The sequence below is a fragment of the Methanofastidiosum sp. genome (assembly GCA_035362715.1).
Lineage (GTDB): Archaea > Methanobacteriota_B > Thermococci > Methanofastidiosales > Methanofastidiosaceae > Methanofastidiosum.
The window spans coordinates 1-57,671 of sequence record DAOSDU010000001.1 but is presented as its reverse complement, the minus strand read 5'-3'; the positions used below and the strand labels follow the sequence as shown (position 1 = coordinate 57,671).

Genomic DNA, 57,671 nt, shown 5'->3' with positions numbered 1-57,671 from the left:
TGAAAAAAACTTGTCAGTTTCAACATCAAAAATTAACCCAAAACACATATCTGATATGGTAGGATTCATCGAAAGAGGAGAACTTTCTGTGAAAAATGCTAAGTGGATTATTGAAGATGCTGTTGATAGTGGTGAAGAAATCCCAGTGCTCATGGATAAAAAGAACTTTTATCAGATTAGTTCTGAGGATACATTAGTTGAAATAATAGAAAAGGTTATAGCTGATAATCCAAAAGCTGTTTTAGACTTTAAATCTGGAAATCAAAATGCATTACACTTTTTATTTGGCAAAGTTGTCAATGAAACAGAAGGCAGGGCAGAACCTTCAAAAACAATAAAATTACTTAAAGATAAATTATGTGCGGTGGCTTAAATGCTTAAAAGAACATGTTATTCAAATAATTTAAAAGATGGCGAGGAAATTGTACTCGCTGGATGGGTTCATGAGAGAAGGGACCTCGGCGGGATTAAATTCATTTTATTAAGAGATAGAGAGGGAATTGCCCAGATTACTGCACCTAAAAAGAAAGTCTCTGAAGAGATTTTTAAATTAATGGATTCTTTAGGGAGAGAATGGATCATTGCAGTTAAAGGAAATACAAAAGCATCCCCCCAAGCTCCAGGTGGGCTTGAAGTGATACCTAGCGAAATAGAAATAATAAATATGGCAGAAGCAAATCTTCCACTTGACCCATCTGAAAAAGTTGATGCGGATATTGACACAAGACTCGACAACAGATTCATGGATATACGAAAACCAAGAGTAACTGCTATTTTTAAGATTAGAAGTGAAATCTTAAGGGCTGCAAGAGAGTACCTTTTGAGCCAAGCATTTGTAGAAATTCAAACTCCAAAGATAAGCGCTTCAGGAACTGAAGGTGGAACCGAACTTTTTCCACTCTCATATTTCGAAAGAGAAGCTTTTCTAGCACAGTCTCCCCAGCTATACAAACAGACTATGATGGCTACTGGGATGGACAGAGTTTTCGAGATGGCTCACTACTTTAGAGCTGAAGAGTCCAACACACGAAGGCACCTTTCAGAATCTGATGCTGTAGATATAGAAATGTCATTTATTGAAAACGAAGACGATGTAATCTATATCCTTGAGAATCTAGTTTCTCACATCTTGAAATGCGTTAACGATACTAAAAAGAATGAACTCGCTTTATTGGGTGTCGAAGTAAATATTCCTTCTACACCTTTTAGAAGAGTCAAATATGAAGAGGCAATATCTCTTCTTCAAGAAAGTGGATTTAATGTACACTATGGTGAAGATTTAGGTACAGAATCAGAAAAAGCTTTAGGAAATATTGTCAAAGAAAAATATGGTGATGATCTTTACTTCTTGACAAAATACCCCCTATCCACTAAACCATTTTATACTAACTTTGATGGCGAGATAGCAAGAGCATTTGATTTGGACTATAAAGGTGTTGAAATAAGTTCAGGTGGTCAGAGGATTCATAATGTAGAAGTTCTTAAAACAAGAATAAAAGAAAAAGGACTGCCTGTATCATCCTTTGAAGCATATCTCAAGCCTTTTAGATATGGAATGCCGCCACATGGTGGATTTGGTCTTGGTATAGATAGGCTCATAATGCAGATGCTTAACCTAGAGAATATACGAGAGGGCGTGTTATTCCCTCACGATAGAAGAAGACTTGAACCATAGAATATTTTATTTATTTTTATAAATTACTTTTTCATATTTATGGTAATAACGATAAAAATTTATATTCATTAAATTATTATTTGAATAAAGTTTATAAATTCTATAAAATAATCATAGTTTATGGGCGGAATTAAATATTATAGTACTAACCGGAATATTAATGAGGCCGGATTTATACCATTTAAGGGGCTTGTGAGTTTTAAAGATGCACTTATGATGGGTCAGGCTCCTGACGCCGGGCTATTCATGCCTGAGAGAATCCCTAATATTTCAAAAGGTGAGCTTGAAGATCTAAGAGAAAAGAGATATTTTGAAGTAGCTCACACAATTTTAGAGAAATTCCTTTATGGTGACATTGAATCTGATCATCTATTTAGATTATGTAAAGAAGCATACAATTTTAGAGTGCCAATAGAAAAAGTACACGATAGAAAGTATGTTCTAAGACTTGACCAAGGCCCAACTGCTTCCTTTAAAGATTTTGCCGCTAGAATGATGGCTCGACTAATGGGCGCACTAAAAGATGAAAAAAAATCATTGAACATTCTTGTTGCAACTTCTGGGGACACAGGCAGCGCAGTCGGCGAAGCGTTCAAAGGAGTAAAAGGGATAAATGTATTTATTCTATACCCTGAGGGGGAAGTATCAGGCAGACAGAAAAAACAACTTGATACAATAGGTGATAATGTAACAACACTTGCTGTTGACGGCAAATTTGACGATTGCCAGAATCTTGTAAAAATGGCATTTCAGGACAAAGACTTGGCCAATTTGAATCTAACATCTGCCAATTCAATAAACATAGGAAGAATTCTCCCACAGATGATATATTTTTTTTATGCATATCTTCAAAAATCCGAAGAAGGTGAAAAAATTCTAATTTCTGTTCCGTCAGGAAACTTTGGAAATTCTCTTGGATGTGAATTTGGTAGGAGGATGGGATTACCTCTTCATAAACTCGTAATGGCAGTAAACGAAAATGATGAGTTTCCTAGATATCTAAATAATGGAAATTATCAAAAACTTTCTCCTTCAAAAGCTTGCATATCTAGTGCAATGAACGTAGGGCACCCCTCAAATTTAGCAAGGTTCTTTGAACTTTATGGGGGCACTGTAGATAAATCTGGTAAAGTTCACAAATACCCTGACTTGAAAAAAATGCAAACAAATTTATTTTCGGTAAGCATATCCGATCAGAAAACAAAAGACACAATAAAAAATGTTTACGAAAAATACAACGTAGTTCTAGAACCACATGGAGCTGTGGGTTGGGCTGGACTTGAAGCATATTACCATGATAATGGTGATTATCCACTATCAATTTCTTTAGAAACAGCACATCCTGCAAAATTTCCTGAAGAAATTAAGTCACTCCTAAGTTTTGAGCCAGAACTACCAGAATCAATGAAAGATGTAGACATGAGACAGGGCTGTCCAATAAGAATAGAAAATGACTATTTAAAATTAAAAAAATTCTTGGAATCTACACTAGAAAACAAGTAATATCCGGATATTTTTATTTTTATTGTATATTAATCAAAAATTTTTTTTATTACCGCAATATTTAAATGTATATAAATATAATGAATATATATTATGGAGGAATAATATGGAAAGCAAAGGGGAGAGGATTGTAAACCTTGACCCAACAACTAGGCATGAAGGGCATGCAAAACTTGTTCTTCATGTAGATGAGGAAGGGATAGTTGAAAGAGCATATTATATCTCAACGACAATGGTAAGAAGCTTCGAATCATTGACATTGGGTAGGACTTATGAGTTTACTCCAAGAGCTTCAATGAGAATATGTGGATTATGTCCAGTATCTCATGCTGAAGCATCATGCCAAGCCCTTGAAGGGGCGTTTGGGCTTGAAATATCTCAAGATGCATTAATATTAAGAGAGATTCTAGGCCTTGCAAGTAAGATGCAAGACCATGCACTTCACCAATTTCTAATTCTTGATGACATAGTAGACAATGAAAAAATTAAAAAGGAGTCCATAGAGAGGATCCAAGAATTGAGAAGAATCGGACAAAAAATGAAGGATATTGTAGGGGGAGAAGCAATTCATCCTTCAAATTACTGCGTAGGTGGATTTAATACCAATATAAGTCAGAGAGCAGCTGCAAGTTTGTATAGGCTTGTAAGAAAGTATGAGAAGAACGCACACCTACAGAAAGATTTGTTTATCGAGACAATTGAAAAGAAACTTGAAAATTTACCAAATAATATCGGTATATCTAATTCTAGTATTTTGGCCACACACATGACTTACGGAGATCGAAAAGAAATTAATCTCGAAGCAATAAGAGAAGTAATCCCCTCTAGATTTTATGGAAAAGAGGAAGAAGGTAGAACAACAAATACAATGATTCCTCTTTATTATGGGGAAACAGTTGAAACAGGCCCGAGAGCAAGATTTATCAAATTTAAGAGATTTTCTGGCGATTCCGCTTTATATATCAACGTTGCAAGAGCAAGAGAAATGCTAGTTATGGTATATCGGGCCGAGGAACTTTTGGACCAGTTGGATGTCAACGGTAAAACAAAACCTGACCACATTACTGTTAAAGAAGGGGAAGGGGTAGGAGTTTACGAAGCCCCAAGAGGAACTTTAATTCATATGGCAAAAACGGACCACAACGGGATAATGAGGGATTACAGGATAATATCTCCTACAACTTGGAATATTCCAACCATAGGCAAGGCCATAGAAGGTTCTCCTCAAGAATATGCCGAAATCATCATGAGGTCCTATGATCCGTGTCTTGATTGTGCAACACATTATATAATTGTTAAGGACACAGATGGCAAGGTCATCGAAAGGAGGTATTTGCAATGAATTACTTAATAAAAGAGAATCTTGTATTGGGTTGCGGTAATCCTCTTTTTGGTGATGACGGATTCGGACCAGAATTTGTTAGAAGAATCAAAGATGAAAAAATTGAAAATAAGTTTAAAAATCTCGCTGTGATAGATTGCGGTTCTGGCATATCGCCCTTTTTAAATCTAATCAATTCTTCAAAACACAAAATAAAAAATCTGTATATAATCGACTGTGGAGATTTCAAGGGAAAAATTGGGGATGTATTGATTTTGGATGGGAAAGAGATAGCTTCTCAAGATTTCATAAAATCTTCACATAGTATGAATGTTCCACACGAAATAAATACATTTTCTTCTAATGTCAAGTTAATATTAGTTCAGGGAAACGTAGATCCAAATAGCATGGACCTTGAGATGAATGAAGAAGTTCGGAATGCCATTGATAAAGTTCAAAATATTATTATTAGTTTTATGGAGGGAGCGCAGTGAAACCAAAAGTTGGCGTATTTCAGCTAGCATCATGTTCGGGATGTCTTTTGTCTCATCTAGATACTGGAAAGATTACAGAATTTCTTGATGAATACGATGTAAAATATTACCCGCTAGTTATAGACGCTCGAAAAATCCCCGAAGAATTAGATCTAGCCGTATTTGAGGGTGCGGTAGGGACGATTGAAAAAGGGCACATGAAACTTGTAACAGACATAAGACAAAAATCAAAAAAAGTTGCAGCTTTAGGAGCATGTGCTGTAACTACCGGAATACTAATGCACTCTGCAGGAAATCAAATGCCTATGCCAGAAACAGATGCTTTTTTACCAATTAGTGAACTCGTAAAAGTAGATTATGCCATACCTGGATGTCCACCCAGTCCTGAAATCATCGAAAGATTTTTTGATGCGTTTCTAAGAAACGATGAAAATTATCTCCAAGCTTTCACAAACATTGAAGAGAATTCGGAGGTTAATATTAGGTATATAACCCAAAGAGCACTTTGTATTTCATGCGGACTTTGTACTGCAGTATGTCCCACTTTGGCTTTATCGGATATAGAAGGAAAACCGGTTTTAAGGGACGAAATATGTGTAAAATGTGGGGAATGCAGATTCCAATGCCCAAGAAGTTACATGCCCCTAGAATACATAAATGAAACGGTCTTTAAAGATGAAAGCACCTCCATTGATGAATATCTTGGGAGATATATGTCAATCTATACAGCAAGAGCCACTAATCAAGAGATATTAAAAACTGCACAAAGTGGCGGAACAACAACAGCGCTTATGAATTATTGTCTTGACTCTAGAATAATTGACGGCATTTTAACAGGCGGTAAAGACAAAGAGAAATACTGGCTTGCAAGGTCTGCGCTTGTAACAGATTACGATGAACTCCTTGAAACAACTGGAACAACATACAATCTTTGCCCAACATTAAACATATTAAAAGATGCTGCAACTTCAAACTATCTAAAAAATATAGCCATAGTTGGGCTTCCATGTGTTCATCAGGCAGTAAGAAAACTTGAGATATACCCCCTATCTCTCAGAAGTGTAATTGACAAAATTTCCCTCAGAGTTGGATTGTTTTGTACACATAATTTTAGGTATAATGCAATGCTAAAGATGATGGAGGAATTAGGCGAAATACGGGCTGAAGATACATACAAAGTAGATATAGGCGCTGGCAATTATGTCATCTATTCAGTTTCAGGAGATATCCAAAAGATACCCATAGATATAGTCAGGGAATATGAACAAGAAAGCTGTTCAATCTGCCCAGATTTCACTTCAGAACTTTCAGATATCTCAATCGGATCAATTGGGGCCCCCGAAGGGTGGAATACTGTAATCGTGCGAACTAAAACAGGCCAGAAAGCTTTTGAAGCAGCAGTCCAAGAAGGTTACCTTGAAATAGGAAAAGAAGGCAAGATGCCAGTTGATATAGAGATTGTAAAAAAACTTTCGAAGATTAAAAAGAACAGAAGTAAAAAGAAAATAGAGAAAAGAAAGATGTACAATCTAAAAGTTCCATTCTAGCGACAAGAATCCTCATGGATGACCAACTTTGGCTTTCTAAATTTTTAAATAATTAGTTTTTTATTTTTATTATTGTTTAGCAATATTTAATTTCTAATTTTTACATTGTCTACTATTTTTAGCGAAAACTTTATATATTAGTATAGCAATAATAATTAATATTACTGATATTATAGAGTATCATTAGCTGAAAAATTGAGGGCATTAAGATATGAATATGGCTAAAATAAAATTTTTAAATATTCAAAAATCAAAAGTCATTCCTATATTTTTTTTAATCTTGATACTCATATCTGTTGTTTCTGCCAATGAAATGTCTGTGAAATTCACAAACAAGCCGAAGGGCGATATGATAATGTCTATGAGATTAATTGATCATTCTCAAGATTCCGTGGGAAAACTACTTGTCACAACTGGATTCAAAAGAGGGGAATCGTATGAAAATGGGTATATTTATCTCTTCAACTATAATGGTGAAATACTTTGGAATAAAGAAATAGGCAATGTTGATGGAACAATGAGCTCGATAAGGGATTCACTTCCAAACCCTCCCGACGTTGATATAACAAGATTCTACCCAAAAGATGCATACGGTGTTGATTTTAATGGTAATGGGCAAAAAGATATTCTACTCTTAACTGAATCACATTTTTACATACTTACTGAACAGGGCATGGGTAAGAAATACTTCAAATCTGTACCAATGAAAGAAATTAAATCTGCAGATATATTCGGAGAAGGTAAAGAAGTTGCTCTTTTAGCGGGTGTCAATGCAAGTATGATTAGTTATAACGGATATGATTACACTTTTTCAACAATTGCAAAACCATCAAAACCCCTAAGTAGCATCACTTCTGCAAATCTTGATTCTGACATTGAAAGAGAGATTATAGTAGGGGGAGAAAATATCTCAGGTGAGGGAAATATATCTGTTTATGATTACAACTCTTCAACAGCCAATTGGACTAAGATACACTCTTACATTACTGGTGCAGGCATGACCATTAAGAAAGTTATAGCAATAAATCTCGATAATGGAAGCGAATACCAAGTAGGTGATGAAAAAATAGAGATTCTTGCACTATCTGAGAAATACGTTTACTGTTTCCATACAAAAGATGGTGGTACTCTTAATCTTTTGTGGTTATATCCAATAAAACAGGGGTCTGATCTCCTAGTGGCAAACATTATTGGAGATGGAAATCTAGAAGTAATCGCAGCAGGAGAAAAAGTTTATGTTCTTGATAAAACAGGCGCAAGAATATGGGAGAGTAATTTAGGTAAGGTCATATCAAATATTCATTCCTCTGATCTTAATGAAGATGGGCATGGTGAAATTGTTGCAGGCGCTTCTTCCACATATAGGTCTAACAAGGCTTATGGGGAGATATTTCTTTTAGATGGACTAGGCCATCTTTTATGGCAATCTAATGAGAATTACATGACCGAATATGTTGTCATCAAGGATATGGATCATAATGGAACTCTTGATTTAATTATAGCTAATTATACAAATGTTATTTCTGGCTATGAAAACATGATGGGTGCAAATAAGGCTGATATGTATTTCAGTCAGGCATTGGCTTCTTTTAACAATGAAAATTATAGAGACGCTCTTGTATATTTTAAAGTAGCAAGAGAAGAGTATAAAAAAGATAAAAATACCAACAAAACCTTAGAAGCAGACGATTATATCCAGAAGTGCGAGCTTTTTTTGAACACTGGCTCTTCTTATGAAATGGGGGTATACTTCTTTGGTATGGGAGAATACCAGAAGTCAATACTTTATTTTGAAGAGGCAAAAAAAGCATCAATTAACAAACAAGACTTTGATGCGGCATTAAAAGCAGATGAGATGATTGAAAAGGCAAATAGGTATGTGGAAGCTCAGAATTATTTAGACGAGGCCAATAAATATGTTTCCGAAGAAAACTTTGACAAAGCTTATTCATCCTATAACAATGCACTCGTAATTTACCAAAGGCTAGGGGATAATCAAAAAATTACTCTTATTCAGAATAACATGTTAAAAATTGATAATTATAAGAAAGCTTTAGACTATTTTGACATGGGAAAGAGCTATTTCTCTTCAAAAGACTATCAAAATGCAAAATCATACTTTCAAAAAGCAAGTGCAGAATTCAATAATCTTGGCGATGTAGGGAGAGTATCTTCATGTGAAGATTATATCTCCAAATGCAACCAACTTCTAGAATCATCCAAAGGGATAAGTTCTGTTAATAACATGCTTCTTTATGGCGGAATACTTATAGGATTCTTACTTTTGATAGTATTACTACTATTTTTCTTACTGCTTAAGTGACCAAAACGTTTTTTAATCAATATCTTACTTTCTCATTATGCCCAAACTTTCATTAAGAGAAGTTTTTTCTGTTTCAAGCCAGAGTCTTCATATCTTGCTATTCCTACCTTTCTTAATTCCAACACTCTTCTATATCCTAATAACGTCTTACCTTTTTCAATACCTCGGCGAAGGTCTACTATTATTCCAAAAAGGCGGAGATGCACTGGCGTTTGTCTACCAATGGGCCGTATTTATTCTAATTGCATTATTGATTTATTTAATTCTCATGATATTTGCATTTAATCTTTCTTCAATTTTATTAAGGGACTATGCAACTAGCGGTAAAAAGAACTACATAAATTCAATAAAAGAAGCATATTCCAAGATCTTTAAAGTTCTGATTGTAAATATAATGGCGTTTATCATATTTTTAACAGGCATTTTATTCTATGCTGTTCACCCTATCCTCCTGATAATGGGATTCTTTTTAGCACCTTTCCTTTCCTTTGTTTCCCCTTCAATAGTAATAGATAACTTGCCCCCCTTCAAAGCGATAAAAAATAGTTTATTATTGGCTTTACATTATACAACGCCTGCTTTTTTCATATTCCTATCTTCATTTTTTGTATTAGTTGCAATCCCTCTATCTATTTCATCTCTCCTATACTACTTTTTTTCAGCCGATTTATTGGGAAAATTTATTATATATGGAATTCCCATATTAGAAATGATATTTGCAACATATATTGCCATATTACTAACAGTTGCATATCTCAACTACAGAGGGTATTAAATGCTCTACAAAGAGCTTGTCGATGTGTATGAAAAATTAACTTCAACTAACTCTAAACTTGAGAAGAGAGATATATTATCTGATTTCTTTTTAGTAGTACCTGATGAGATTTTACCTTTTGTTACGGGTCTACTGGCAGGATATGTTTTCCCCAAATGGACTGAAAAAGAACTGGGCATAGGTCCAAAACTTTTGTTGAAAGTTATATCTAAGATAACAGGGATAACTGAAGAAAAAGTTGAAGAATTTGTATACTCTTCGGGTGACTTTGGAGAAGGAATTGAAAAGGCCATAGAACAAAAAAAACAACAAACATTCTTTGACATTAAAATCGAAATAACATACCTAATGGATCTTTTTGAAAAAGTCTCTGCCTATGGGGGGAAGGGCTCTCAAGACAAAAAAATAAAGTATCTTTCCGAACTATTTTCAGCAGCGTCGCCAATTGAGGCGAGATACCTATCCAAGACAATTCTTGAGCAGATGAGAACTGGAGCTGCAGAAGGAATAATTATTGATGCAATATCGAAGTTTTCAGGAATTCCCAAAAAAGATGTTGAAAAAGCTTATTTGTTGACAAATGATTTAGGATTAATAGCGCTCTATTCTAAAAAGGGGGTAGACGAACTCTCTAAATTGGACGTGACAGTGGGAAGGCCCTTAAAACCAATGCTTGCTCAAATAGGAGGTTCTATTGAGTTAGCCCTTAAAGATATAGACGAGCCAGAAATGGAAGTTAAATATGATGGAGCCAGGATTCAAGTACACAAATCTGGAGATACAATAAAAATATTCTCCAGGCGTTTAGAAAATATTACTGATGCACTGCCTGAAGTATTGTCTGAGCTAAAACAGACGTTAATCCCTGAGACTATTATATGTGAAGGCGAGGTAGTCGCATACAAAGATGGAAAGATAGCTCCATTCCAATATGTTTTAAGAAGGCTCAGAAGAAAATACCAGATATCAGAGCTATCTGAAAAAATACCCTTGAAACTTTTTCTTTTTGATTGTCTTTTAATTAAAAAAAGGTCTCTAATCGATTTAACATTAAAAGAAAGAAGAGATATTTTAGTTTCCTCAATAAAAGAATCAGAACTTGTAAAAATTGCTGAAAATAAGGTATCAAAAGATCCTTTAGAGATTAAAGATTTCTATAATAAATCTATTAATGAAGGGCATGAAGGCATTATGATAAAAGACTATTCATCTCAGTACCAACCTGGAGCAAGAGGTAAAAAATGGCTTAAAATTAAACGCACCTTGGAAACACTGGATTTAGTTATAATAGGGGCTGAATGGGGGGAGGGACGAAGAAAAAAATGGCTTTCGTCTCTACTTCTTGGTATAAGGGATGAAGAAGGTAAATTTTTAACAATAGGGAAAGTGGCAACAGGGCTTTCAGATGAGCTTTTCACTGAGATCACTGAACAACTGACGCCATTGATTTTGGAAGAAAAAGGCAAAACAGTAACCATAGTTCCAAAAATTGTCGTTGAAGTTCTTTATGATGAAATGCAGCATTCCCCTAAATACGAAAGTGGATTTGCACTGAGATTTCCCCGGGTATTGAGAATAAGGGATGATAAAGACGCCTACGATTCTGATACTATATCCCGTGCATTTGAAATATATGAAGCTCAAGAGAAAACTTTTTAAATAGATTGTAAACTAAAAAAATAATCAAGTTTACAATTGGTGTGCTAATGCTAAAATCAAAAGAACTTTCTCTCGTTGCTTTGTTTGCAGCGCTTACTGCGGTTGGAGGATTTATTTCAATTCCTTTTTATCCTGTACCTTTGACTCTTCAAGTATTTTTTGTCTTACTCTCTGGCGCAATTTTAGGTAAAAAATTAGGCGCGTTAAGTCAGATGATATATCTTGGGCTAGGCGCAATAGGGGCGCCAGTTTTCCACAATTTCACAGGTGGGATCGGAATTTTGCTTGGTCCAACTGGGGGCTTTATCATTGGCTTTGTGCCAGGTTCTTATGTGGCCGGTTTATTTTATGAAAAATTCAACAGCAATAAAATCCATTTTTCCGGGCTTTTACTATCTATAGTTCCAATATATGCAATAGGAGTCCTCTGGCTTTCGTTAATTACTGGGATGTCACTAGAAAAAGCTATTCTTGTGGGAGGAATTCCCTTTATTCCTGGAGATTTTGTAAAGTCAATTATAGTATTTCTAGTTGAAAAAAAAGTCAAAAATTATCTCAAATTCAATATTTGATTTATATTTTTTCAATTTAAACCTCCAATTTTGGAGGAACGGCTATATTACACAACTTTTATAAATACATTTATAAATTACTCCTTATAAATTATATTATAATCTTGGAGGTATTCTTTGTCCGAATCTAAATTAGGTAAATATAAAATGACGGTTCAAAATGTTGTTACTTCTGCTAACTTATTTAACAGAATTGACCTAGTTAAAGCCGCAAGTTCTTTAGATAACATAGAATATGAGCCAGAACAGTTTCCTGGGATGGTAGTCAGGCTCGATGAACCAAAGACCGCCACTTTAGTTTTCGGAAGTGGTAAACTTGTGTGTACAGGAGCTAAATCTCCAGAAGAATCTAGAAGAGCTATATTCAAAATAATTGAGATTTTGAGGGATTATGGCACTCCAATGGAAAAAGAACCAGATATTGTTGTACAGAATATCGTGGCGTCTGGCGATCTCGAAATGAAACTAAATCTTGACGATATTATCTTAACACTCCCAAATTGTGAATATGAACCTGAGCAGTTTCCGGGGCTAATCTATAGATTAAAGGAACCAAAAGTAGTTCTACTACTTTTTGGCAGTGGCAAAGTTGTATGCACGGGCGCAAAATCTGAGGAAGACGTTATTAAAGCAATTGAACGTGTTAAAAAATCTTTGATTGAAGAAGGTTTAGCCTAATTCTAATTGCCGCTATTCTTTTATTTTATATCTACTATTTACAAATAATAACCATTTTTGGCATAAAGAATCCAAATAAATATCAAAAAATATATAAAGGATTTTTTCTCAACTAAAGTAAGTTATAAAATAGTGATTTCATGGAAAAAGCAGAAATACTCTTAGAAATAAAAAAAGCAGAGGAAACTGCAAAGAAAATCATAGCTGACGCTGAAGAAAATCACAAAAAAAGTTTAGTTGAATTGAACGTAGAAATGGAAAAGCTTCTCGAAAAAAAGAGAAGAGACATTGATTTAGAAATTGAGAAACAACTTAGAACTGAAACAGATAGAATACTCATGGAAAAACAAAGGGCTATTTCTGAAGGTGTAATAGAGATAGAGAAGATTAGAGAAGAAGCATTAGAAAAAAAAGATGAAGCTATTAATTTTATTCTTGATAAATTCATGAGGTACATTGATGAGCTCCAACGAAAGGATGACTAAAATAACTTTAGTTGGAACTAAAGATGCTATGAAGGAGACTATTGAAATCCTTCATTCATTAAAGATAATCCATATTGTGGACTTTAAAGAACAAGACGAAACCTTCGAAATAGGAAAATCATTGGGTGAAGTCTCAAAATTTTCTGAACTCTTGCTTTCTATCAGGGCTTTTTTGAGCAAGTTTGATATCCGACCTGACAATATTAAATCAACTTATGTCAAAAGAGAAGTTTCAAGAGAGCTAGAAAAAGAAGTCTATGAGGCGGAAAATGTTATCAAATCCTATAACGAGAAAATATCTAAAATAAATCTTATACTAAAAGAGATAGAAAAAATTAAGTCGATTGGCGACTTAGGGGATATAGGGATACAAAAAAAATTAGTTGCTTCCCTTGATGATTTAGTATCTTCAAAATCGGAACTTGAAGAACAAAAAAATATATTCAAAGATCAGATGGAGTCTACGATAAAAGAAAAATCAGCTTTTCTGTTACAATATGAAGACTTTTTATCAAGTGAAATAGAAAAAATGGAAGCCCCTTTAAGATTCACGACTACCAAGAATACTTTCATAGTTGAAGGATGGATACCTGAAAAAAAATACCAAGAGATTGAAAGTATTTTAAAGAAAAGATTTGGCGATAGGATAAATCTTGATAAGATTAAATATAGTGATGAGGAATCCGTACCTGTTGAATTCAAACATCCAAGTCCAGTCAAACCTTTCGAGTTATTATTGGAATTATTTGAATATCCTAAGACTAAAGAGATTGATCCTACTTTTGCAATTTTTATAACCTTTCCTCTTTTCTATGGAATAATGCTTGGGGATATTGGTTATGGATTAGTTATATTTTTTGCTTCTTTATTTATGAAAACAAAATTTAAAACTGAAGGCTGGAAAATGATACTGGGCATTTTAGAATACTCAAGTATTTATACGATGGCATTTGGTTTTATTGACGGTGAGTTTTTTGGATTTAATGTATTCGACCTCTTAGGCATAGAAGAAATACTTGGGTTGCGCATGCCCATTCTAGATAGAATTGTAGATTTCATGCCAATAATGATTCTTTCCATCTCAATTGGAGTCATACATGTTCTATTAGGCCTCGTGTTTGGATTTATTAATGTTTACCGGTCACACAACTTAAAAGAAGCCATTTTAAAAAAAGGCGGATGGATTGTACTCATATTTTCAATAATATTTCTAGCAAGCAGTATCTATATCTCGGATATATTGCTATATTTTGGAGCGGGTCTCCTTTTAGCTTCAATAGTTTTATTGGTAGTCGGAGAAGGATTTATAGGATTAATAGAGATATTTGGCATAATGAGTAATATCCTATCCTATGTTAGACTAATGGCTATAGGTCTATCTTCTGTGGGCATAGCAATTGTAATAAATAGCATTGTTGTGGATATAATATTCCCAATGGGTGGTGTTTTTGTATTATTGGGATATTCCGTGTTAATAGTGGGGCATATAGGAAACATCTTATTGGGCATTCTAGCCAGTTTCTTACATGCTTTGAGATTGCATTATGTTGAATTTTTCACAAAATTCTATGAAGGGGGAGGTATTAAGTATAAACCATTTGGTATTTAATATTAAAGAGGTGATATGATGGCAGAATTAGCAGTAATAGTGGTAGTATTAAGCTCTGTTGCTTCAGTCATATTAACAGGACTAGCTGCAGCATGGGCAGAGAAGCATATAGGATCTGCTGCAATTGGGGCAATGACAGAAAAAGAGGAGCTTTTCAGTAAGGGATTAGTTCTCACTGTAATACCTGAAACAATCGTTATTTTTGGTCTTACAGTATCATTAGTTCTTCTCTTTGTTGTGCTGCCTCAACTCCTTTAAAGGAGGGAAAAAATGGGGAAAAGTACAGTAGCAGATACAGTGATAGAGGATGCAAGAAAAACAGCAAAAGAATATAGCGAGCAGCTTCAAGAAAAAAAGAAGATTAAATTACATGATATCGATAATGCTATAGATAAACTAAAGATAAAGAAACAAGATTTGGTTAAAGAAAAGACATCTTTACTAGCTAGAACTGAGACTTCTAGAACCAATCTTGAAATTAAAAGAAAAAGACTAAGGATGGAACAAGAGGTACTTGAAGAGATATTTGCAATCACTAAAACTAAACTAGAGAATATCGAATCAAAAAAAAGAGAGATTATCCTTAAGAAATTAATATCAGTGGCCGAACTTGAATACGTCTTTTCTAACAAAAATGATGAAAAATATGCGAGAAAATTAGCTGGGGAAAAATATAAAGGTAACATTAATACAATAGGCGGTATTTCAACGGGAGATCCAACAGGTAAGATAAAAGAAGACTTTACTTTTGAAGCTATCCTAAACTATGTTTTTGAAAATAATCTCAAAGAGATAAGAGATATTTTATTTGGTGAGGCTGAGTATGGATTCAAATGTAGTCTTCTCTGAAAATTGGCTTGGAGAAACTAATTATAGTTATCTTAACACTAGGGTAAGAGCCATGGAAAGTAAATTATTCAAGAGCGATGCATATATTAAACTCTTGAACATGGAGGTTTCTCAAATAGCTAGATTTTTGGGAGAAGGAAACTACAAAGAAGAAATTGACTCTTTATCAAGAGATTATCGGGGTGTAGAGTTAATAGAACATTCACTTAATAAAAATCTAGGGAATACTTATCATAAGCTAATAAAAATGAGTGGAAAAAAAGCTTCGGCTTATGCTTTTGCAATATTAACTAGATGGGACATCCACAACATAATCTCTATTTTGAGAGGTAAATACTCCAAAGCAACTGATTATGAAATAGAAAAGACACTGATTCCAATAGGGGAGCTACCTTTTAGTTTTATAATGTCCCTTGTAAAAAACTATAGCTATGAAGATGTTATCAAGAAATTAAAAAAATTAGAACAATTTAATTTTTTAGACGAAACAAAAGAGATAGCAGATATAGAATCAGAACTTTTTAAAATGTACTTCAAGAGTACTCTTGATACTTTTAAGAAGGAAAAAAAATCTCTATTCGTTGATTTTATTCGTACAGAGATTGATATTACAAATATAAAAAATATAATGAGGATGAGAAGATACGGATTTGCTCCTGAAGAAGAACAAAAAAACATGATTGAAGGGGGATTATTTTTTGGGATTGATGATTTAGGCAACCTCTTAAGGTCCCATGATAACGATTTTTTAAAGAAAATGAAAAAAACTCCTTACGGGGTTATTATTGAAAAACACTGGCAAGAAAAAACCCTCTTTTATCTAGAAGAATCTCTGGAAAAATATCTAATGAAATGCGCAAAAGAACAATTTATAGGAGATCCTTTTACCATAATGCCCGTTCTCCACTACATTATCTCTAAAAAAATTGAAGTTGAGAATATCCGGAAAATATCCAGGGGAAAAGCCTCCAATCTTGAGAAAAAAATAATTGAGGATAGCTTGGTGATCTGATGGAATTTGGAGTAATTGGTGATGAGGAGTTTGTTATGGGATTTAAGTTATTAGGAATCAAGAAAAGTGAGAGAATAGCAAACGATCAAGAATTTGAAGATCACCTTAATGACATGTTTAAGGATAAAGAAGTAGGAATTATAATTATTCAACCCGAATATTACAAAAATCTTTCAAGTAAAAGTAAATTAAAGGTCGACACTTCAGTCAAACCAACAGTAATTGTATTGGGAGAAAAATTAAGCGATATCTTGAGAGACAAAATAAAACACGTAATTGGAGTTGACCTGTGGGGTAATTAATTTGGAAAATAAAGGTACAATTTATAGGGTATCTGGGCCTGTAGTCACGGCAACAAATATAGACGCTAAGATGAATGAGCTAGTCCGAGTTGGTAAAGAAGGACTGTTCGGAGAAGTGATAGAAATTGATTATGATAAAACAATTATCCAAGTCTACGAGGACACATCTCTTCTTAAACCAGGTGATGAGGTCACTACAACTGGAATGCCGTTATCAGTTGATTTGGGGCCAGGGTTGTTGGGCTCAATATATGACGGAGTTCAAAGGCCATTACCAAAACTCTCACAGCTAATGGGGGAATACATTAAGAGGGGTGCCGAAGCCCCTGGAATCGACAGAGAGAAGAAATGGGAATTCTTCCCATCAAAGAAAAAAGGCGATAAAGTAAATTTTGGAGATATAATTGGTTATGTCAACGAGAATGAATTCACAAAACATTTCATAATGTCGCCCCCAAACATATCTGGAGAAATTGTAGAGATTTTAGAAAAAGGAGAATATACTGTTGAGGAAATACTGTGCAGATTAGACAACGATGCAGTAATTAAGATGTATCAAAGATGGCCTGTCAAAGTTCCAAGGCCTTTCAAAGATAAAATGATTCCAAATGTTCCTTTAGTCACAGGTAAGAGAATTATAGATGTTCTATTTCCTTTGGCCAAAGGCGGTACCGCTGCAATCCCTGGGCCTTTTGGTAGCGGTAAAACTGTAACACAACAACAGCTTGCAAAATGGAGCGATACCAAAGTTGTTGTTTATATCGGGTGCGGTGAAAGAGGAAATGAGATGATTGATGTTCTTACAGAATTTCCTAAATTAGTAGATCCTGTAACAGGTGGCCCATTGATGAATAGAACCGTACTTATCGCAAATACTTCAAACATGCCCGTGGCCGCAAGAGAAGCTTCAATTTATACCGGGATCACCATCGCTGAATATTATAGGGATATGGGTTATGACGTTGCGCTCATGGCAGATTCCACATCAAGATGGGCAGAAGCCATGAGAGAAATATCTTCAAGACTGGAGGAAATGCCCGGTGAAGAAGGATATCCTGCATATCTCTCTTCTAGGTTATCAAGTTTTTATGAGCGGGCGGGAATCGTAGTTACTCTCGGGGGCAAAATAGGTTCAGTAACTGTTATAGGCGCTGTTTCACCACCAGGAGGAGATTTCTCAGAGCCAGTAGTCCAAAATACCCTCAGAATAACAAAAACTTTCTGGGCATTAGATTCAAACCTTTCACAAAAAAGGCATTTCCCTTCGATTAATTGGCTTGAATCTTATTCACTCTACTATGATTCCCTAAAAGAATGGTTCGAAAGTAAAATATCTGTTGATTGGGATAGAACAAGAGCTGAAGCAATGGAAATATTGCAGAAGGAAGCAGAGTTGCAGGAAATTGTACAGCTTGTAGGTGCAGATGCACTGCCTCCAGATCAACAATTTTTATTAGAAATCGCTCGAATGTTAAGGGAGATATTTTTACAACAGGATTCTTACCATGAAGTGGATGAATTTCACTCATTAAAGAGGCAATTTTCACTATTAAATGCGATTATCCGATTTTCCAGATTAGGAAATAACGCAATTGAAAACGGTGTTGAAATTGATAAGATAATAAAACTCGAGTCAAGAGCAGAAATATCTAAAGTAAGATATAGGAAAGATTTTGAGAGTAAAATAGGCTCGATTAACGAAACAATGTCAAAGGAATTCAAGTTACTCCTAGGGGAGGAATGATTCGATGAAAGAGTACAAAACTATCACTTCTGTAACTGGGCCCCTTATCTTTCTAGAAAATACTGAGAATATAGGATATGGCGAATATGTCAACATCACTCTTTCCGATGGGAGTAGAAAAAGAGGCCAAGTATTGGACACATCGGGGAATAAAGTTGTTGTTCAAGTTTTTGAAGGAACTAGAAACATTGACAAAAATGCCTATGTTAAGTTTTCAGGTGATGTATTAAAAGTTCCAGTTTCACATGACATGCTTGGAAGAGTATTTTCTGGTTCGGGGGATCCACTTGACGGTGGGCCAAAAGTTATACCTGAAGCTAGATTGGATATCAATGGGCTCCCAATAAATCCTTACAAAAGAGCACCTCCTCACGAATTCATTCAGACAGGTGTATCTGCTATAGATGGAATGAATTCATTAATTAGGGGGCAAAAACTTCCTATATTTTCAGGATCTGGATTACCACATAATCAACTAGCTTTACAGATAGCAAGACAAGCAACGGTCTTGGATTGTACTGAAAGTTTTGCAGTTATCTTTGTTGCAATGGGTATAACCGAAGAAGAAGCGAAATATTTTATAAGTGATTTTGAAAAAACAGGAGCGTTAGAAAGAGGAATCGTTTTTTTAAATCTTGCTTCAGACCCTTCAATTGAAAGACTAATCGTACCACGAATAGCTTTGACTACTGCTGAATTTTTTGCATTTAACTACGATATGCATATGCTAGTTATAATGACTGATATGACAAATTACTGTGAAGCCTTAAGGGAAATAGGATCTGCTAGGGAAGAAGTTCCCGGGAGAAGGGGTTACCCGGGTTACATGTATACAGATCTTGCTTCAATTTATGAACGGGCTGGAAGAATAGAAGGTAAAAACGGTTCTGTTACACAAGTACCTATCCTCACAATGCCAGGTGACGATATTACTCACCCTATACCTGATTTATCTGGGTATATCACAGAAGGACAAATTATTGTTTCTAGAGATCTCCAAAGGAAGGGCATATATCCTCCTATTGATGTTCTGCCTTCATTATCAAGATTAATGAGCAAGGGAATCGGAAAAGATAGGACCCGAGAAGATCATAAATCTGTATCTGATCAATTATATGCAGCATACGCTGAAGGAAAAGACCTTAGAGGAATTGTTTCAATTGTTGGTAAAGAATCTCTTTCAAAATCTGACAAATTATTTTTGGACTTTGCAGATGATTTTGAAAAAAGATTTGTATCTCAAAAATCGAATGAAAACAGAGAAATAAAAAATACGCTAGATATAGGATGGGAGATTCTTTCAAAACTACCTGAAGATAAATTATTAAGAGTAAGTGATGAATTAATCGAGAAATATATGAGGAGATTTAAGGGTGCCACAGATAAAGCCGACTAGGTCTGAGTTGATAAAACTTCAGAGGAAAATCAAACTTTCTAAAACAGGGTATAATATCCTAAAGAAGAAAAGAGATGGCCTAGTCATGAATCTTTTTGGGATGGTTAAGGATGCCAAAGAAGCTCAAGAAACTCTTGAAGAAAGTTATGAAATTGCAAAGAAATATCTTGGAATGACAATAGCTTTTGAAGGGGAAATTGCTGTTGCCTCTTGCGCATTAATTAAAAAAGGCGCCCCTAAATTCTATTTGGATAGCAAGAATATTCTGGGGGTTCAAGTTCCTAAAATATCTGATTTATCTTTTAAAAAAGGTATCAATGAGAGGGGATATAGCATTCTTTCAACATCCTCAAAGATTGATGAAACTGTGGAAGAATATGAAAAAGTATTAGAATATGTAGCAAAAGCAGTTGAGGCAGAATCAACACTTAAGAAAGTATTAAATGAAATCGAAGTCACAAAAAGAAGAGTAAATGCTTTAGAGTCAAAGATCATACCCCGATTAGAATCTCAGAAGAAGTTCATTGATTTTCGATTGGAGGAGCTCGAAAGAGAAAATAAATTCAGGCTTAAAATGATCAAAGATAAGAAATCTAAGAAAAGCTCCAGATGAGATAAAGTTTTAAAAAAGAGAACAATTAATATTTGATATGGATAGAATCACTGCAACTAAATTAGTAATCACTATTTCTATATTATTACTGGGAATATATCTTGTCTATCCTATAATACCTGGTATATTAGGGGGATTAATCTTTTCTTACGCATTTCATCCCGTTTATGATTTTATTTTTCAAAAATTGAAAAGGAGAGGACTATCGGCGGCATTAACAACTTTGTTTGTATCCGCACCATTTCTTATTACTTTGTTATACGGATTCTATAAAGCCGTAGAACAACTTACTTTTGTTACACAAGTCCTAAAAAAAGAAACACCAACTACTATATTTGACCTCTTAGGATTAGAGGTTCAAAGCAGCCCCTTCTATGGAGTAATATCCGATACGTTTCCCCAAATTATCAATATCTCTGATTTTTTTGCCAGCACAATGGGTCAACTTCCTCTTACTTTGATGAACGTTGTAGTATTATTCCTTTCTCTCTTCTATTTTTTGAATGAAAAAGAAAGAGTAGAAAATTATTTCGAAAGAATGATTCCAAATAATTATCAAAATAATATAATTGAGATACTTGGGCCCACAAAGAAGGTAATTAATGGCTTAATTTATGCGAACGTTATGAGCGCAATGATTATGGCATTTCTTGCCACAATTGGTTTTTTAGTAATAGGTGTCCCCTACTCTTTCCTTTTGGGTCTTTTAACAGGATTAGCTGCACTCTTACCTGTAGTTGGCCCGTGGACTATCTTCTTGCCCGTTGGATTTTATTACATTTTAATTGGCGACATAGTCCAAGGGTTTGCAGTATTGACATACGGGGTCATAGTTCTTTTCATATTATATAATTTCTATATTTTTCCAAAACTTGGAGGGAATAAAGCACAGCTACATCCATTTATTGTTTTGGTGGGGTTCTTGGGCGGAGCGTACATGTTTGGTGCATTGGGGATTCTGTACGGGCCTATAATTTTAGGATTATTAAAAGGCCTTACAGAGGGGATGTTCAAAGATTCAACAATGAAAAGAAAGTTTTTTAAATTATAACATGGCTTTCTTTATGTTGATTTATATGGACGATTCAATATTTTCAGAGACTGCAAAGAGAGTAAAAGCATCAGAGATAAGAGAAATCCTTAAGCTTACCCAAAAACCTGGGATAATCTCACTTGCAGGCGGTCTTCCAAATCCTCAAACGTTTCCGTTGGAAGAAATAAAAAAGATTGTAAATGACGTTTTAAACTCAAATAACAATGGCTTGCAGTATGGGCTTACAGAGGGTGACCCAGAGCTAAGACAATATATAGCTGGAATGATGGGTAAATATGGCATTGCCTGTACCCCAGACGATATTCTAATTACCAGCGGTTCACAACAAGGCCTTGATTTAATCTCTAAGATTCTAATAAATCCAGGAGATGTCGTTATAGTTGAGGCTCCAAGTTACCTTGGAGCGTTAAGTGCATTTAGATCATATCTCTGTGATTTCGTTGATGTTCCATCGGATGGTGAAGGGATAAGAACCGATTTATTAATCGAAACACTCGAGACCTTAAAAGAAGACGGAAAGAAACCAAAAATACTTTATTTAGTTCCAAACTTCCATAATCCCACAGGGATTACTACAAGTGAAAAGAGAAGAAAAGAAATAATTAAAATTGCTAATGATTATGATTTAGTGGTTGTTGAAGATAATCCCTATGGTGAACTTAGGTACGAAGGAGAACATCTAAAGGCCATAAAGTCTTATGATACTGAAGGGAGAGTCATTTATTTAGGAACGTACTCCAAGATACTCGCACCTGGATTTAGAATTGCATGGGCTTTGGGAACTGGGGAATTACTTAAAAAGATGATAATAGCAAAGCAAGCTGTAGATTTGCATACCAATACTTTTGGTCAGAGGATAGCAGCTATTTATTCTCAAAATTATTTGGACAAGCACCTAGTAAAGATACTGAATTTCTATAAAATCAAAAGAGATGTGATGTTATCCTCATTGGATGAATACATGCCAAATGAGTGTAAGTGGACTAGGCCTGAGGGAGGAATGTTCAATTGGATTGTGTTGCCTGAATATGTAGATACAAAAGAAATGTTTACCGATGCAATCAATTCAAATGTTGCTTATGTCATTGGAAGCGCTTTCTACATAGAAGATAACCTAGGAAGACACACAATGAGATTGAATTTCTCATTCCCGAAAGATGAGGAAATAAATCTAGGTGTCAAGAGACTTTCCGAAGTTATTAGGAGATGGCTTTAATGAAAACTCTCGTCGCTTTAATATCTACAGGGAAGGGAACATGGGGGCATGTAGGTAGACTAATTACTGAAGAATGGGATAAGATAATCCTTGTAACAAATGATTTTGGCAGAGAAAAGTTCAATCCGAGCAAAGATGTGGATTGGGTAGTGGTAAATCCTTCCATGCCGATTGAAAATATCAAAAATGCGATACGAGATAGACTTCCAAAAGATATTGGTGACGAAATTTATGTTAATCTAATTTCAGGTTCAGGAAAAGAGCATATGGCTTTGCTTTCTCTTTTAAAGGATATGAACAAAGACTATAAATTTATCTCCCTTACCATGGATGGAATTGGATATTTCTAAGGGTGAATTAATGAAATTGAATATACCTTACAAGAAAGATAAAGTTTTGATAGAGATACCTGACAAAAATCTTCTTGGAATTGTTGAACCAAAGGAAGTTAAAGGCTCAGCAAAAGAAAATGTATTAAAAAAGGCAATTGAAAATCCAACAAATAATTTACCTTTAAAGGATTTTTTAAAGAAACACAAAAGTATAATTTTCCTGATAAATGACGGTCAAAGACCCACACCGACCAAGAAAGTTTTGGATACTATATATCCTCTAATGAAGCCGTATATGGATAAAATAGAGTTTATGATAGCCACAGGATCCCATAGAGTTCCAACAGAAGAGGAATTCAATAATATTTTTGGGCCATATTACTCAGAATTTAAAAGTAAAATCACAGTTCATGATTCTAGAAAAGATGAACTTCTTCAATACATAGGTAAGACACAAAGAGGCACTGAACTCTATATCAATAAGAAAGTACTTGAAAATGAAGCAATAGTTACAATAGGATCTTCTGAGCCACATTATTTTGCAGGTTATACAGGTACAAGAAAATCATTCTTGCCCGGAGTATCATCGATAAAAACAATAACAGCAAATCACAAGCATGCTCTTTCTCCCAACTCTAAGACATTATCTCTAAAGGGGAATCCAGTCCATGACGATATGGAAGATGCAGTAAGAGAGATAATGAAAATAAAACCAAACGTTTTTGCAATAAATGTCGTGGCCGATGGAGAAGGCAATATATTTGATGCGCAAGCTGGAGAAATAATAGAAATATTATACGAATCAGCTAAAGCTGTTGACAAATTATTTTGCGTACCTGTGCCAGGAAAGGCAGACATAATTGTATCAGTAGCCCCATATCCGATGGATGTTAGTTTATATCAATCCCAAAAAGCAATAGAAAACACAAAACTTGCTTTGAAAGACGGTGGTATTCTAATACTAGTTTCTAGTTGCAGAGATGGAATTGGAGATAAGACCTTCTATGATCTACTTAAAGATAACGACACACCCGAAGAAGTAATAAAAGCAACTGAAAATAATTATATACTCGGATACCATAAAGCCGCTAAAATTGCAGAGCTTGCAACATGTGGAGAGATATGGGCGGTAACTGATCTTGAGGACAAAGTTTTGGAGCAAATTTTTATAGCCCCCCACAATTCTCTTCAAAATTCGATAGACAAGGCCTTGGCACAAAAAGGCAAAGATGCAAAAGTTTTAGTATTCCTAGATGGGAGTTCAACTGTTCCCTTGGTATAATTTTTATTTCTTTTATTAACTAAGATTTGGGAATAAATAGGTATAAATTTCGGAAAATTCTTTTATAAGTACTTCTAGAAATAGTTTTAGATAGTATACTCCAAAGATTATAAAATATCAAATATATTATTAAAAGAAAAACATATAAAATAAAGAGAATGAACTCACATGAATTTACATGGACAAAGACAAAAAAATACTCTTGTGGCTTATTGCAGGTTCAAGAGGCGGCGTGAATAGGGCATTAATCCTGAGATATATAATTTCTAGCCCTTCAAATGCCAATAGAATATCCATGGCCACAGGCATAGAATACAAAACTGTCCAGCATCATTTGGGTATATTAGAGAAAAATGGTCTTTTATCCGCAGTCGGAGATAAATATGGAAAGACATATTTTCCTTCAGAATTACTTGACAAAAATATTAATAGCTTTAATGAGATTTGTAAAGATATGGGGTTAGATGTTGATGAGTTTAAAAAATAATAAATACTTAGGATTATCAGGAATGGGATTTATTCCGAGAAGATTAGTTGAAAACGGTGTTTGCGAGTATCCAACATGTAGCATATGGGATAAAGGTTACATGTTTCAAATAAAATATGCCCTTTCCTTAGTTAACATTGGGCTAATATTGGCTGTTTTTGTTCTTTATGCAAATATCTACAGAAAAACAAAATCGCCATTTTCATTAGGATTGGCTATTTTCTCTTTGGCCTTTCTTTTTGATATCTTAACATCAAGCCCTTTATTGCATGCTATATGTGGCTTCAGATCAACAGGTCTCGGGCCATTCTTAATACTGCCTGACTTATTTACTACTATAGCTTTAGCTATACTTGTTTACCTTACAACAAAATAATTAACCTCACCCAAAACCTTTAAATGCTAGTTAGAGAGTTTTATAAAAACTGTATTAATATATTATTAGACTAATGGTGAATTTTAATGGATTTTCCAAAACCTTTAATTGTACAGGGAGACCGATCAATGTTCCTTGAGGTGGCCAATCCCTTGTACGAAGATGCTAGAGACGACATTTCAAGATTCTCAGAACTTGAGAAGAGCCCTGAACACATTCACACGTATAGGCTTTCTGATCTATCTCTTTGGAACGCTGCAGCCGCAGGGCTTACGAGTGAAGAAGTTATCAATATTCTTTTGAAATACTCAAGGTATGATATCCCTTCCAATGTTATAAGCGACATTAAGGACATAATGTCTAGATTTGGAAGGCTTTCTTTAAAAAAGATTAACGAGGATTTAGTTCTTTTTTCACAAGACGAGCTTCTTATTAAAGAAATTCAGAACAACGAGCGTATAAAAAAATACGTCCTTGATACTATAGATGATAATACCCTTAAGGTAGATCCCAATAGCAGAGGATTTTTGAAACAAGATTTAATTAAGATTGGGTGGCCTGCCCTTGATTTGGCAGGTTACGAAGATGGAGACTATTTGGAGATTAACCTCCTAGGTACTACAAAAAGTGGAGTCAATTTCCAATTAAGAAAATATCAGGAAGATGCCGTAAATGTTTTCTACAGGGGTGGCGGAGTAGAAGGAGGTAGCGGAACAATTGTCCTTCCTTGCGGGGCAGGTAAGACAGTAATTGGTATGGGCGTCATGGCGAAAGTAAAGACTAATACCTTAATTACTTGTCCAAATGTTATTGCTGTTAGGCAGTGGATTGATGAAATATTAGATAAAACTGATATCCCGCGAGAGAAGATAGGCGAATATACTGGCGAAGTAAAAGAAATAAGGGAGATAACGGTAACAACATACCAAATATTGACCTATAGAAGCAAGAAAGAAGATGAATTTACCCACTTCAATATATTTGACAAGAAGAATTGGGGCCTTATAATATATGATGAGGTTCATCTACTACCTGCGCCCGTATTCCAAGTTACAGCCCACATACAATCAAAGAGAAGACTTGGATTAACAGCTACTTTGGTAAGGGAAGACGGAAGGGAAAAAGATGTTTTCAGCCTTATTGGGCCAAAGAAATTTGACATGCCTTGGAAAAATCTTGAACAGCAGGGTTGGATAGCAGAAGCTATATGCTATGAAATTAGGGTGCATATGCCTGAAAAATCTAGAATAGTATATGCCACATCTGACGATAGAAACAAGTACAGGATAGCTGCAGAAAATCCCTTCAAATATGAAATTTTAAAGAAAATAATTGAGCATCACAAAAATGATAGAATTCTTATTATTGGTATGTACATAGAACAACTTGAAAAAATTGCAGAATCTCTTAAAGCCCCACTAATAACTGGTAAAATTCCAAACAAAGAGAGGGAAAGAATATACTCTGATTTTAGAAAAGGTAAGATTAGTATTCTTGTTGTGTCTAAAGTGGCAAATTTTGCCATAGACTTGCCAGATGCAAATGTGGCTATCCAAGTTTCAGGTACTTTTGGGTCGCGACAAGAAGAAGCCCAGAGATTAGGGAGGATATTAAGGCCAAAGAAAGATGGATCATCTGCAAAGTTTTATTCAATTGTCACTAAAGATACCAGAGATCAAGAATACTCTGCAAATAGACAAATATTTTTAACAGAGCAAGGATACAAATATGTTATAGTTGATGACCATAATATAGACTGTATATTAAAAAAGTGATAACATGATTGAAGGAACAATTGATGCTGGAGCATGTGGATTTGTTAATAAAGTCAAGGTAAAAAGAAAAGGGCTAGGATTTAAAGTCGAAATAGTAACTAACTGCAAATTAGTTGAAAAATATGCTGAAGATATAGAAACTTTGGATAAAGACGTAGTTTTCAAAAAGATGCCAATAAATCCTGTCTATCAAAAAGCAGACATACTACATGCAGTATGCCCTGTACCATGTGGGATTTTAAAAGCTTGTGAAGCGGAAGCAGGTTATGCAATAAAGAAGAGTGTAAAAATTGATTTAGAAGAAAAAGAAGAATAAAAATAAAAATTTATTTAGCTTAATCCTATTTTAAAACCGCCTCCACCTGCACCGCCACCTGAGGGCATGAACGGTACAAGCCATTGGGCAAGAGCTTGTGCACATCTTGTTTGTAGCAATACTTTTCCAGTACCAGAAACATTTGCAATAAGACCTTCACCGCTTAGGATTGTAGACTTCCAACCCCCGATCTTTTCGATATTATAAGTAATACCGCTAGAAAATGCTACAAGGTGACCAGTATCGACTTTGAATGATTCCCCCTTTAGCTCTTTTTCTATTATTGATCCATAATTTGAGATAAATAGGTCTCCAACACCATCAGCTTTTAGGAAGAATAAACCCTCTCCAGATACCAATCCTTTTAGTCCTTGGAATTTGGTATCAATAGTTATCTCTGGTGAGCAGCACATATAGGCTCCTCCTTGCAAGAACCATGTATCGCCTTTCATTTTTATATGCGTTATATCCCCTGGATATCCCGGAGCAAAGCTAATAGTCCCTGGGCCGTTGCTTGTGAATGTATTCATAAATAAAGATTCCCCACCAAGAACGCCTCTCTTTAAGGCCCCACCAAGTCCGCCTTTCATTTCAGTTTTTATGCTGACATTAGAGGACATTGTTACCATTGCACCTGCTTCTGCTACTATTGATTGTCCACTACTCATATTAATATTTAAAATACTAAAAACAGGTCTATCTTTAATTTCAAATTTATATCCCTGACCTCCACCTGAAAATCCGGGATTTGCTTGTCCTCCGGCACCTAATTTAGCACCACAACCGGTACAGAATTGACTGCCATCGGGATTCTGCGAACCACAACTTGCACAAAATGTCATTGAAATCACCACTCAATCTGAGTTTCTTTGGATTTAAATAGTTTTTGAAATGTTAATTATATGGGTGATATTTTATTGATATATGCAGATTCTAGCTAAGAAATATAATATTCTATTAATATACCAAGAATAATTTATTTATGATAATTAAGAAAATTCAAAACATTTAAAAAGATTGCAGCATGATTTATTTATAGATTGCCTATGATCAAAGTAAAACTATATGCAGAATATCGGGATATGTTAGGAAAAAACGAGATAGATGTACCATGCGATCAAATGACCTTCAAAGAAATCATTGAATACATTTCAAATAAGTATGACAAAGAATTTGTAAATGCAGCTATCCAGAATGGAAAAATCAATGAATATATGCTTGTAATGGTCGACGATAGAATGCTTACATCAATAGATGACACAGTTAAAAGCGGTGAAACCCTAAAAATACTTGCTACAGCGCATGGAGGGTAAGATATTATTTTTTGCCTTATTATAGTAAAATAAGGGATAATCAAGGATTAGGAATTGTTATATATTATTTTAGTGCTCTGTTATCGAATTAGAGCTCTAATTAAGCTTATTTTTTTCGTCTGTGAAACAATTATACCCGAAACTTTAAAATATATATCAAAGTATTGAAGTTCGATAAAGATGAAAGTATGGATTGACATATCAAATACGCCACACGTAAACTTCTTTAAAGGCATTATAAAGAATTTTGAATCAAGAGGTCATGAAACTTTTGTCACTTCTAGAGACTTTGATGGACTTTCAGCTTTATTAGATTTACACGGAATAAAGCACACCGTAGTAGGTAGACATGGTGGTTTCTGTAAAAAATCAAAGCTAATTGAAAGTTCAAAAAGAATTCTTGAACTTTCCGAGTTAATTAGCAGTGAAGACATTGATTTGGCCCTATACAAGCATTCAGTTGAAGGTGCCAGAGTATCGTATGGACTTGGGATCCCATCAATCTGTATACTAGATAATGAAACTGCAACTGTCCAAAACAAACTCATGCTGCCTTTATCCTCAAAAGTAATTGCCCCAGATGCAATAGCTCTCGAAGAAATAACGAGATACGGGGTTCATGAAAGTCAAGTAATCCGTTTTAATGGTTTTTGTGAAATTGCAAATGTTAATGATTTTAAATATGATGATTCTTTTATTTCTCAGTTGGGCCTTTCTGAGGACAAATTTACAATTGTCATGAGGCCAGAGCCTGTGAAGGCAAATTACTACAATGGGAACAAAGACAAAACTATAATTAAGGCAATACTTGAAAAAACAAAATGCCTAAAGGATTATCAGTTTGTAGTATTCCCAAGATTTGAAGAACAGAAATCTGTTTTTAACTATGATAACGTAATTGTTCCAGAAGAGCCTGTCGATGCTCTTAGCCTTATGAGTTATTCTGACCTTGTCATAAGTGCAGGAGGGAGCATGAACAGGGAAGCAGTTGCCCTTAATACGCCAGCTCTAACTACATACCCAGAAAAACTCTTGGCAGTTACAAAGAAGATGATAGAGCAAGGACTTAAAATTCATCTTTTGGATCCAGAGAAGATAACTAAATTTATAGAGAAGGATGACAATTTAGACGTTTATCACGATAACAATAAGAAGATACTCTCAAAACTTGAAAATCCAGTAGATGTTATTTCAAGAGAAATTAAAACTCTTGGCATCTAATGATTTGAGTTTGAATCTTTTCTGATATTTCCCCTGTAATAGGATGCAAATATTCCTACAAATGATAAACCTGCAAATATGCTAAACGCAATTTTTACTGCTGATAAAAAAACATAATAATATTCGGGCGTTATTTCAACCCTCCCTATTATCAAAGCAAACACGACCATTGCAACGGCCATGCTCATCATTTGCCCAATTAGTCTCATTGTTCCGACCATAGCAGAAGCTATTCCATAAAATTTTTTCTCAACGGAACTCATTATGGAGTTCATATTGGGAGACGAGAAAAGCGCATAGCCAAACCCCACCAGTATCGAATTTAATACAATAAATAATATGCTTGTATCTTGTTCTAGAAATGAAAATATCAATAATCCTAAGAAAGTAATACTCATCCCGGTAGTTGCAATTATTCTAGGCTCAATTCTATCTGAGAGCTTGCCAGCAGAAGGGGAAAAAATAGCCATAACTAAAGGCTGAGAAAGTAGGATTAATCCTGCTTTTTGCGGCCCAAGGTCTTTAACATATTGCAAATACAAACTCAACAGGAAAGTGATTCCAAAAGTTGCACTGTAATGTATCAGGGCAGCTAAATTAGAAAATGTGAAGCCCCTATTGTTTCTAAAAATTCTCACGTTTAGCATCGGGCTATCGAATTTAACTTCCCAGTAGACAAATATTAAGATTAATGCAATTCCAAATAAAATGAAACCAGCGCCTTTAACTGAAGGAAGGAGGGAAAATCCATAGATTGCCATACTAAAGCTCAAAGCATATATTATCGTACCGACATAATCCATTTTTTCATTTTTTGCTTCCGCCCATTCCCCCTTGATTAAAATAGTTATGAAAGCACTAACTATCCCCATTAAGACACTTGCGATGAATATGCTTCTCCATCCAAAGTTTTCAGTTAGGATTCCTCCGATAAAAGGCCCCATTGAGAGCCCCAAATAAACAGCAGCCACAGTGTATCCTATCGCCTTACCCCTCTCTTGGATGGGGAAGGCAGAAGTAACTATAGCAACACTTGTGCTGAAGACCATCCCAATCCCTATACCTTTTAGAACTCTTGAAAAGATTAATATAGTGATAGAATTAGACATGGCAGAAATTAAAGATGCAATTGTAAATATTATAATTCCATAGGTGAATATTTTCTTTCTACCATATAGGTCTGCCAATCTCCCAGAAGGGAGAAGTGAAATTGCAGCTGCAAGCAAATAAGATGTTGAAATCCAGCTTAATATTACTGCATCGATATTGAATTCACTTCCAATTCTTGGGAGAGCAATATTAATTGAAGAGCCCATAAACGCCGTTAAGAAAGAAGCTAAGGATGCAACAATTAGAATATACATCTTATTGTGGTCTTTTTCCATCAAATTCCTCTGTAAATTATATATTTCCGTATTAGTCGATTACAATTTAAATTTATCTAAATAAGAAATGTTTTGTATAGCACAAGAGAGGTAAATAATAATCCGCCGAGAGTTGTATTGATGTATGGAAGATACCAGTACAATTTTTCTACCTTTAGCTCCTTTCTGAGGAGCAATAATAATGGAAATATTGGGTATATCAAGACGAGGTAACTTAAGGGATTAAAATCTGCTGAAACTAGCACTATTCCGGATAAAATACCCCAGAAAATGAGGCATAACAGTAGGGATAACCTTTTTCCAATAAAGACCGGAGTTGTCGTGATCTCGGCCTCTTTATCATACTGAATATCTGGTATCGCAGAAAATATATGCATTGCGGCTATATGGAAAAAAGCTCCTAACAAAAATATTAATGGAGGTAATGTTTTACTAATCATGTAATAGCTAAAGATTCCAGGCATTACGTATAGATAGTTTGAAGAGAAATCAAGGAATGGAACCTGCTTAAATCTTAGGGGTTTTGCACTATAGAAATAGGATAAAAACAAAAATATCAAGAAAATAAGCCGCTCTATATTGTCCTGAAATACCATTAAAATTAAGCTTATTATCCCGACAAAATATAATGTTCTAAGTAGGCTTTTTCTTTCTTTGTCTTCTACCCTATATTCTTTTTCTTCTTTCTTAGGATTGTTTTTGTCAGTTTCTTTGTCCCAGTAATCATTAACTCCATAAATGAAGATATTTGCTAGAAGAAAAAAATATACTAAATATACATAATAATCGAGTTTGAAAAAATCAAAAATACTGTTAAATCCAAGGGCGTAGCCTACAACGTAAGTTCCGCCAGTATATATCCAGAATCTAAATCTTGAAATTTTATAAATTAATTTCAATGGATTTGTCAAAATTATCGCCCCTATTCGGAGAGATAATTAATGGTTAATCTTAGGTCTTTGATCTGGTCGCTTTCTCTTAAAAGAATTGAATTGTAAGCTATAGTTGATACTATTCTTGGAACTGAGGGTTTTATTTTTTTCTTATAGACAATAAAAGGATCTTTGCTTATTGTTCTGCCTGTCCAGTTGTACATGTCAGATGCAGTTTTTATCGGTATTAAGTATCTCTTTGGAATATATGGGAATCCCTCTTCAGCCTTCTTTTGCCAATCGAAGTAAGTATCTAATTGTTTTTGGATAAATCCCTTGAATTGATCGGGTCTTGCTTTTGTGTCCTTTAACTCCAAGCTTGGCAGTCTGAATTCTTCTAGATCTTCCTGTGAGAAATAAATTCTTCCCAATAGCAAATCTTCAGATATGTCCCTTATGAAATTGATAAATTGCATTGCCCTACCTAAGTGCCTTGCGGCAGTGAAAGAATATTCGTGTAAATCCAGGATTCTTGCCATAAATAGACCTATGACTTCAGAAGACCCATGAAGATAAACTTTAAGTTCGTCTAGATTATTATAGGTAGATCTAGTGATATCCATTTCCATAGATTCCAAGAAAGCATCCGCCCATTTTGATTCAAAGTTCTTTCTTCTTGAAACTTCAACAAAAGAGTCAATAACTATGTCTCCAGTAATGTCTCCTTTTTGAGCTTCGTGATATCTATCTTTGAATTCATAAAATTCTTCTGTTTGTTGAGGTATAGAATCTACTAAATCATCGGCCTTTCTCACAAAACTGTACAATTTAAATACATCTTCTTTGGCCCTTTCTGGGAAGAATATAGTACTATAAAAATACGTTTTACTACCGCCTTTGAATATCGAATAAAGTGTTTTATCTACCATAATCCTTCACATTATTTATATTCTTTAATTATCTCATCTGCCACTATTTGTGATGATATCAAGGTCATTGGGACTCCTATCCCTGGGTGTGTATAATGCCCAGTGTAGTACAGGTTTTTTACTTTCTTGCTTTTGTGAGAGGGTCTGAATAATGCTGTTTGCATCATTGTGTGGGATAAGCCTAGAGCGGTACCTTTGTATGCATTGTATCTCTCTTTGAAATCCGTCAGTGCAAATATTTTCTTAACAACAATGTGGTCTCTGATATTCTGACCTATTGTATTCTCAAGATTATCCATTATTTTGTTGTAGAATTGCTCTCTCATTTCTGGAGTATCCTTTAAGCCAGGCGCAAGAGGAACCAAGATAAACAGGGTATCTTTTCCTTTTGGAGCTGCAGTTGAATCTGTTTTAGAGGGCACATTTACGTAGTAAGAAGGATTTTCAGGCCATGCTGCTTTCTTAGGATCAAATAGTGTATCAAAACCTTTTGACCAGTCTTTATCTAAGAAAAGTGTATGGTGGGAAAGTTCATCAAATTTCTTATCTACTCCAACATAAGCAACTAGTGCAGATGGTGCCATGACTCTTTTATCCCAGTATTGTTCTGAATAAGTATTGTAATTTTTATCAATTAAATCAAGTTCTGCATGGACATAATCTGCATTTACAATTACTAAATCGGCATTGTAAGAGTTCTTATTAGTTATAACTCGTGTAGCCTTTTTGTCTTCAATTTCTATCTTTACAACTGGCTCATCAAAATGAAACTTTACACCATATGACATTGCAAGCCTGTAAACTGAATCTGCTACTTTCCTCATACCTCCATCTGGGTACCAAACTCCAAGAGTAAGGTCAATGTGGGACATGATGTGGTAGAAAGAAGGCGTATTATGCGGGGAGCTACCAAGAAATCCTATTGAGTATTCAACTATTTTTTTCGCTTCATCGCTCTCAAAGTGTTTACTCACAAATTTATCAAGATTATCAAGAAGATTAAGTTTAATTCCCTGGGCCATTAATTTTCGATCCATGAAATCAAATATGGTACGATAATCTCTGTACATTAGTTCCTTTATCGAGACATCATACATCTTTCCTGCAGATTCTAAATATTTTTGTAATTTTTTGCCACCGTCTTTTTCAAAGGTATCAAACAAAGCAAAATTCTTTTTCAGATCAGCTGAGATATCGATTACTTTCTCCCCTCCAAAGTAGATTCTATAAGAGGGGTCTAGTTTTTTAAGTTCGAAGAAATCTTCTGGTTTCTTATCAAACTGGGCGTAGAAATTTTCAAATACATCTGGCATAAGATACCAGGAAGGGCCCATATCAAAATTAAATTTCTTTTCACTGTAAACACTTGCCCTTCCACCAGGATGGTCATTTTTTTCTAGAACTGTCACATCAAATCCATTTTTTGCTAGCAATGCGGCCGCAGAAAGACCGCCAAAACCGGTACCAACGATTATTACTCTCATAGTATCCCCGTTATAAATAATTCTTATACTATTTATTCCTATCTTATTAATTAACTCATTCCTATTTATTAAAAGAATATCTATTATTAAATAAAAAATATTATTATATAAGCCTATTTTTTATAGATATGTTATTTTTTTTGAATAGTAATTAAACTTGAGAAACTTGTTTAGTAACAATAATAATATTAACTAAACTTTAACGAATTACATCTTACCATTTTTATTAAATATATATAATAATGGTATAATTTAAATATTCAAATGTGCCATTATATATTAAAGAGGTTTTCAAATGGAACTAAAATTCGAACATGTCAAAGGCGAAAAGAAAGGGGATGTAAAGCTATATGCACTTAGCACCTGTGGCTGGTGTGGTAAAACAAAAGAGTTGTTAATGCAAATGGGTGTTGACTTTAATTTTATCTATGTTGACCTATTGGATGGAGATGCCAAACAATACGCTATCGATGAAGTAAAAAAATTTAACAAGAACTGCTCCTTTCCAACTATAGTAATTAACAACGATAAAACTATTGTTGGATTCAAAGAGGCAGAAATAAAGGAGGCCCTATCTTAATGTACGAAGATATGCCTGAAGACAGGATCAACAAGTTTTACGAAAAACTAAAGAAAGACACCGAAGCTGGTGGCTATCACCTAAATCCAAATATCGATTTCACAAAAAAACTTGTCAGAGGGCTCATAGTAAACGAGGATAGATACGGTTACCAAGCATGTCCCTGCAGAATCTCTAGTGGGATAAAGCAGGAAGACCTAGATATAATATGTCCGTGCGATTACAGAGACCCAGACCTGGATGAGCATGGCACATGTTACTGTGCGCTTTATGTTTCGCAGGAAATTATGGATGGTAAGAAAGATATAAGTTCCATTCCTGAAAGAAGACCTCCAGAAGAAGAAAGAAAAAAACAAAAAGAAAGTAAGCTAGAAAATATTAGTTCTTTGAAGTATCCTGTTTGGCGATGCAAAGTGTGCGGCTACCTATGCGCAAGAGAAGGGCCACCTGAAATATGCCCTATATGCAAAGCAAAAAAGGATAGATTTGAAAGATTCTTATAATCTATTCTTTTGATTTTAAAAGATAATAGCCAACGTATAGGAGTATCCCATTTAGGATAATCGAATATATCATCATCCCAAGTACATATAGTCTAAGTGTTCCAACAAAACTAAGTATACTTTCTTTTACAGTATCATATTCTGATAGAGATGATTTTATTTCTGAAAAACTACTTTTTGCAGATTCAAGATTTAATTTTAGATCTTCTAGGTTTGATACGATGCCTTCAAATCTATCTATATCTTCATTTAATCCAGAAACTAAGCCACCAAGGCCTATAGAATTTAAAGTGGTGACAAAGGATCTCATGTTGGCCAATTTTTGCATGTATTCTATTGTATCAATATCCTTTAGATATAGATTGAACTCATCTAGATTTTCGTCAAAATTATCGGCAAGATTTTTGATAAGGTCTATTTTATCAAAAAGCGGCAAAAAGTTCTCGTAGGTATTGTTAATTTTTATCAATGTAAAGGAAGATATTGAAATAGTAAATATTAGGCCGATTATTGAAATTACAATTAGTATTTTTCCAAACATTTCTTTATCCATCTATACACCTCAATACATCATTTATGCCGGCATCTGTTTTAACAGAGACTGGTGAAAAATGGGTCGGTGATGCATCAAATCCTAGTTCTTTTAACTTTTTAATCATTTCCTCTGTCTTTGGTATTTTTGTCTTATAGATATGGGAAATCTCATGGATATCATAGAATAGTGGTATATCGATTTCACTTTCAACTACCCTCAATAGTTCTAGCGGTTTATCTTGAAGAAATTCTGAGGACTCGTATTCTTTTACACACTCACTAACAAATCTAGTGTCTTTTATGTTTGAGATCCATAAGGGATGGGAAAACGATACCTTTTCTCCGCAGTTTGGGCAAATGGGATTGAAAGTATCTGTAGCTGCTCTAAACCCACATTTACAGTTCAGTGCAAATCCTAGGTTATCTAGCGTTTTATTAGTTCTTTCTTTCCCATATTTCACTTCAAAATATGCCCTGATAAAATGCTCTTTCGTATAGGATAATAATGGCCTTACAGCTAGATTGTATTTTGCTGCATTTCTGGCAACTTTTCCTATGAGGATTCTGACGGCTAGTTCATGCGTGAAGCTGCATTTTAGGGGCTTTGAATCATATTTTCTTTTGCATGATGATACGTGGGCACCTGTCAGTGCCGAGGTATCTGTTGCAGTCAAGAATAGATAAGAATCATTTTTTAAGACTCTGAAAGCACCGTCTAGAAATCTCACAGGCGAGCCAAAAGGGTCGATATCAACAACTTCATACTTCCCGTAAACATGGTTGAAGTCAGATTTTGTAACTGTAGCTGTGAGAGAATTAAAGTTAAGATTTTTTTCAATAAGCCTTACAGCCGCGGGGTTGTGATCATTGAAATAGACATCAACACCTGATTCTAAGATATATCTGATGCCTCTTATGCCGGAGCCTGAAAGCCCGTCAAGAACTTTTCCAGACTCTTTTAGTTTTATGGCCTTCATCACCGATACTGATATATCTCTTGAAAAAGCCATTTTAGGATTATAAAAAACAGGAGTCTTTGCAGTGACCTTTTCAAATTTTGGGACTTCTATTTTTGCCCTACCCTCGGTGAATTCGCATAACTCCATTAATTATAAATTAATATAGTTTCATTTATAAACTTTAATCAGTTTTTTGATTTATGAATTTTAATACGGTGCCTGTGAGAATAAGTTTGGAATATATTGAGAAATAGTATTAATAAATCCGAACTTTTAAAAATACAAATGAAAAGCTATTGATACCATGCCTCTAGAATCAAATAATAATGGGAAAAGATGCAAAAGAATTGGTATTGTTTGTTGTGAAGTATTTGAAGATGAACTTCTATTTGTTATAAAAGAGCATCCAGAAATAGGCAAGATAATTATTGTAAATACAGAATCCTCAAAGTATTTTGAGGATATTATACGAAGTAATTTTCCTTATGAAAAAATAAAAATAGCTAGGGAATTATTTGCTCCACGGTATCTCAAAAGAGAAGAAGAACTAGAAATCATAGTATATATTTTGCCGCTATTTCTTCATTATAGCCCAAGAGAACTAAAAGAAGAAGTCTTGAATGCCTGCATAGAGCTACAGAAACATTCAGACTACCTTTTGATTTATTACGGATTATGCGGCAATTCATTGAACAATCTAGAGGGTATGTTGAGAGATAATCATGTTAAATTACCTTTTGGCATTCTAAAGGATGAAAATAAAGAAATAGTTGATGACTGCGTATGCGCTCTTTTAGGAAGTAAAGCAAATTATATGGAGATACTAACTAAAGAGCCAGGTACATTTTTTTTAACTCCGGGATATGCTAGCCATTGGGGCCTTTTTAGTAAAAAAAAGATTGAGACTATAGGTGAAAATCGTCTGAAAGAAATTGGAGATCAATTGGGAATTGAAAATTTTGATGCTGCAGAGATGACAAAATATTTACTAAGGGAAGCAGATTACAAGCAGATTGTTGCATTAGAATATGTTTGTTCTAATTGTACAGCATATAAAAATAAATGCGAGACAATATCATCCGAGATTGATCTAGATCTTTCTTATAGAAAAGGCACTATTAGATTATTGCACGATACTCTTGAAAAAGCCATTTTAGGATTATAAAATACAGGAGTCTTTGCAGTGACCTTTTCAAATTTTGGGACTTCTATTTTTGCCCTGCCCTCTGTGAATTCGCATAACTCCATTAATTATAACTTAATATAGTTTCATTTATAAACTTTAATCAGTTTTTTGATTTATGAATTTTAATACGGCGCCCGTGAAAATAAGTGAAATATCACCTGACATGGAGGGCCAAACTGTTTCAGTAGAGGGGAAGATTACTGACATCTATAAGACAAGCGGACCTCTAGTCTTTAGGATATTTGACGGCAGTGAAATAAGGGCAGTTGTCTTTAATCCAATCGAAGATTTCTATTCATTAAAGCTCGGGGATTTTATCAGATTCTATGGAACACTATCAGTTAGAAGAGAAAACGTTGAGCTTCAGATAAGTAGATTTGAAAGGCTAAATGAAGAGGAATTGACTATAGTTAAGCAGAGTATTGAATCTATGTTTTTGGATAAGATCAAGCGGGACGCCCCAGACTTTCTTGTAAATTCTGAAGTCTATAAAAAAATGGAAGACGAGTTCTTGCTTGCAATGTCTTCTATAAAGAAAGCAGTTTTACAGGAAAGAATGATTATCATAAGGCATCACAATGATTGTGACGGCATCACAGCTGGAGTTTCTTTAGAGAAGGCAATTAGCTCATATGCTGACAAGGAAAAAAAGAAGGATTGCAGGATATTTAGAAAGCCATGTGCAGCACCTTACTATGACCTTGAAGATGCTTTGAAAGATATTGACCTTTACTTTTCTTTCTCTAAGAAAAAACCACTTCTTATTATTGCAGACAACGGCAGCACTGATAGCGATTTACAGGGTATTCTTAGGGCCAAAGTATATGATTTTGAGATTGGAGTAATAGACCACCACCCACCTACAAAAAAAGACAATGGCGAGTATCTTATTGACGAGTATGTTTCATTTCATATAAATCCACACATCTATTCTGGTGATTCAAATCTATGTACCGGGATGTTAGCTCATGAATTATCAAGGATGATCGATGCTGAGGTAGATAGTTACGCCATACACTTGCCAGCGCTTGCTGGAATTGGGGATAAATCAAAAGGCAGTGAAATGGATCAGTATCTTGAGATCTCTCCTTTCAAGAGAGATGAGCTTGAAAAGATTAAATTGGCACTGGACCACGAATCCTATTATCTAAGAAGATTTAGCATAAATAACTATATTGATGACATAATAATGCTCGGGGATAAAGAGCGAGGAAATAAGCTTATCAGTTATGTTTTTGAAGAAATAGAAAAAAAGAGAAGCTCACAGTGGAATTTGATAAAACAGCATCTTGATATCAAAAATCTTGCCGATAATTTTGATCTTATTACAATTGATCTAGAAAAATTTATCTTTAGGGGGGAGTTTCCTTCTCCCGGTAGAACACTCGGGTTTATCCACAATAAATATATCTGGGATAATGAAATCAATGAAGATGAAAGAGCTATAATTAGTCTAGGTATAGCAGAAGATTATATTGTATTTCGGGCAACAAATAAGGCAAAAGCAATTGGATTTGATCTTAACGATATAATAAAACAGTTGAAAGATCAATACTTAGAGGAAGTCCAAGGTGGCGGGCATCCTGGAGCAGGCACTATTAGATTTGTTCCGTTCTTGAAAGATGAAGTTAAAAGAACAAGTTTGGAGCATATTGAGAAGATTGTGGGGAAGAATTAATTTAATAATTTTAGAATAATTATTAACTTTCGGCATGACTAAATTTGGATTTATTATTACTTTTCTAGCGATTATATCGTATTTCGTTCATTAAAAAGTATAAATAGGGGTTTATGTATAAGTTTTCAGATTGAGAGTGCCATAATCTTGATTTGAATAATAATTGAGTTAGATGTAAATCAAGAAAGTTTTACACATACTTTAATATAGAAAAATATTATTTTTCCCTATTTTCCCTATTTTTTTCCATATCTTTATAAATGTATGAATGATATAAGTAAATGAATAGGATTTATAGTGATTTAATTGAGATTTAAATTGACCTTCTCAACAAAAGATGGTGTAATACCTTACAATTACAACTATTATATTGGTTCTTTTATCTACTCATCAATAGAAAAAGCCGATACTAATATTTCTGAAAATCTACACTATTCAAACGATATTAAATTATTTACATTCTCAGATTTAAAGGGAGTTATCCCTATGGGCGAAAAGGGGCTTCTGATAAAAGACAGATGTTTCTTTTATTTTTCATCGCCAAGAAAAGATATTTCTGTCCCTTTTGTTGAAGGTTTATTTAAAAGTTCTTCATTTCATATTGCTGGTGTACCTCTTAACCTAGAATCAGTTGAGGTAATGAAAGATATAGAAGTTTCTGATTCTATACGATTTAGAACAATATCCCCTATATGTATCACTACAAAAATAAACATGAATGATAAACTCAAGATTTGGGATCTTTCTCCAAATGATATAAAATTCTATAAGAATCTAGAAAAAAATTTGATAAAAAAATATTCGATTTATTATGGTAAGGATCTCGAGAATTCTAAATTGAATATTGAAGTGTCTAGTATATTGAGAAGCACTAAAAGAAAAATAAAGAATACTTTCCATACAGCACATTATATTGAATTTAAAGCATATGGAAATCCCGATTTATTAAAACTAGGATATGATTCAGGATTTGGAGAAAAAAATTCGATGGGATTTGGGATGGTTGAGATCATTGATAACGGTGATAATAAGTGAAAGTTGAATTTGATTGGGTTGGGCATCCTTTTGTTGACGCTGGATTAACTGCCTTGTTATTACTATCCAGAAAAGAAACACCAATAGAACTCGAAGATAATGATATAGAAAAAGCCATGAATTTCTTATCTAAAATTTACTGTAACGACTCCTGGAGATCCTACTTATCTGGGCAACTTTTTCCTAATAGCGGAGTATTAATTACCAATCCAAGCATGTATAAAAACAGAACACCAGAGAATCTATATAATAATCTTGAGACTATCTATAATCTAATTCCCTCTTTAGATACAGGTGAAGAAAAATGTGTGATTTGTGGCAGAAGAGAAAGATTAAAAATTTTAGATAGTATAGGAAAATCAAAAATTATTGGGAGACATATATTCCCCCTTGTAGGAACTGGGGATATGTTGAATTTTTTCCCTTCTGCAAACAGTGAAGGAATTGATATTTGTGCAAGTTGTATATTTTTGACCCAACTCATGCCTTTAGCTACTTATAAACTTGGAAATGTGATGTTGTTTCATTGTTATCCATATAAATATAATTTAGAACTTTCAAAAGAAGCCGTAGACACAGCAAGAAAAAGCAGTTTATTTTCTGATGGTAGAACTTTTAGATACCCCTACAACTTTTTCTTCAGAAAAATATCTGAAATCTCAAGAGAGCTAAAATCTGGATGGAAAAATGTTTCTGTGACAATGTACCATTTCAATAATTTTAATCAGAAACAGAGTATAGAAATTACGTATTTCCCAAGTATTGTATTAGAATTTGTAAGTGAAACAGAATCTATAGATTCAAGAGGGTGGAAAAACATAGTGAGAACCGGTTGGTCTGATAAAAAATTAAGCTTTGAAGATTTAGAAAAAAAGAAACCAAATATAGTTTATAATAAACTAATAAAAGGGGAAAGCATAATCCAATATTTTTATGATTCCCATAATAAGAAAGTAAATACAAAATGGGAACTTGCAGAAAATTATGTTATCAAGGTGTTAGGGATGAAAGAAGGAACTTTAGATTTTATTAAGGAGTTATCTGATCGGATACTCGAAACAATAGAAAAAGAAGAAGATAATAGACTTAAGAAAATAATTAGAAATCTTGAAAGAGCCGATAAACTATACCAGTTCCAAGAGTTTTTTATCATCGTAGAAAGGCTTAGGCTAAGATTCGAAATACCAAATCCATTACTCACATTCGATGAAGTTTCAAGTATCCTCTTAGGATATGGTGAAGATTTTAATGTTTCCTGGAGAACTGTAAAAAATTTGATCTTGTTCAGATTATATGAAAGATTGCATAATCGTTTAATTTCAATAAAAGAAGGCGAAAATGAAATAGAAGGAGAGGTGGAATTATGAGTTTTGTATCCGGTATGGTTTTGATCGATGCCCCACATTCTGCTTTGAATATGGCAGGATTGGATAAAGGCTTAGAACAAAATAAAGTTGTTGTAAAGAAATTCAAAAAAGGCAGGAATGAGTACCCATACGTTTCTGCCCAATCTTGGAGATTTTGGTGGAGGACGACTCTACAAGAACACTTTGATTGGAAATTATCAGGTTTGACAAAAATTGAAGGTAGAAGTCAAGCTATTACTGAAACAAATCCTATTGACTACCCAGATGATGATATTTTTGGGTATATGAAAGCTCAAAAGGATAATCAAACTGTTACAAGGATATCCCCCTTAAAAACAACACCTTTGGTATCAATATTGCCTGCCTATAATTCTGTTGTATCTGATTTTGGTGTTTTCTCTAGACATGAAGGAAACCCCGTTCCATATGAGCAACAGTTTTATTCGACTGTATTAAAAGGGGCTTTCTCTTTGGATCTTAACTCTTTAGGTAAATTTACTCTGATGGATAGAGCAGGATACAAAAACATAGCAACAGTCGGGAAAAATGAGAATGACGAGGGATATAAAAAACTACTTGAAAAAGCTAAAGAAAATGGAGTAAAAATCGAAGATAACTATTGGACTTTGCCAAATGAGCTAAGAAAAACAAGAGCCGTAGAAACTTTAAAAGCTTTAAAATATCTTAACGGCGGAGCAAAACAAACTTTATTCTTGACCGATGTAGTTCCTAAATTTATAATTTTGGGAATCTTTGAGGGGGGTATAAATCCATTCATTACCGACATACTCTTTGAAGAAAAAGGAGAAATAAGATTGTCTAAAGAAACTCTTGTTTCTAGAATAGTTCAATATGAGGATATTTTAAAGCCGAAAAAGATAATAATTGGAAAAGATAAAGGATTTTTCCCGAACTGGGAACAAGAGTTAATGAAATTGAATGAAGAGTATAATCTTGACAAGAGTGGGCTAAATATTGTCTATTTTAATAATATAGGAGATGCTATTGAGTCTTGTACAAACGAGGTAGAAAAATATTATGGAAGTTCTTAGAGTTAAACTAAGAAGTCTTACTTCAACGTTTAGGTATCACACATTCCAATCAGGGCAACAACCAACTCTACCTATGCCACCGATTTCAACTTTAGTAGGATTACTTTCGGCTGCAAAAGGAGATATTGTCTCAATAGACCAGATTGATTTTTTAGGCTACATATTTTTTACTAAAGGCAATGGAACTGATTTAGAGAAAACTTATTATTTAGGTGGGGATAAACAAGATATATTAAAAAAAGATTTCTTAGTTGACAACACTCTATACTTATACCTTCCATTATCCTGGGAAAATTATTTGAAAAATCCAAGGTATCAACTGCTTTTAGGTAGATCATCAGATTTAGCATATATCGATGAAATAAAAAAAGTCAATCTTGATAAAAAAAGCAACGTTCAAATAAGCAATACGATTGTTCCGTTAGGAACTATTAATGCTTTTGGAACACTTCAACCAATGCCGATTGAATTTAACTATTCACAAACTCCAAGAAGAGTAAAAAAACTCAAGCCATTTATTTTGGTAAGTCAAAGCTTTAACTATCCAAATGAAGCCTTTTACGATCCAGAACTAGATATGGGCGTATGGATTTATGAAAAAGAATATCTTAGCTAAGTTCAATCCTAACGAAACTATAGAAGAACATATACAAAACGCCTTAAGTGTTTATGAGAGTATAAAAGAATCTTTCACTTGGATACCAGCGATAACAAAAGTTGATGATTTTTGGGCACATTTATTTTATGCAATAGTCTTACACGACATAGGGAAATCTGCAGCAGGATTTCAAAAAGATCCGCTAACTTGGGGGTATAGGCATGAGATACTTTCTGTTCCGTTTACTCAATTTTTATCGTGCCCCGATTTTGTTAAGAATTCTATAGCAATGTCTATTCTCACACATCATAAATACTTGGACAAAATATCACTTAAATTGCCTCCCGATTATAAATTACCTGTAAAATCGGAGTATGAAATAAAATTAGGAGAGCTATTAGAAAACATAGATTATGTCAAGGATTATCTCAAAATTATCAAAACTTGGGAGTCTGATTACAAGATAGGAGAGAAATTTCTTGAATCTGAGGATTTTGTAAATAATTTGTATGAATATAATTTCTATTCTTTAGTTAACTGGTATAATAAAGAAGTTAAGAAAAATAAGATATATTTCATTTTTCTCAAAGGTTTGTTGAATGCAATTGATCATTTGTCATCTAGTGGGGAGAAGAATATTCTCATTTTGCCGGGTATACTAGATGGTTTGACTAGAATTCTCTCACAAACGAGAGAGCTTCAGTCTCGGGCATTAGAAACTTATGGAAATGCTATAATCAAAGCCCCAACAGGATATGGAAAAACTGAAGCTTCTCTCTTGTGGGCTCACAGAAATATGGATCAAGGTTATTCTAATAGATTATTTTACGTATTGCCCTATAAGACCAGTATAAATGCAATGTATGAAAGATTTTCACGAAAATATTTTCAAGAAAAGAATATCGTCGGTATGTATCACAGTTCTTCAGATTATTACTACTATATGCATAATGAAGATTATAGGAAACTAAAAAATCTTTATAGAAAGATATACCTACCGGCTAAAATATCTACTCCTTTCCAGATAATGAAAGGTATTTTTGGGGTAGGATACTATGAAATGGAATTCTCTGAACTTTCTAATTCCGTAATGATTCTAGATGAAATCCACGCATATGAGGATAATATTACGGGAATTCTTTTGGGGATGTTGGAAGTATTAACAAATGAGTATGGATCTAAAACGCTGATTATGTCAGCTACCTTACCATCTTTTATAGAAGAATTATTTGTTGAAACCTTAAATCCAAAAAAACTAACAATTAAAGACCAAGAGCTAGATACTTTTAATCGGCATAGGATTGAGATCATTGAAGGGGACATATTTAATGCCATTGATTCCATTGGGAAGGTCTTGGGCAGTTGTGGCAAACCTATACTTATTGTATGCAATACTGTTGATAGGGCAATTGAAGTATATAACAAATTGAAGGACAAATATTGTTCTTTGTTGATTCATGGAAGATTCTGTCATTTAGATCGGCAGAAGATTGAGGAAGAACTAAAAAATAATTTCAATAATTATGAGATTGTAGTTGCAACTCAAGTCATTGAAGTTTCTTTAGATCTAAGTTTTAGTACAATTATAACGGAGCCTGCCCCTTTAGATGCATTAATTCAAAGATTCGGTAGGGTAAACAGACAAGGTTGGCAATCAAAACAAATTAAACCAATTAATATCTTAACAAAAGGCTCTACTAAAGATCATTACGTTTACGAAAAAAAATTAGTTGATAACTCTCTAAGCCAATTGATGGATATAAATGGAGGGATACTAAGAGAATCAAAAATACAAGAGTTAATGGATAATGTCTATGTGGATTTTGTTGATGAATCTTGTGAGAATATCACATTTGCAAAAGATAATACACTTGAAATATACAAGGATTTAGAGCCAATGAAAAAAAGCAATAGTGAAGAGGAGTTCTATAATTTATTTAAGGCATTTGAAGTCATTCCTTCAATATTCCATGAAGACGTAAACAAAGCTATTTTAGAAGGAAGATATATGGACATCTATAGATACAAAGTCCCTCTTTCATTTTCTAAATATTATGCCATTTCTAAGAAGTATGGAGATTGTTTTTTCAAGGACGAGACAATTGATTCCAGGCCAAACATAATTTTTACGAATCTTTGTTACACCAATGAATTTGGTTTGTTAACAGATAGTTTTAATAGAGATCCTAAAGAGTACATATTTTGATTTTAATAATCAGGGTAGTAGGTGAATGAGATAGATAGTAACATTACAGGAACACAAATAAACTATTTCTTTATTTGTAAAACCAAACTCTGGCTTTTCTCAAAATTTCAAACAATGGAACATTCCTCTGACGTTGTTAAGGATGGAAAAATTATACATGAATCAGTTCATAAAAGAATGATTAAAGAAGTAAATTTACCGGGGATGAAAATAGATTTAATCCAAAAGAAAGATGATTTAGTAATATACGAAGTTAAGAAATCAAAGAGAATGGAAAAAGCTTCAATTTATCAATTACTATTCTATCTTTATAAATTAAAAGAAATGGAAATTATTGCAAAAGGAATTTTAGATTATCCCCTCATTAGAAAAACTGAAGAGATAATCCTAACTGAAGAAAAAGAGAGGGAGTTAGAAGAGATCTCAAATGAAATAATTCTAATTATTGAGGGCTCTATGCCACCACCGGAAAAAAAATCATATTGTAGTAAATGTAGTTATTACGATTTTTGTTGGGTGTAATTATGAAACAAGATTTTTATTTATTAAAAAATGGGGTTCTAAGTAGAAAGGAAAATACAGTATATTTCTATTCTGAAAAGGAGAGACATATCTTGCCAATTAATACGATATCTTCAATATATTGCTACGGCAGAGTTACTTTTACATCAGGAGTTGTTTCCTATTTATCAAAGAAAGGTGTTCCAATCCATTTTTTTAATTATTATGGTTACTATGAGGGTACTTACTACCCCCGAGAATACTTGTTATCTGGAGAAACTATAGTAAGGCAGGCGGAACACTACTTAGACAAAGAAAAAAGAATGTTTCTTGCTAAAGAGATATTAAGCGGAGGGATATATAATATTAAGAAAAATCTTTCATACTATAAAGCGAACGAAGAACTTGAATCTATAAAAAAATGGGAAGAAAAAATTCAAGATACAAATACTATTAGTGAACTAATGAGTGTAGAGGGAAATATACGAAATATTTACTATCAATCATTTAATAAAATACTCCCTGAGGACTTTAATTTTGAAAAAAGAACTAGAAGACCCCCTAAAAACATGGTAAATGCATTAATTTCTTTTTCAAATTCCCTGATGTACTCAACTGTTTTAACAGAAATATATAATACTCAGTTAAATCCAACTATTTCATACCTTCATGAACCTTTTAAGAGAAGATTTTCTTTAAGTTTGGATTTAAGTGAAATTTTCAAACCATTTATTGGCGATAGAGTGGTGTTTAAACTTTTGAATAAAAGAATAATTTCTAAAGATGATTTTGATAAAGATTTAAACTATTGCCTTCTAAAAGATTCTGGGAGAAGATTATTTTTGCAACACTATAATGAACGCCTGGATAAAACGATTAAACATCGTACTTTAGATAGAGATGTTTCATACAAACACATTATAAAATTAGAATGCTATAAACTGATAAAACATGTTAGTGGATTAAAGAATTACGAATCATTTAGGATCTGGTGGTAGTGTATATCATTTTAGTATACGATGTATCTGTTGAAAGAGTAAATAAAGTAAAAAGTTATCTAAGACAACATCTAAACTGGGTTCAAAATTCTGTATTTGAGGGAGAGATCACAGATTCAAAACTTCGAGAATTAAAAAATGGATTGAATGAAATTATAAAAAAAGATAAAGACAATATCATAATATATATTTCAAAAAGTGACAAATTTTTAATAAGAGAAATGATTGGAACTCCTAAATCTGATTTATCAAATATTCTCTAATCGTGGATCTTTATATATGAGATACAAGTTCTGATATCCAAGATAACTTTTATAAAATAGAAGAATTATAAGGCCTGTAATGGTGAAAAAGGCCATTTTTTGGGCCTGTTAGAATAAGACTATTATAGGATTGAAATCATAGATTCTTGCAGCGCCCATCTTGTGGATGGCGGTTAGAATAAGACTATTATAGGATTGAAATGAACAAAGCCGGCAAGATGATCATCTCAAAGAAGCCGTTAGAATAAGACTATTATAGGATTGAAATATTGCAAAAAGAACTGTTTGATGCAGTTGCAACTCACGTTAGAATAAGACTATTATAGGATTGAAATAGCAACAACCGAAAGAGAAGGAATCTTTAAATCAGTGTTAGAATAAGACTATTATAGGATTGAAATACTGGTAGCAACACGGCAAACTCATCGGCTACTTTCAGTTAGAATAAGACTATTATAGGATTGAAATATCGGCTATACCGGTCTCAAAAAGAAGATCAACATAGTTAGAATAAGACTATTATAGGATTGAAATTCATCAATAAGATCTTTAATGGCAAGTTCTATTTCAAGTTAGAATAAGACTATTATAGGATTGAAATTTATACCACTCATAGATATTGCACTTGCTAACGGCGTTAGAATAAGACTATTATAGGATTGAAATATAATATGCAATTATTCAGTTAATTTTAAGGCGCAAGTTAGAATAAGACTATTATAGGATTGAAATTGAAATGGTACAGCTTTCCATCGAGCAATCAAAATTTGTTAGAATAAGACTATTATAGGATTGAAATCTGCTTCATTTGACAAGCAGCTTGGCAGCAACGGCTAGTTAGAATAAGACTATTATAGGATTGAAATAGGAAAAGCAAAAAGGGCCTGGAGGACTTTTATTGAAGTTAGAATAAGACTATTATAGGATTGAAATGAACAATGCTAATGAGACACAAGTTTTCTGCAACCAGTTAGAATAAGACTATTATAGGATTGAAATAAGGGTAATTATCCTCAAAACCCTTTGCGGTAAATTCGTTAGAATAAGACTATTATAGGATTGAAATGGCTGAAAAGCCTAAAAAGTAAATGCATTTTTATTTTGTTAGAATAAGACTATTATAGGATTGAAATGGGTACGACTTCGGAGAGCTTTTGCGATAGGTAGGCGTTAGAATAAGACTATTATAGGATTGAAATTGAACACCTTATCGACTACAGTTTTAGAATTGTTGGTTAGAATAAGACTATTATAGGATTGAAATGCTCATAGGGGGGACGTCTGTAAGGTAGCAAAGGTAAGTTAGAATAAGACTATTATAGGATTGAAATAAGCCTTATGCAATCTTCCCGGATATCGGGGTGGGGTTAGAATAAGACTATTATAGGATTGAAATGCTTTTTCGCTAGTTAAATGGATCCTCTCTTAATCCGTTAGAATAAGACTATTATAGGATTGAAATGTTCTCCGACTCACAGATAATCAAATTCATAAGAGGGAGTTAGAATAAGACTATTATAGGATTGAAATGTGCTCAGAGGTCATGAGGTAATGGTACATTATTTAGTTAGAATAAGACTATTATAGGATTGAAATATAAAATAGGCTACAAGTGGGATTTCAGAGGATTCGTTAGAATAAGACTATTATAGGATTGAAATATCCTTTTTTCATGTTGGGACCAAATTAAAACAACAAAGGTTAGAATAAGACTATTATAGGATTGAAATATATCAGAATACGGTATAGACTATATAGACTATAACGTTAGAATAAGACTATTATAGGATTGAAATGCGGATAACTCATTACAAACATACGAAGTCCAATTAGTTAGAATAAGACTATTATAGGATTGAAATATGCCATCTTTCGTGCCTCCCGGAGTTATAGTCGCAGTTAGAATAAGACTATTATAGGATTGAAATACTAAAACGTTTGATAACACAAAAACAATGACAGTGTTAGAATAAGACTATTATAGGATTGAAATCAATACCCCTGGATACGGTACAAAACACAAAGGGTAGTTAGAATAAGACTATTATAGGATTGAAATTACGGTGATGTACTGCTCGCCTCTCTTGGTGACGTAGGTTAGAATAAGACTATTATAGGATTGAAATATGGATCTTCCTGGACGGCTGCAACTGGAAAATGTGCTTGTTAGAATAAGACTATTATAGGATTGAAATGGATTTATGTCACGAACATTGAAGTCCTGGAGAGCTGTTAGAATAAGACTATTATAGGATTGAAATGGTGTAAGCCCTATTGCGGTGTGAATTGTCTTACCGTTAGAATAAGACTATTATAGGATTGAAATCTAGCTGTATCGATGCATTTGATGTATGGCTAGTTAGTTAGAATAAGACTATTATAGGATTGAAATTGCTCTTTAGTGCAGCAACAATAGGGTCGTCTTCAGGAGGTTAGAATAAGACTATTATAGGATTGAAATCTAGCTGTATCGATGCATTTGATGTATGGCTAGTTAGTTAGAATAAGACTATTATAGGATTGAAATTGCTCTTTAGTGCAGCAACAATAGGGTCGTCTTCAGGAGGTTAGAATAAGACTATTATAGGATTGAAATATACACTGAGATTAGATTTTTTTATTATGCGCCCATCTTATAATCTTACCCAATAATTTTGGGAATCAAAACCCAAAACCTTATATATGATTCTTGGATTGGTTTGGAAAGGTTGTTATAGAACGACTGAAAACGCTAAAAAAAGTTCAAAACAGTTTTTCTTATACCCTCCTTGTCCAAAGGAGGTATTTACTTGAGCGAATTTAGTCTTGTCATTAAGAATGCAAGAATCAACGATACCACTATTTCTGATATTGGTATTAATAATGGCAAAATAGAAAAAATAGGCAGATTGAATAATGGCAAAACAAACATAGATGCAAATAAAAATTATGTAATAAGTGGTTTTGTGAATTCCCACTGTCATCTTGATAAGTCAAATCTACTAGACAAGATGACAGAAGACCATCTTGGTAAGACACTTGAAGAAAACAGGCTTCTATTAAAAAAATTGAAAAGTTCTTATTCAGAATCAGACATTGAAAAAAGAGCAACTGATACAATAGAAAAGATGCTCTCAAAAGGGATAACGGCAATAAGAACACAAGTGGATGTAGATCCAACGGCCGGGGTAGTCTCGATTAGATCTCTCCTAAAATTAAGAGAAAAATACAAAGATAGAGTATACATACAGATAGCAGCTTTCCCGCAGGAAGGTGTAGTTGATGAAGCAAAAAGAGACTTAATGGAAAAAGCAATGGAACTTGGAGCAGATGTAGTTGGAGGTCTACCACTAGTTGAAGCAAAGGGAAATGAGAAAAGGCATCTTGAAATTCTTTTTGAGCTCGCAAAACAGTATAATAAGAATCTTGATATCCAGGTAGACGAAACAAATGACCCGAGAATGGCAATACTGCCAGAGGTAATAAAAAAGACGAAGGAAGAAAATTTCAATGGGAGGGTAACAGTAACTCATGCAATAGCGCTTTCAAGACTGCCAACAGAAAAGGCAAGAGAGATAATTGAACAGATGAAGGCTCTAAGGATTAATGTCATAGTTACCCCAAGTGCAAACATGATTACAAGATTTGCAGAAGTAAGTGACCTCTGGATAAGGCCATCAAACAGCATAACTAGGGTAACTGAGCTATACGACAGTGGAATAAACGTTGCAATAGGAACTGATAATGTAAGGGATATCTTCTACCCATTTGGAAACTGTAGCATGATAAGAGAGCTTCACATGCTGGTATCTGCAACAAGGATGACCACAAGAGATTACATAGATGGGGCCATATCAATGGCAACAACAAACGGCGCAAAACTTCTGGGATTAAATTACGGAATAGAAGAAGGAAGACAAGCTGACATAATAATCACAGACGGCAAGTCAAAACTTGATATTCTAAACAGCGATGAAACAATACCCTACGTCATTAAAAATGGAAATATTCTTTCTCTTGATAAAAATAGACTTGAAAGGGGGAGTAACTGATGTCTAATATCGAATCAATAGTCAGAGATTCAATAGACATGCACTACCACATAGGGCCGGACGTTCTACCGAGAAGGGACACTGTAGAGAGCCTTCTAAAGAATGAAAAAGGAAAAATAACTGGAATAGCATTAAAGTCTCATGCATTCCCAACAATATCGGTAATAAACACAGTTGAAAAAAAATCAGAAGGCCCTTTTCTAATAGGGTCAATAACTTTGAATTACTTCATGGGAGGGTTTAATCCAAGTGCAATATACGCTTCTGCAACAATGTCAAAGGGTGCGCCAATTATCGTGTGGTTCCCCACAATACATGCGGAAAACCATCTTTTGAACAATCACAGTGAGTACGAGATACCCCCCGAGTGGGTAAAGGATCCAAAATTTAAACCTAGATTAAAATCTGAACTAAAAGCAATAAAAGTCACAGACTGGAATTATAGATTATTCGATAAATGCAATAGAGTCCTTAAGGCAATAAAAGAAAATAACGGAATTCTTGCAACAGGGCACTTGTCATGGCAGGAAAGTTATGTACTAGCAAGTGAAGCATTAAAAATGGGCATCCCTACAATCATTACTCACCCGATGCAGAGGGACATCAAAATGCCCATAGATGTCCAGAAGGAGCTTGCCGGAAAAGGAGCATACATTGAGCACTGTTACATCATGTGGCTAGACAGAGACCATCCGGAAGACTATCCCCTCAAAACAATAAAGGAAGATATTGAAGAAGTTGGGTATGAGCAATGTATCATATCTTCTGATGCAGGGCAGGTGAGAAATCCATCTTCAAGTGAATGTCTTGAGACCTACATGAACTTGCTAAACAATGAAGGTATATCAGAGAATGCTTTAGCTACAATGGCAGTGACAAACCCAAGAAAGATTCTAGGGATGGAGATAAAATGATTGACATTTCCGCAGATATCTCGGGGGTTCATTTCGATAGTTGCATAATGAACGCATCAGGGCCACTAGATACAACTTTAGAAGAATTGACAGACATCGCAACTTCTTCTGCCGGCGGAATTGTAATGAAGTCATGCACAGTTGAAGTGCGCGAGGGAAATCCCGAGCCAAGGTATGTTGATGTTGAATGGGGGTCAATTAATTCAATGGGGTTACCAAATCTTGGGTACAAGTACTATAATGAGATAACTCCTAAGTTAAAATCCTACGGTAAGCCATTAATAGCAAGCATAGCCGGTGCAGAAAGCCAGGAGTACAAAAAAATAGTTGAGTCATTTAACACTTCCAATGTGGATATCTTAGAGATTAATCTATCATGCCCTAATGTTGTTGGAAGGCCACAGATAGGATATGACTTTGAAATGTCTGAAGAGATAATGGGTGTAGTGGGTGATGTTTCTGATAAGCCGTGGGGTGTCAAACTCCCGCCATACTTTGATTTTGTTCATTTTGAGGAGATGGCTTCGATTCTTAATAATTCCAAAATCTCTTTTATAGTTAGCATTAATTCAATTGGAAATGCCCTTTTCATAGACTGGGAAACTGAGAAAGTTCTAATAAAGCCAAAAGGTGGATTTGGCGGTCTTGGAGGGAAATATATCAAACCGACAGCCCTTGCAAACGTCAGGAAGTTCCACGAACTTCTGGATAAAAGTATCAAAATTGTAGGGGTAGGCGGGGTATACAGCGGCATTGATGCATTTGAATTTATCCTATCAGGCGCTACTTTGCTGCAACTTGGGACCTCTTTCGCACAGGAAGGGCCGCAAATATTTGAGAGGGTAACAAGAGAGCTTAAAGCGATAATGGAAAAGAAAGGCTACAAATCTCTAGAAGATTTTAGAGGGAAACTAAAGGTGATGAATTGAAAGCGCTCTATGACATACTTTTCATAACGAAAAGCATTCACATAGATGCAGAAAATCCCTTCACCTTTTCTTCAGGGATAAAGAGCCCAATTTACTGCGACACAAGACGGCTGATATCTTATCCAAAGGAGAGAAAAATGATAATATCGGGATTCTTAGATAAAATAAATGGCATGAATATTGAATCTGTGATCGGTGTTGCAACAGGTGGCATCTCATGGGGTGCGTGGCTCTCTGATAAACTTGATGTGCCATTTGCGTACATTAGATCTTCCCACAAGGACTATGGGAAAAAACAGAGCATTGAAGGAAACATTGATTTTAATAAAAATATACTTGTTATAGAAGATGTTGTTTCAACAGGTGGATCCCTTGGAAGGGCGATCAATTTACTGAAAGAGTCTTCTGCAAAATCCTTGAATGCTTGTTCTATATTCTCTTACCAATTTCCTGAATCTATAAAATTATTCCAAGAGCTAGATGTTCCGTTTCAAAGTCTTTTGACACTTGATGGATTACTTGAATATGAATCAGATAAACTTGGGCATAATAAGAAAGAAATAGAGATCTGGAAAAAGAATCCAAGGGAGTGGCGAAGTTAATGATTATGGAAGAGGATGTTCGAAGGAGGATATGTCTAGCACTTGACGTTGATAATTTAGATTTAGCCAAAGAATTAGTTGAAGAGAGTTCTGAATATGTTGGGGTATATAAAATCGGGAAAGAATTATTTGTTTCCGAAGGAACTTCTTCAATCAAAATCCCACAGAGCTACGATAGGGATGTTTTTTTGGATCTTAAATTTCATGATATACCTAATACCGTGGAGGGAGCTTCAAAGGCTTTGGTCAAGCACAAAGTCAAGATGTTTACAATTCACTCGATGGGCGGAAAAGAGATGATCCAGGCTTCAGTTAAAGGTGTCAATAGCGGTGTCAAGTATTATGGGAATATCAGGCCAAATATTTTGGGCGTAACAGTTCTTACAAGCCATGATGAAAAATCGTTGAAAGATATTCTAATCGATAAGCCTCTTGATTCCGCCTTAGTGCAATATGCAAAAATGGCATCAGAAAATGGGTGTGACGGACTAGTTTGCTCCCCCAACGATATTAATATTATTAGGTCACATCTTGATAAAGAAATGATCTATGTAACTCCTGGAGTAAGATTAAGAGACGATAAAGTTTCTGATCAAAAAAGGACATGCACTCCAGAAGAAGCAATTGTCAATGGCTCATCAGTTATTGTTGTTGGCAGAAGCATATTGAATTCAGACAATAGAACTGAAATACTAAAGAAGATATACAAAGAAGTGGAAAAAGGGTTGAAGGCAAGTAAATGCTGAGTTATAATCAAATTAAAGAGAAATCATTATAAATTAATCTTAGTCTCTTATTGTATAGCCTTCTATATGTGATTATCATGAAATTTAGATTAAGTAAAACATTCAAATTTGATGCAGCGCACAAATTAGTCGATTATGACGGTGCATGTGCTAATCTTCATGGTCACACGTACAAATTGATCGTTACAGTGGAAGGTACTCCAGATAAAACTGGGATGGTCATGGATCTTTTCGATTTAAAGAAAATAGTCACTGAAAAAATAGTAAGTAAGATGGATCATTGTTTTTTGAATGATTTATACACCCAACCAACAGTAGAGAATATGGCAAAGGATATTTTCTTAAAACTTGAAAAGGAATTTGAAAAAACTAAAGTTAAGCTTTTTTCTATAAGACTATATGAAGGTGAAGGCTCTTACGTAGAGGTCTTCCAATGAAAAATCTCTTAGTTTCTGAGATATTTGTCTCATTCAACGGAGAGGGATTAGAAATTGGCAAGCCTACTATATTTTTAAGACTCTCTGGATGCAATCTCGACTGCAGTTGGTGTGATACTAAATATGCCAACTATAATGCAGTTGAAAAAAGTACTGAAGAAATAATAGAAGAAATTGATAAATTAAACAATCATATTAATTCTGTTCTAATTACTGGGGGGGAACCTTTGCTCCAAGATATAGGAGAAATTGTTGATAAACTTCACAAAAAAAATTACTACCTAGGTATTGAAACAAACGGTTCATTCTATGATGACGTTTTATTGAAAACTGATTTCATAAGTGTTGATATTAAGACTCCAAGCAGCAATAACGAAACAAATGATTTAGATATTTTCAAAAAGATTGTAAATGCTATAAAAAAAAGAAATGGCCAGATGAAGGCCGTAATCGCCGATAGAATTGATTATGATTTTTTAAAGAAATTTATTGAGGAAAACTCTTTTAACGTTCCTCTTATTATCCAACCTTGTTGGGGCAAACTTAATTATAAAGAGTTATGTGAAATGTATCTTACAAATCCGATAAATCACAATAATATCAGAGTAGTGCTTCAGATACATAAATTGGGGGATATCAAATGATTAATACTCAAGATGAGTCGCCAAAACATCAACTAAAGCTTGAAAGAGTTGGAATTAAAAATCTAAAAACTCTTATCAAGATAGACAGAAATAACAAAGAATTTCGCCATATACCAAAGATCAATATTTTTATGGATCTAGATCAGGACAAAAAAGGAGTTCATATGAGTAGATTCATCGAGAGTATTACAGAGATCTTAGAAGATGAAGTGAGAGATAATCACAAATCCCTTGAACAAATAGGGAAGCACATACTTGAAAAATTGAAGGTTAAACACAGTTATGTAAGTGCTGAAATTGAATTTGAATCTGAAATACCCATTTATGAAAAAACACCTGTAAGTAAGAAAGATACAATTGAGATACACGATGTCAAAGTAAGACTAAAAAATAACAATGGCACATGGATAAAAATATTAGAAGCCAGTGTTGTAGGAAATACTGCGTGTCCCCATGCGTTGGCCGTTAATAAGAAGGGAACACATATACAAAGAGCTGTTGGAAATTTAAAGATTGAAACAGATTTTGACAATGATATTGACCTTGAAGAGATGATTGAAACTGTTGAAAATTCATTTTCGGCAAGAGTCTTTACTTTATTAAAAACTGAGGATGAGTCATTTGTTGTAGATAAAATGCATACAAACCCACTTTTCGTCGAGGATGTTTGCAGAAATATGTTATCTCTCGCCTCTTCTAAATTTAATAAATCAAAAATACACGCAGAATGCTTAAGCTATGAATCAATACACAGACATGATGTTTTTGCTGAGGGGGTCATAGAAACATGAAAACTGCTGTTGTATTGCTTAGTGGAGGAATGGATTCTGCTGTTTGCGCTGCAATAGCAAAAAAAGATGGGTATAATATTTACGTTATTCATGTTGATTACGGGCAGAGGACAAATAAGAAAGAGTATAACTGCGCAAAAGATATTTCCTCATTTTATAATGCCCTGGATTTCAAAGTTATTAATCTTGATTTCTTAAAAGAGATAGGGGGCAGTGGACTAACTGATAAGTCTATTGATCTACCAAAAGCAGAAACTATAGGAATACCGCCAAGTTACGTTCCTTTCAGAAATTCCATCCTGCTTTCTTTAGCCACAGCATGGGCAGAAGTAGTTGGTGCAGAAGCTATTTACTATGGGGCAAATTCAATAGATTTCTCAGGATATCCCGATTGCAGACCTCTTTTCTTTGAGGCTTTTCAAGAACTAATTGATGCCGGGACAAAGGACCATACAAATATTAAACTTAAAACACCCCTTGCATACATGTCTAAAGGAGATATAGTAAAGAAAGGTATT

General features: G+C 34.2%; 58 protein-coding genes and 1 CRISPR repeat array (1 of these 59 running past the window's edge). Of the genes, 51 read left to right on the top strand and 7 right to left on the bottom strand.

Annotated elements, in window-relative coordinates:
• The 28 genes from gatB to PLI06_00155 form a co-directional block, all read left to right on the top strand.
• Window positions 1-373 carry the 3' portion of an Asp-tRNA(Asn)/Glu-tRNA(Gln) amidotransferase subunit GatB gene (gene gatB, locus PLI06_00290; GenBank protein HOI76037.1) on the top strand. Its footprint begins 1,028 nt before the window's first position, so only the last 373 of its 1,401 coding nucleotides appear in the window; its start codon lies off the left edge, out of view; it ends in the stop codon at window positions 371-373.
• A complete protein-coding gene (gene aspS / locus PLI06_00285) occupies window positions 374-1,675 on the top strand; it encodes an aspartate--tRNA(Asn) ligase (GenBank protein ID HOI76036.1) in 1,302 nt (433 codons plus the stop codon).
• A gap of 120 nt (window positions 1,676-1,795) precedes the next feature.
• The gene (thrC, locus tag PLI06_00280; protein ID HOI76035.1) at window positions 1,796-3,178 is read left to right on the top strand and encodes a threonine synthase; all 1,383 of its coding nucleotides are present in this window, start codon (window positions 1,796-1,798) and stop codon (window positions 3,176-3,178) included.
• Window positions 3,179-3,284: 106 nt separating this feature from the next.
• Window positions 3,285-4,520: a coenzyme F420 hydrogenase subunit alpha gene (frhA, locus tag PLI06_00275; GenBank protein ID HOI76034.1), complete on the top strand. Its 1,236-nt coding sequence runs from the start codon at window positions 3,285-3,287 to the stop codon at window positions 4,518-4,520.
• Window positions 4,517-4,993, top strand: a complete 477-nt coding sequence (locus PLI06_00270) for a hydrogenase maturation protease (GenBank protein ID HOI76033.1) — start codon at window positions 4,517-4,519, stop codon at window positions 4,991-4,993. The genes frhA and PLI06_00270 overlap by 4 nt, the downstream gene beginning before the upstream one ends.
• Window positions 4,990-6,540, top strand: a complete 1,551-nt coding sequence (locus PLI06_00265) for a Coenzyme F420 hydrogenase/dehydrogenase, beta subunit C-terminal domain (protein ID HOI76032.1) — start codon at window positions 4,990-4,992, stop codon at window positions 6,538-6,540. Before PLI06_00270 ends, PLI06_00265 begins: the two co-directional genes overlap by 4 nt.
• 211 nt (window positions 6,541-6,751) lie before the next feature.
• Window positions 6,752-8,863 carry a tetratricopeptide repeat protein gene (locus tag PLI06_00260; protein HOI76031.1) on the top strand — a complete coding sequence of 704 codons (2,112 nt, stop codon included), beginning with the start codon at window positions 6,752-6,754 and terminating at the stop codon, window positions 8,861-8,863.
• A gap of 37 nt (window positions 8,864-8,900) precedes the next feature.
• The gene (locus PLI06_00255) at window positions 8,901-9,638 is read left to right on the top strand and encodes a hypothetical protein (GenBank protein HOI76030.1); all 738 of its coding nucleotides are present in this window, start codon (window positions 8,901-8,903) and stop codon (window positions 9,636-9,638) included.
• Window positions 9,639-11,297, top strand: a complete 1,659-nt coding sequence (locus PLI06_00250) for an ATP-dependent DNA ligase (GenBank protein HOI76029.1) — start codon at window positions 9,639-9,641, stop codon at window positions 11,295-11,297.
• 47 nt (window positions 11,298-11,344) lie between these two features.
• Window positions 11,345-11,869 (top strand): biotin transporter BioY, encoded by a 525-nt coding sequence (locus PLI06_00245; protein ID HOI76028.1) that lies wholly within the window; start codon window positions 11,345-11,347, stop codon window positions 11,867-11,869.
• 147 nt (window positions 11,870-12,016) lie between these two features.
• Window positions 12,017-12,547, top strand: coding sequence for a TATA-box-binding protein (locus PLI06_00240; protein ID HOI76027.1), 531 nt, complete (start codon window positions 12,017-12,019; stop codon window positions 12,545-12,547).
• A 140-nt stretch (window positions 12,548-12,687) separates the two neighbouring features.
• Entirely contained in the window at window positions 12,688-13,032 is a 345-nt protein-coding gene (locus tag PLI06_00235) for a hypothetical protein (protein HOI76026.1), read from the top strand.
• Window positions 13,007-14,641, top strand: a complete 1,635-nt coding sequence (locus PLI06_00230; protein ID HOI76025.1) for a V-type ATP synthase subunit I — start codon at window positions 13,007-13,009, stop codon at window positions 14,639-14,641. The genes PLI06_00235 and PLI06_00230 overlap by 26 nt, the downstream gene beginning before the upstream one ends.
• A gap of 18 nt (window positions 14,642-14,659) precedes the next feature.
• Window positions 14,660-14,899: a V-type ATP synthase subunit K gene (locus tag PLI06_00225; GenBank protein ID HOI76024.1), complete on the top strand. Its 240-nt coding sequence runs from the start codon at window positions 14,660-14,662 to the stop codon at window positions 14,897-14,899.
• A gap of 12 nt (window positions 14,900-14,911) precedes the next feature.
• Window positions 14,912-15,490 carry a V-type ATP synthase subunit E family protein gene (locus PLI06_00220; GenBank protein HOI76023.1) on the top strand — a complete coding sequence of 193 codons (579 nt, stop codon included), beginning with the start codon at window positions 14,912-14,914 and terminating at the stop codon, window positions 15,488-15,490.
• On the top strand, window positions 15,465-16,502 hold the full coding sequence (gene ahaC / locus PLI06_00215; protein HOI76022.1) for an ATP synthase A1 subunit C: 1,038 nt from the start codon (window positions 15,465-15,467) through the stop codon (window positions 16,500-16,502). The genes PLI06_00220 and ahaC overlap by 26 nt, the downstream gene beginning before the upstream one ends.
• Entirely contained in the window at window positions 16,502-16,804 is a 303-nt protein-coding gene (locus PLI06_00210; GenBank protein ID HOI76021.1) for a V-type ATP synthase subunit F, read from the top strand. Before ahaC ends, PLI06_00210 begins: the two co-directional genes overlap by 1 nt.
• A 1-nt stretch (window position 16,805) precedes the next feature.
• Window positions 16,806-18,548 (top strand): V-type ATP synthase subunit A, encoded by a 1,743-nt coding sequence (locus tag PLI06_00205; protein HOI76020.1) that lies wholly within the window; start codon window positions 16,806-16,808, stop codon window positions 18,546-18,548.
• Between the two features lie 4 nt (window positions 18,549-18,552).
• Window positions 18,553-19,944: a V-type ATP synthase subunit B gene (locus tag PLI06_00200; GenBank protein HOI76019.1), complete on the top strand. Its 1,392-nt coding sequence runs from the start codon at window positions 18,553-18,555 to the stop codon at window positions 19,942-19,944.
• On the top strand, window positions 19,922-20,557 hold the full coding sequence (locus PLI06_00195) for a V-type ATP synthase subunit D (GenBank protein HOI76018.1): 636 nt from the start codon (window positions 19,922-19,924) through the stop codon (window positions 20,555-20,557). The genes PLI06_00200 and PLI06_00195 overlap by 23 nt, the downstream gene beginning before the upstream one ends.
• Before the next feature lie 37 nt (window positions 20,558-20,594).
• Window positions 20,595-21,608, top strand: coding sequence for an AI-2E family transporter (locus PLI06_00190; GenBank protein ID HOI76017.1), 1,014 nt, complete (start codon window positions 20,595-20,597; stop codon window positions 21,606-21,608).
• Between the two features lie 25 nt (window positions 21,609-21,633).
• Window positions 21,634-22,827 (top strand): PLP-dependent aminotransferase family protein, encoded by a 1,194-nt coding sequence (locus PLI06_00185; protein HOI76016.1) that lies wholly within the window; start codon window positions 21,634-21,636, stop codon window positions 22,825-22,827.
• Window positions 22,827-23,177 carry a hypothetical protein gene (locus PLI06_00180; protein ID HOI76015.1) on the top strand — a complete coding sequence of 117 codons (351 nt, stop codon included), beginning with the start codon at window positions 22,827-22,829 and terminating at the stop codon, window positions 23,175-23,177. Before PLI06_00185 ends, PLI06_00180 begins: the two co-directional genes overlap by 1 nt.
• A 10-nt stretch (window positions 23,178-23,187) precedes the next feature.
• Window positions 23,188-24,441: a nickel-dependent lactate racemase gene (gene larA, locus PLI06_00175; protein ID HOI76014.1), complete on the top strand. Its 1,254-nt coding sequence runs from the start codon at window positions 23,188-23,190 to the stop codon at window positions 24,439-24,441.
• Window positions 24,442-24,619: 178 nt separating this feature from the next.
• Complete coding sequence (locus tag PLI06_00170) at window positions 24,620-24,928, top strand: winged helix-turn-helix domain-containing protein (GenBank protein HOI76013.1); 309 nt, start codon at window positions 24,620-24,622, stop codon at window positions 24,926-24,928.
• A complete protein-coding gene (locus PLI06_00165) occupies window positions 24,912-25,304 on the top strand; it encodes a hypothetical protein (protein HOI76012.1) in 393 nt (130 codons plus the stop codon). The genes PLI06_00170 and PLI06_00165 overlap by 17 nt, the downstream gene beginning before the upstream one ends.
• An 86-nt stretch (window positions 25,305-25,390) precedes the next feature.
• A complete protein-coding gene (locus PLI06_00160; GenBank protein ID HOI76011.1) occupies window positions 25,391-27,079 on the top strand; it encodes a DEAD/DEAH box helicase in 1,689 nt (562 codons plus the stop codon).
• Window positions 27,080-27,083: 4 nt separating this feature from the next.
• Window positions 27,084-27,395: a hypothetical protein gene (locus tag PLI06_00155; protein HOI76010.1), complete on the top strand. Its 312-nt coding sequence runs from the start codon at window positions 27,084-27,086 to the stop codon at window positions 27,393-27,395.
• A gap of 14 nt (window positions 27,396-27,409) precedes the next feature.
• On the opposite strand, the gene PLI06_00150 is transcribed toward PLI06_00155, so the two are convergent.
• Window positions 27,410-28,237, bottom strand: a complete 828-nt coding sequence (locus PLI06_00150; GenBank protein ID HOI76009.1) for a TIGR00266 family protein — start codon at window positions 28,235-28,237, stop codon at window positions 27,410-27,412.
• 204 nt (window positions 28,238-28,441) lie between these two features.
• Between PLI06_00150 and PLI06_00145 the strand changes: the two genes are divergently transcribed.
• Both PLI06_00145 and PLI06_00140 read left to right on the top strand, forming a co-directional pair.
• Window positions 28,442-28,708, top strand: coding sequence for a MoaD/ThiS family protein (locus tag PLI06_00145; protein HOI76008.1), 267 nt, complete (start codon window positions 28,442-28,444; stop codon window positions 28,706-28,708).
• 180 nt (window positions 28,709-28,888) lie between these two features.
• Entirely contained in the window at window positions 28,889-29,929 is a 1,041-nt protein-coding gene (locus PLI06_00140; GenBank protein ID HOI76007.1) for a DUF354 domain-containing protein, read from the top strand.
• Here PLI06_00140 and PLI06_00135 read toward each other — a convergent pair.
• From PLI06_00135 to crtI, 4 genes are read right to left on the bottom strand one after another with little or no spacing between them, the layout of a single operon-like run.
• Window positions 29,926-31,314: an MFS transporter gene (locus tag PLI06_00135; GenBank protein HOI76006.1), complete on the bottom strand. Its 1,389-nt coding sequence runs from the start codon at window positions 31,312-31,314 to the stop codon at window positions 29,926-29,928. The genes PLI06_00140 and PLI06_00135 overlap by 4 nt on opposite strands.
• Window positions 31,315-31,370: 56 nt before the next feature.
• On the bottom strand, window positions 31,371-32,225 hold the full coding sequence (locus tag PLI06_00130) for a prenyltransferase (protein ID HOI76005.1): 855 nt from the start codon (window positions 32,223-32,225) through the stop codon (window positions 31,371-31,373).
• An 11-nt stretch (window positions 32,226-32,236) separates the two neighbouring features.
• On the bottom strand, window positions 32,237-33,115 hold the full coding sequence (locus tag PLI06_00125; GenBank protein ID HOI76004.1) for a phytoene/squalene synthase family protein: 879 nt from the start codon (window positions 33,113-33,115) through the stop codon (window positions 32,237-32,239).
• 11 nt (window positions 33,116-33,126) lie between these two features.
• A complete protein-coding gene (crtI, locus tag PLI06_00120) occupies window positions 33,127-34,599 on the bottom strand; it encodes a phytoene desaturase family protein (protein HOI76003.1) in 1,473 nt (490 codons plus the stop codon).
• Between the two features lie 295 nt (window positions 34,600-34,894).
• Between crtI and PLI06_00115 the strand changes: the two genes are divergently transcribed.
• Both PLI06_00115 and PLI06_00110 read left to right on the top strand, forming a co-directional pair.
• Window positions 34,895-35,179, top strand: coding sequence for a glutaredoxin family protein (locus PLI06_00115; GenBank protein HOI76002.1), 285 nt, complete (start codon window positions 34,895-34,897; stop codon window positions 35,177-35,179).
• A complete protein-coding gene (locus tag PLI06_00110; protein ID HOI76001.1) occupies window positions 35,179-35,682 on the top strand; it encodes a ferredoxin-thioredoxin reductase catalytic domain-containing protein in 504 nt (167 codons plus the stop codon). The genes PLI06_00115 and PLI06_00110 overlap by 1 nt, the downstream gene beginning before the upstream one ends.
• A 1-nt stretch (window position 35,683) precedes the next feature.
• On the opposite strand, the gene PLI06_00105 is transcribed toward PLI06_00110, so the two are convergent.
• Together PLI06_00105 and PLI06_00100 are read right to left on the bottom strand one after the other, a co-directional pair.
• On the bottom strand, window positions 35,684-36,235 hold the full coding sequence (locus tag PLI06_00105; GenBank protein ID HOI76000.1) for a hypothetical protein: 552 nt from the start codon (window positions 36,233-36,235) through the stop codon (window positions 35,684-35,686).
• Window positions 36,228-37,322, bottom strand: a complete 1,095-nt coding sequence (locus PLI06_00100) for a tRNA (guanine(10)-N(2))-dimethyltransferase (protein ID HOI75999.1) — start codon at window positions 37,320-37,322, stop codon at window positions 36,228-36,230. Before PLI06_00100 ends, PLI06_00105 begins: the two co-directional genes overlap by 8 nt.
• A gap of 157 nt (window positions 37,323-37,479) precedes the next feature.
• Between PLI06_00100 and PLI06_00095 the strand changes: the two genes are divergently transcribed.
• The 19 genes from PLI06_00095 to queC form a co-directional block, all read left to right on the top strand.
• Window positions 37,480-38,340, top strand: a complete 861-nt coding sequence (locus tag PLI06_00095; protein HOI75998.1) for a DUF1638 domain-containing protein — start codon at window positions 37,480-37,482, stop codon at window positions 38,338-38,340.
• Between the two features lie 136 nt (window positions 38,341-38,476).
• On the top strand, window positions 38,477-40,039 hold the full coding sequence (locus tag PLI06_00090) for a hypothetical protein (protein ID HOI75997.1): 1,563 nt from the start codon (window positions 38,477-38,479) through the stop codon (window positions 40,037-40,039).
• A gap of 306 nt (window positions 40,040-40,345) precedes the next feature.
• Window positions 40,346-41,074: a CRISPR-associated endoribonuclease Cas6 gene (gene cas6 / locus PLI06_00085; GenBank protein ID HOI75996.1), complete on the top strand. Its 729-nt coding sequence runs from the start codon at window positions 40,346-40,348 to the stop codon at window positions 41,072-41,074.
• A complete protein-coding gene (gene cas8a1 / locus PLI06_00080) occupies window positions 41,071-42,441 on the top strand; it encodes a type I-B CRISPR-associated protein Cas8b1/Cst1 (protein HOI75995.1) in 1,371 nt (456 codons plus the stop codon). Before cas6 ends, cas8a1 begins: the two co-directional genes overlap by 4 nt.
• Window positions 42,438-43,493, top strand: coding sequence for a type I-B CRISPR-associated protein Cas7/Cst2/DevR (cas7i, locus tag PLI06_00075; protein ID HOI75994.1), 1,056 nt, complete (start codon window positions 42,438-42,440; stop codon window positions 43,491-43,493). The genes cas8a1 and cas7i overlap by 4 nt, the downstream gene beginning before the upstream one ends.
• Complete coding sequence (gene cas5b, locus PLI06_00070) at window positions 43,480-44,109, top strand: type I-B CRISPR-associated protein Cas5b (GenBank protein ID HOI75993.1); 630 nt, start codon at window positions 43,480-43,482, stop codon at window positions 44,107-44,109. Before cas7i ends, cas5b begins: the two co-directional genes overlap by 14 nt.
• Window positions 44,087-46,297 carry a CRISPR-associated helicase Cas3' gene (gene cas3, locus PLI06_00065; protein ID HOI75992.1) on the top strand — a complete coding sequence of 737 codons (2,211 nt, stop codon included), beginning with the start codon at window positions 44,087-44,089 and terminating at the stop codon, window positions 46,295-46,297. Before cas5b ends, cas3 begins: the two co-directional genes overlap by 23 nt.
• A gap of 21 nt (window positions 46,298-46,318) precedes the next feature.
• Window positions 46,319-46,819, top strand: coding sequence for a CRISPR-associated protein Cas4 (gene cas4, locus PLI06_00060; GenBank protein ID HOI75991.1), 501 nt, complete (start codon window positions 46,319-46,321; stop codon window positions 46,817-46,819).
• Window positions 46,819-47,796: a type I-B CRISPR-associated endonuclease Cas1b gene (cas1b, locus tag PLI06_00055; protein HOI75990.1), complete on the top strand. Its 978-nt coding sequence runs from the start codon at window positions 46,819-46,821 to the stop codon at window positions 47,794-47,796. Before cas4 ends, cas1b begins: the two co-directional genes overlap by 1 nt.
• Window positions 47,796-48,059 carry a CRISPR-associated endonuclease Cas2 gene (gene cas2, locus PLI06_00050; protein ID HOI75989.1) on the top strand — a complete coding sequence of 88 codons (264 nt, stop codon included), beginning with the start codon at window positions 47,796-47,798 and terminating at the stop codon, window positions 48,057-48,059. Before cas1b ends, cas2 begins: the two co-directional genes overlap by 1 nt.
• Window positions 48,060-48,166: 107 nt before the next feature.
• A CRISPR array of direct repeats spans window positions 48,167-50,655; the repeat unit is 30 nt; unit sequence GTTAGAATAAGACTATTATAGGATTGAAAT.
• Window positions 50,656-50,848: 193 nt separating this feature from the next.
• Entirely contained in the window at window positions 50,849-52,090 is a 1,242-nt protein-coding gene (locus PLI06_00045; protein ID HOI75988.1) for an amidohydrolase family protein, read from the top strand.
• A complete protein-coding gene (locus PLI06_00040) occupies window positions 52,090-53,004 on the top strand; it encodes a DUF6282 family protein (protein HOI75987.1) in 915 nt (304 codons plus the stop codon). The genes PLI06_00045 and PLI06_00040 overlap by 1 nt, the downstream gene beginning before the upstream one ends.
• A complete protein-coding gene (locus tag PLI06_00035) occupies window positions 53,001-53,933 on the top strand; it encodes a dihydroorotate oxidase (GenBank protein ID HOI75986.1) in 933 nt (310 codons plus the stop codon). Before PLI06_00040 ends, PLI06_00035 begins: the two co-directional genes overlap by 4 nt.
• Window positions 53,930-54,535, top strand: a complete 606-nt coding sequence (gene pyrE, locus PLI06_00030; GenBank protein ID HOI75985.1) for an orotate phosphoribosyltransferase — start codon at window positions 53,930-53,932, stop codon at window positions 54,533-54,535. Before PLI06_00035 ends, pyrE begins: the two co-directional genes overlap by 4 nt.
• Window positions 54,535-55,281 carry an orotidine-5'-phosphate decarboxylase gene (pyrF, locus tag PLI06_00025; GenBank protein HOI75984.1) on the top strand — a complete coding sequence of 249 codons (747 nt, stop codon included), beginning with the start codon at window positions 54,535-54,537 and terminating at the stop codon, window positions 55,279-55,281. Before pyrE ends, pyrF begins: the two co-directional genes overlap by 1 nt.
• Window positions 55,282-55,358: 77 nt before the next feature.
• Window positions 55,359-55,718, top strand: a complete 360-nt coding sequence (gene queD, locus PLI06_00020; protein ID HOI75983.1) for a 6-carboxytetrahydropterin synthase QueD — start codon at window positions 55,359-55,361, stop codon at window positions 55,716-55,718.
• Window positions 55,715-56,362 carry a 7-carboxy-7-deazaguanine synthase QueE gene (locus PLI06_00015; GenBank protein ID HOI75982.1) on the top strand — a complete coding sequence of 216 codons (648 nt, stop codon included), beginning with the start codon at window positions 55,715-55,717 and terminating at the stop codon, window positions 56,360-56,362. Before queD ends, PLI06_00015 begins: the two co-directional genes overlap by 4 nt.
• On the top strand, window positions 56,359-57,153 hold the full coding sequence (locus PLI06_00010; protein ID HOI75981.1) for a GTP cyclohydrolase, FolE2/MptA family: 795 nt from the start codon (window positions 56,359-56,361) through the stop codon (window positions 57,151-57,153). Before PLI06_00015 ends, PLI06_00010 begins: the two co-directional genes overlap by 4 nt.
• Window positions 57,150-57,671, top strand: a 522-nt coding sequence (queC, locus tag PLI06_00005; protein ID HOI75980.1) for a 7-cyano-7-deazaguanine synthase QueC, incomplete at its 3' end; no start/stop codon positions are given. The genes PLI06_00010 and queC, both read left to right, overlap by 4 nt.

What these genes read in the sequence shown, in the direction of transcription:
- PLI06_00260 (HOI76031.1), top strand. Translation starts at nt 6,752, where the DNA reads ATGAATATGGCTAAAATAAAATTTTTAAATATTCAAAAATCAAAAGTC.
- frhA (HOI76034.1), top strand. Translation starts at nt 3,285, where the DNA reads ATGGAAAGCAAAGGGGAGAGGATTGTAAACCTTGACCCAACAACTAGG.
- PLI06_00160 (HOI76011.1), top strand. Translation starts at nt 25,391, where the DNA reads ATGGATTTTCCAAAACCTTTAATTGTACAGGGAGACCGATCAATGTTC.
- PLI06_00185 (HOI76016.1), top strand. Translation starts at nt 21,634, where the DNA reads ATGGACGATTCAATATTTTCAGAGACTGCAAAGAGAGTAAAAGCATCA.
- cas3 (HOI75992.1), top strand. Translation starts at nt 44,087, where the DNA reads ATGAAAAAGAATATCTTAGCTAAGTTCAATCCTAACGAAACTATAGAA.
- PLI06_00190 (HOI76017.1), top strand. Translation starts at nt 20,595, where the DNA reads ATGGATAGAATCACTGCAACTAAATTAGTAATCACTATTTCTATATTA.
- PLI06_00100 (HOI75999.1), bottom strand. Translation starts at nt 37,322, where the DNA reads ATGGAGTTATGCGAATTCACCGAGGGTAGGGCAAAAATAGAAGTCCCA.
- PLI06_00180 (HOI76015.1), top strand. Translation starts at nt 22,827, where the DNA reads ATGAAAACTCTCGTCGCTTTAATATCTACAGGGAAGGGAACATGGGGG.
- PLI06_00145 (HOI76008.1), top strand. Translation starts at nt 28,442, where the DNA reads ATGATCAAAGTAAAACTATATGCAGAATATCGGGATATGTTAGGAAAA.
- PLI06_00135 (HOI76006.1), bottom strand. Translation starts at nt 31,314, where the DNA reads ATGGAAAAAGACCACAATAAGATGTATATTCTAATTGTTGCATCCTTA.
- PLI06_00245 (HOI76028.1), top strand. Translation starts at nt 11,345, where the DNA reads ATGCTAAAATCAAAAGAACTTTCTCTCGTTGCTTTGTTTGCAGCGCTT.
- PLI06_00200 (HOI76019.1), top strand. Translation starts at nt 18,553, where the DNA reads ATGAAAGAGTACAAAACTATCACTTCTGTAACTGGGCCCCTTATCTTT.
- PLI06_00035 (HOI75986.1), top strand. Translation starts at nt 53,001, where the DNA reads ATGATTGACATTTCCGCAGATATCTCGGGGGTTCATTTCGATAGTTGC.
- PLI06_00240 (HOI76027.1), top strand. Translation starts at nt 12,017, where the DNA reads ATGACGGTTCAAAATGTTGTTACTTCTGCTAACTTATTTAACAGAATT.
- larA (HOI76014.1), top strand. Translation starts at nt 23,188, where the DNA reads ATGAAATTGAATATACCTTACAAGAAAGATAAAGTTTTGATAGAGATA.
- PLI06_00105 (HOI76000.1), bottom strand. Translation starts at nt 36,235, where the DNA reads ATGGATAAAGAAATGTTTGGAAAAATACTAATTGTAATTTCAATAATC.
- ahaC (HOI76022.1), top strand. Translation starts at nt 15,465, where the DNA reads ATGGATTCAAATGTAGTCTTCTCTGAAAATTGGCTTGGAGAAACTAAT.
- aspS (HOI76036.1), top strand. Translation starts at nt 374, where the DNA reads ATGCTTAAAAGAACATGTTATTCAAATAATTTAAAAGATGGCGAGGAA.
- PLI06_00140 (HOI76007.1), top strand. Translation starts at nt 28,889, where the DNA reads ATGAAAGTATGGATTGACATATCAAATACGCCACACGTAAACTTCTTT.
- PLI06_00155 (HOI76010.1), top strand. Translation starts at nt 27,084, where the DNA reads ATGATTGAAGGAACAATTGATGCTGGAGCATGTGGATTTGTTAATAAA.
- queD (HOI75983.1), top strand. Translation starts at nt 55,359, where the DNA reads ATGAAATTTAGATTAAGTAAAACATTCAAATTTGATGCAGCGCACAAA.
- PLI06_00235 (HOI76026.1), top strand. Translation starts at nt 12,688, where the DNA reads ATGGAAAAAGCAGAAATACTCTTAGAAATAAAAAAAGCAGAGGAAACT.
- PLI06_00115 (HOI76002.1), top strand. Translation starts at nt 34,895, where the DNA reads ATGGAACTAAAATTCGAACATGTCAAAGGCGAAAAGAAAGGGGATGTA.
- PLI06_00110 (HOI76001.1), top strand. Translation starts at nt 35,179, where the DNA reads ATGTACGAAGATATGCCTGAAGACAGGATCAACAAGTTTTACGAAAAA.
- cas7i (HOI75994.1), top strand. Translation starts at nt 42,438, where the DNA reads ATGAGTTTTGTATCCGGTATGGTTTTGATCGATGCCCCACATTCTGCT.
- PLI06_00250 (HOI76029.1), top strand. Translation starts at nt 9,639, where the DNA reads ATGCTCTACAAAGAGCTTGTCGATGTGTATGAAAAATTAACTTCAACT.
- PLI06_00090 (HOI75997.1), top strand. Translation starts at nt 38,477, where the DNA reads ATGAATTTTAATACGGCGCCCGTGAAAATAAGTGAAATATCACCTGAC.
- pyrF (HOI75984.1), top strand. Translation starts at nt 54,535, where the DNA reads ATGATTATGGAAGAGGATGTTCGAAGGAGGATATGTCTAGCACTTGAC.
- PLI06_00230 (HOI76025.1), top strand. Translation starts at nt 13,007, where the DNA reads ATGAGCTCCAACGAAAGGATGACTAAAATAACTTTAGTTGGAACTAAA.
- PLI06_00150 (HOI76009.1), bottom strand. Translation starts at nt 28,237, where the DNA reads ATGACATTTTGTGCAAGTTGTGGTTCGCAGAATCCCGATGGCAGTCAA.
- PLI06_00165 (HOI76012.1), top strand. Translation starts at nt 24,912, where the DNA reads ATGAGTTTAAAAAATAATAAATACTTAGGATTATCAGGAATGGGATTT.
- PLI06_00225 (HOI76024.1), top strand. Translation starts at nt 14,660, where the DNA reads ATGGCAGAATTAGCAGTAATAGTGGTAGTATTAAGCTCTGTTGCTTCA.
- PLI06_00210 (HOI76021.1), top strand. Translation starts at nt 16,502, where the DNA reads ATGGAATTTGGAGTAATTGGTGATGAGGAGTTTGTTATGGGATTTAAG.
- PLI06_00095 (HOI75998.1), top strand. Translation starts at nt 37,480, where the DNA reads ATGCCTCTAGAATCAAATAATAATGGGAAAAGATGCAAAAGAATTGGT.
- PLI06_00220 (HOI76023.1), top strand. Translation starts at nt 14,912, where the DNA reads ATGGGGAAAAGTACAGTAGCAGATACAGTGATAGAGGATGCAAGAAAA.
- PLI06_00125 (HOI76004.1), bottom strand. Translation starts at nt 33,115, where the DNA reads ATGGTAGATAAAACACTTTATTCGATATTCAAAGGCGGTAGTAAAACG.
- PLI06_00010 (HOI75981.1), top strand. Translation starts at nt 56,359, where the DNA reads ATGATTAATACTCAAGATGAGTCGCCAAAACATCAACTAAAGCTTGAA.
- PLI06_00015 (HOI75982.1), top strand. Translation starts at nt 55,715, where the DNA reads ATGAAAAATCTCTTAGTTTCTGAGATATTTGTCTCATTCAACGGAGAG.
- thrC (HOI76035.1), top strand. Translation starts at nt 1,796, where the DNA reads ATGGGCGGAATTAAATATTATAGTACTAACCGGAATATTAATGAGGCC.
- PLI06_00270 (HOI76033.1), top strand. Translation starts at nt 4,517, where the DNA reads ATGAATTACTTAATAAAAGAGAATCTTGTATTGGGTTGCGGTAATCCT.
- PLI06_00255 (HOI76030.1), top strand. Translation starts at nt 8,901, where the DNA reads ATGCCCAAACTTTCATTAAGAGAAGTTTTTTCTGTTTCAAGCCAGAGT.
- PLI06_00170 (HOI76013.1), top strand. Translation starts at nt 24,620, where the DNA reads ATGGACAAAGACAAAAAAATACTCTTGTGGCTTATTGCAGGTTCAAGA.
- crtI (HOI76003.1), bottom strand. Translation starts at nt 34,599, where the DNA reads ATGAGAGTAATAATCGTTGGTACCGGTTTTGGCGGTCTTTCTGCGGCC.
- cas5b (HOI75993.1), top strand. Translation starts at nt 43,480, where the DNA reads ATGGAAGTTCTTAGAGTTAAACTAAGAAGTCTTACTTCAACGTTTAGG.
- PLI06_00040 (HOI75987.1), top strand. Translation starts at nt 52,090, where the DNA reads ATGTCTAATATCGAATCAATAGTCAGAGATTCAATAGACATGCACTAC.